This window comes from Bradyrhizobium sp. WSM2254, from assembly GCF_000472645.1.
GTDB lineage: Bacteria > Pseudomonadota > Alphaproteobacteria > Rhizobiales > Xanthobacteraceae > Bradyrhizobium > Bradyrhizobium niftali.
In genome coordinates, this window is the sequence record NZ_AXAB01000048.1 from 1 (window position 1) to 56,675 (window position 56,675).

Annotated in this window: 51 protein-coding genes and 1 pseudogene (1 of these 52 running past the window's edge); 17 read left to right on the plus strand and 35 right to left on the minus strand. The window is 63.1% G+C overall.

The window, feature by feature from the left end:
• Positions 1-827: 827 nt before the first annotated feature.
• Positions 828-1,028 (plus strand): hypothetical protein, encoded by a 201-nt coding sequence (locus A3M7_RS50730; RefSeq protein WP_027547287.1) that lies wholly within the window; start codon positions 828-830, stop codon positions 1,026-1,028.
• Positions 1,029-1,489: 461 nt separating this feature from the next.
• On the opposite strand, the gene A3M7_RS0130255 is transcribed toward A3M7_RS50730, so the two are convergent.
• Positions 1,490-4,705, minus strand: a complete 3,216-nt coding sequence (locus tag A3M7_RS0130255; protein ID WP_027547288.1) for an adenylate/guanylate cyclase domain-containing protein — start codon at positions 4,703-4,705, stop codon at positions 1,490-1,492.
• 846 nt (positions 4,706-5,551) lie between these two features.
• On the opposite strand from A3M7_RS0130255, the gene A3M7_RS45105 reads away from it, so the two are divergent.
• Positions 5,552-6,091 (plus strand): amidohydrolase family protein, encoded by a 540-nt coding sequence (locus tag A3M7_RS45105; protein WP_256374898.1) that lies wholly within the window; start codon positions 5,552-5,554, stop codon positions 6,089-6,091.
• Positions 6,092-6,383: 292 nt separating this feature from the next.
• Here the strand turns inward: A3M7_RS45105 and A3M7_RS0130265 are convergent, their stop codons facing one another.
• Positions 6,384-6,980: a hypothetical protein gene (locus A3M7_RS0130265; protein ID WP_027547289.1), complete on the minus strand. Its 597-nt coding sequence runs from the start codon at positions 6,978-6,980 to the stop codon at positions 6,384-6,386.
• Positions 6,981-7,566: 586 nt separating this feature from the next.
• Here A3M7_RS0130265 and A3M7_RS45110 point away from each other — a divergent pair.
• Positions 7,567-8,280, plus strand: a complete 714-nt coding sequence (locus A3M7_RS45110; protein ID WP_084302653.1) for a recombinase family protein — start codon at positions 7,567-7,569, stop codon at positions 8,278-8,280.
• Positions 8,281-8,427: 147 nt separating this feature from the next.
• Here the strand turns inward: A3M7_RS45110 and A3M7_RS0130280 are convergent, their stop codons facing one another.
• From A3M7_RS0130280 to A3M7_RS0130300, 5 genes are all read right to left on the minus strand, one after another.
• Entirely contained in the window at positions 8,428-8,769 is a 342-nt protein-coding gene (locus tag A3M7_RS0130280) for a hypothetical protein (RefSeq protein WP_156937011.1), read from the minus strand.
• A 274-nt stretch (positions 8,770-9,043) separates the two neighbouring features.
• The gene (locus A3M7_RS0130285; RefSeq protein WP_027547291.1) at positions 9,044-11,098 is read right to left on the minus strand and encodes an AAA family ATPase; all 2,055 of its coding nucleotides are present in this window, start codon (positions 11,096-11,098) and stop codon (positions 9,044-9,046) included.
• A gap of 65 nt (positions 11,099-11,163) precedes the next feature.
• Positions 11,164-11,835 carry a hypothetical protein gene (locus A3M7_RS0130290; protein ID WP_027547292.1) on the minus strand — a complete coding sequence of 224 codons (672 nt, stop codon included), beginning with the start codon at positions 11,833-11,835 and terminating at the stop codon, positions 11,164-11,166.
• Positions 11,836-11,900: 65 nt separating this feature from the next.
• Positions 11,901-12,494: a hypothetical protein gene (locus tag A3M7_RS48970; protein ID WP_156937012.1), complete on the minus strand. Its 594-nt coding sequence runs from the start codon at positions 12,492-12,494 to the stop codon at positions 11,901-11,903.
• 56 nt (positions 12,495-12,550) lie between these two features.
• Positions 12,551-13,264, minus strand: a complete 714-nt coding sequence (locus A3M7_RS0130300) for a hypothetical protein (protein ID WP_156937013.1) — start codon at positions 13,262-13,264, stop codon at positions 12,551-12,553.
• 202 nt (positions 13,265-13,466) lie between these two features.
• On the opposite strand from A3M7_RS0130300, the gene A3M7_RS45115 reads away from it, so the two are divergent.
• Entirely contained in the window at positions 13,467-13,685 is a 219-nt protein-coding gene (locus A3M7_RS45115; RefSeq protein WP_049823762.1) for an AlpA family transcriptional regulator, read from the plus strand.
• Between the two features lie 308 nt (positions 13,686-13,993).
• Here the strand turns inward: A3M7_RS45115 and A3M7_RS48975 are convergent, their stop codons facing one another.
• The 5 genes and pseudogenes from A3M7_RS48975 to A3M7_RS50740 form a co-directional block, all read right to left on the minus strand.
• Entirely contained in the window at positions 13,994-14,344 is a 351-nt protein-coding gene (locus A3M7_RS48975) for a hypothetical protein (protein WP_156937014.1), read from the minus strand.
• A 56-nt stretch (positions 14,345-14,400) separates the two neighbouring features.
• A pseudogene (locus A3M7_RS50735) lies at positions 14,401-14,706 on the minus strand (hypothetical protein); the annotation flags it as partial.
• Positions 14,707-14,972: 266 nt separating this feature from the next.
• The gene (locus tag A3M7_RS0130315; protein WP_084302654.1) at positions 14,973-15,161 is read right to left on the minus strand and encodes a hypothetical protein; all 189 of its coding nucleotides are present in this window, start codon (positions 15,159-15,161) and stop codon (positions 14,973-14,975) included.
• Between the two features lie 207 nt (positions 15,162-15,368).
• Positions 15,369-15,605 carry a hypothetical protein gene (locus A3M7_RS0130320; protein ID WP_027547296.1) on the minus strand — a complete coding sequence of 79 codons (237 nt, stop codon included), beginning with the start codon at positions 15,603-15,605 and terminating at the stop codon, positions 15,369-15,371.
• A gap of 162 nt (positions 15,606-15,767) precedes the next feature.
• On the minus strand, positions 15,768-16,010 hold the full coding sequence (locus tag A3M7_RS50740) for a PRC-barrel domain-containing protein (RefSeq protein WP_027547297.1): 243 nt from the start codon (positions 16,008-16,010) through the stop codon (positions 15,768-15,770).
• Between the two features lie 412 nt (positions 16,011-16,422).
• Here A3M7_RS50740 and A3M7_RS0130330 point away from each other — a divergent pair, with 412 nt between their 5' ends.
• Entirely contained in the window at positions 16,423-16,677 is a 255-nt protein-coding gene (locus tag A3M7_RS0130330) for a hypothetical protein (protein ID WP_027547298.1), read from the plus strand.
• 706 nt (positions 16,678-17,383) lie between these two features.
• On the opposite strand, the gene A3M7_RS0130345 is transcribed toward A3M7_RS0130330, so the two are convergent.
• A complete protein-coding gene (locus A3M7_RS0130345) occupies positions 17,384-17,551 on the minus strand; it encodes a DUF1269 domain-containing protein (RefSeq protein ID WP_371090221.1) in 168 nt (55 codons plus the stop codon).
• Between the two features lie 213 nt (positions 17,552-17,764).
• Here A3M7_RS0130345 and A3M7_RS48980 point away from each other — a divergent pair, with 213 nt between their 5' ends.
• The 3 genes from A3M7_RS48980 to A3M7_RS0130355 all read left to right on the plus strand — a co-directional run bounded on the left by A3M7_RS48980 (position 17,765) and on the right by A3M7_RS0130355 (position 18,589).
• On the plus strand, positions 17,765-18,052 hold the full coding sequence (locus A3M7_RS48980) for a hypothetical protein (protein ID WP_156937015.1): 288 nt from the start codon (positions 17,765-17,767) through the stop codon (positions 18,050-18,052).
• 28 nt (positions 18,053-18,080) lie between these two features.
• The gene (locus A3M7_RS48985; protein ID WP_156937016.1) at positions 18,081-18,236 is read left to right on the plus strand and encodes a hypothetical protein; all 156 of its coding nucleotides are present in this window, start codon (positions 18,081-18,083) and stop codon (positions 18,234-18,236) included.
• A gap of 74 nt (positions 18,237-18,310) precedes the next feature.
• Positions 18,311-18,589 carry a hypothetical protein gene (locus tag A3M7_RS0130355; protein WP_027547300.1) on the plus strand — a complete coding sequence of 93 codons (279 nt, stop codon included), beginning with the start codon at positions 18,311-18,313 and terminating at the stop codon, positions 18,587-18,589.
• Between the two features lie 133 nt (positions 18,590-18,722).
• On the opposite strand, the gene A3M7_RS48990 is transcribed toward A3M7_RS0130355, so the two are convergent.
• The 3 genes from A3M7_RS48990 to A3M7_RS0130370 form a co-directional block, all read right to left on the minus strand.
• Entirely contained in the window at positions 18,723-18,926 is a 204-nt protein-coding gene (locus tag A3M7_RS48990; protein WP_156937017.1) for a hypothetical protein, read from the minus strand.
• Between the two features lie 1,134 nt (positions 18,927-20,060).
• Positions 20,061-20,270 carry a hypothetical protein gene (locus tag A3M7_RS0130365; protein WP_027547301.1) on the minus strand — a complete coding sequence of 70 codons (210 nt, stop codon included), beginning with the start codon at positions 20,268-20,270 and terminating at the stop codon, positions 20,061-20,063.
• 777 nt (positions 20,271-21,047) lie between these two features.
• Complete coding sequence (locus tag A3M7_RS0130370; RefSeq protein WP_027547302.1) at positions 21,048-21,320, minus strand: hypothetical protein; 273 nt, start codon at positions 21,318-21,320, stop codon at positions 21,048-21,050.
• A 97-nt stretch (positions 21,321-21,417) separates the two neighbouring features.
• Between A3M7_RS0130370 and A3M7_RS45125 the strand changes: the two genes are divergently transcribed.
• The gene (locus tag A3M7_RS45125; RefSeq protein ID WP_049823764.1) at positions 21,418-21,738 is read left to right on the plus strand and encodes a hypothetical protein; all 321 of its coding nucleotides are present in this window, start codon (positions 21,418-21,420) and stop codon (positions 21,736-21,738) included.
• A gap of 139 nt (positions 21,739-21,877) precedes the next feature.
• Here the strand turns inward: A3M7_RS45125 and A3M7_RS0130380 are convergent, their stop codons facing one another.
• From A3M7_RS0130380 to A3M7_RS0130400, 5 genes are all read right to left on the minus strand, one after another.
• Positions 21,878-22,648 (minus strand): outer membrane protein, encoded by a 771-nt coding sequence (locus A3M7_RS0130380; RefSeq protein ID WP_027547303.1) that lies wholly within the window; start codon positions 22,646-22,648, stop codon positions 21,878-21,880.
• A 306-nt stretch (positions 22,649-22,954) separates the two neighbouring features.
• Complete coding sequence (locus A3M7_RS0130385; protein WP_027547304.1) at positions 22,955-24,601, minus strand: GMC family oxidoreductase; 1,647 nt, start codon at positions 24,599-24,601, stop codon at positions 22,955-22,957.
• A gap of 14 nt (positions 24,602-24,615) precedes the next feature.
• Positions 24,616-25,209 (minus strand): GNAT family N-acetyltransferase, encoded by a 594-nt coding sequence (locus A3M7_RS0130390; protein WP_027547305.1) that lies wholly within the window; start codon positions 25,207-25,209, stop codon positions 24,616-24,618.
• Between the two features lie 119 nt (positions 25,210-25,328).
• The gene (locus tag A3M7_RS0130395) at positions 25,329-26,255 is read right to left on the minus strand and encodes an SMP-30/gluconolactonase/LRE family protein (protein ID WP_027547306.1); all 927 of its coding nucleotides are present in this window, start codon (positions 26,253-26,255) and stop codon (positions 25,329-25,331) included.
• A 135-nt stretch (positions 26,256-26,390) separates the two neighbouring features.
• A complete protein-coding gene (locus A3M7_RS0130400; RefSeq protein ID WP_027547307.1) occupies positions 26,391-27,224 on the minus strand; it encodes an AraC family transcriptional regulator in 834 nt (277 codons plus the stop codon).
• A 183-nt stretch (positions 27,225-27,407) separates the two neighbouring features.
• Between A3M7_RS0130400 and A3M7_RS0130405 the strand changes: the two genes are divergently transcribed.
• Positions 27,408-28,511 carry a mandelate racemase/muconate lactonizing enzyme family protein gene (locus A3M7_RS0130405; RefSeq protein WP_027547308.1) on the plus strand — a complete coding sequence of 368 codons (1,104 nt, stop codon included), beginning with the start codon at positions 27,408-27,410 and terminating at the stop codon, positions 28,509-28,511.
• A gap of 9 nt (positions 28,512-28,520) precedes the next feature.
• On the opposite strand, the gene A3M7_RS0130410 is transcribed toward A3M7_RS0130405, so the two are convergent.
• Complete coding sequence (locus A3M7_RS0130410) at positions 28,521-28,877, minus strand: hypothetical protein (protein WP_027547309.1); 357 nt, start codon at positions 28,875-28,877, stop codon at positions 28,521-28,523.
• A 184-nt stretch (positions 28,878-29,061) separates the two neighbouring features.
• On the opposite strand from A3M7_RS0130410, the gene A3M7_RS0130415 reads away from it, so the two are divergent.
• Positions 29,062-29,286 (plus strand): hypothetical protein, encoded by a 225-nt coding sequence (locus A3M7_RS0130415; protein ID WP_027547310.1) that lies wholly within the window; start codon positions 29,062-29,064, stop codon positions 29,284-29,286.
• A gap of 280 nt (positions 29,287-29,566) precedes the next feature.
• On the opposite strand, the gene A3M7_RS0130420 is transcribed toward A3M7_RS0130415, so the two are convergent.
• A complete protein-coding gene (locus A3M7_RS0130420; protein ID WP_027547311.1) occupies positions 29,567-30,223 on the minus strand; it encodes a glutathione S-transferase family protein in 657 nt (218 codons plus the stop codon).
• Positions 30,224-30,404: 181 nt separating this feature from the next.
• On the opposite strand from A3M7_RS0130420, the gene A3M7_RS0130425 reads away from it, so the two are divergent.
• On the plus strand, positions 30,405-31,628 hold the full coding sequence (locus tag A3M7_RS0130425; RefSeq protein WP_027547312.1) for a polyhydroxyalkanoate depolymerase: 1,224 nt from the start codon (positions 30,405-30,407) through the stop codon (positions 31,626-31,628).
• Between the two features lie 31 nt (positions 31,629-31,659).
• On the opposite strand, the gene A3M7_RS0130430 is transcribed toward A3M7_RS0130425, so the two are convergent.
• The 11 genes from A3M7_RS0130430 to A3M7_RS0130480 all read right to left on the minus strand — a co-directional run bounded on the left by A3M7_RS0130430 (position 31,660) and on the right by A3M7_RS0130480 (position 49,924).
• Positions 31,660-33,564, minus strand: coding sequence for a diguanylate cyclase domain-containing protein (locus A3M7_RS0130430; protein WP_027547313.1), 1,905 nt, complete (start codon positions 33,562-33,564; stop codon positions 31,660-31,662).
• Positions 33,565-33,733: 169 nt separating this feature from the next.
• On the minus strand, positions 33,734-35,926 hold the full coding sequence (locus tag A3M7_RS0130435; RefSeq protein WP_027547314.1) for a glycosyltransferase: 2,193 nt from the start codon (positions 35,924-35,926) through the stop codon (positions 33,734-33,736).
• Between the two features lie 12 nt (positions 35,927-35,938).
• On the minus strand, positions 35,939-37,219 hold the full coding sequence (locus A3M7_RS0130440) for an HlyD family efflux transporter periplasmic adaptor subunit (protein ID WP_245284352.1): 1,281 nt from the start codon (positions 37,217-37,219) through the stop codon (positions 35,939-35,941).
• 306 nt (positions 37,220-37,525) lie between these two features.
• On the minus strand, positions 37,526-40,855 hold the full coding sequence (locus A3M7_RS0130445) for an adenylate/guanylate cyclase domain-containing protein (RefSeq protein WP_027547316.1): 3,330 nt from the start codon (positions 40,853-40,855) through the stop codon (positions 37,526-37,528).
• A gap of 313 nt (positions 40,856-41,168) precedes the next feature.
• Positions 41,169-41,684 (minus strand): hypothetical protein, encoded by a 516-nt coding sequence (locus A3M7_RS0130450; protein WP_027547317.1) that lies wholly within the window; start codon positions 41,682-41,684, stop codon positions 41,169-41,171.
• Positions 41,685-42,185: 501 nt separating this feature from the next.
• Positions 42,186-44,054 (minus strand): ABC transporter ATP-binding protein, encoded by a 1,869-nt coding sequence (locus A3M7_RS0130455; RefSeq protein ID WP_027547318.1) that lies wholly within the window; start codon positions 44,052-44,054, stop codon positions 42,186-42,188.
• A gap of 9 nt (positions 44,055-44,063) precedes the next feature.
• Complete coding sequence (locus A3M7_RS0130460; protein WP_027547319.1) at positions 44,064-44,990, minus strand: glyoxylate/hydroxypyruvate reductase A; 927 nt, start codon at positions 44,988-44,990, stop codon at positions 44,064-44,066.
• A 13-nt stretch (positions 44,991-45,003) separates the two neighbouring features.
• Positions 45,004-46,332: an FAD-binding oxidoreductase gene (locus A3M7_RS0130465; RefSeq protein ID WP_027547320.1), complete on the minus strand. Its 1,329-nt coding sequence runs from the start codon at positions 46,330-46,332 to the stop codon at positions 45,004-45,006.
• Positions 46,333-46,375: 43 nt separating this feature from the next.
• A complete protein-coding gene (locus tag A3M7_RS0130470; RefSeq protein WP_027547321.1) occupies positions 46,376-47,251 on the minus strand; it encodes an ABC transporter permease in 876 nt (291 codons plus the stop codon).
• A gap of 3 nt (positions 47,252-47,254) precedes the next feature.
• Entirely contained in the window at positions 47,255-48,205 is a 951-nt protein-coding gene (locus A3M7_RS0130475) for an ABC transporter permease (RefSeq protein ID WP_027547322.1), read from the minus strand.
• 27 nt (positions 48,206-48,232) lie between these two features.
• Positions 48,233-49,924: a peptide ABC transporter substrate-binding protein gene (locus tag A3M7_RS0130480; RefSeq protein WP_027547323.1), complete on the minus strand. Its 1,692-nt coding sequence runs from the start codon at positions 49,922-49,924 to the stop codon at positions 48,233-48,235.
• Positions 49,925-50,142: 218 nt separating this feature from the next.
• On the opposite strand from A3M7_RS0130480, the gene A3M7_RS0130485 reads away from it, so the two are divergent.
• Together A3M7_RS0130485 and A3M7_RS0130490 are read left to right on the plus strand one after the other, a co-directional pair.
• Positions 50,143-50,775: a cupin domain-containing protein gene (locus A3M7_RS0130485; protein ID WP_027547324.1), complete on the plus strand. Its 633-nt coding sequence runs from the start codon at positions 50,143-50,145 to the stop codon at positions 50,773-50,775.
• Between the two features lie 164 nt (positions 50,776-50,939).
• The gene (locus A3M7_RS0130490; RefSeq protein ID WP_027547325.1) at positions 50,940-52,817 is read left to right on the plus strand and encodes an ATP-binding protein; all 1,878 of its coding nucleotides are present in this window, start codon (positions 50,940-50,942) and stop codon (positions 52,815-52,817) included.
• 13 nt (positions 52,818-52,830) lie between these two features.
• On the opposite strand, the gene A3M7_RS0130495 is transcribed toward A3M7_RS0130490, so the two are convergent.
• A complete protein-coding gene (locus A3M7_RS0130495; protein WP_027547326.1) occupies positions 52,831-53,856 on the minus strand; it encodes an AraC family transcriptional regulator in 1,026 nt (341 codons plus the stop codon).
• Between the two features lie 187 nt (positions 53,857-54,043).
• Between A3M7_RS0130495 and A3M7_RS0130500 the strand changes: the two genes are divergently transcribed.
• The 3 genes from A3M7_RS0130500 to A3M7_RS0130510 all read left to right on the plus strand — a co-directional run.
• Positions 54,044-54,493: a cupin domain-containing protein gene (locus A3M7_RS0130500; protein ID WP_027547327.1), complete on the plus strand. Its 450-nt coding sequence runs from the start codon at positions 54,044-54,046 to the stop codon at positions 54,491-54,493.
• Positions 54,494-54,600: 107 nt separating this feature from the next.
• Entirely contained in the window at positions 54,601-56,094 is a 1,494-nt protein-coding gene (locus tag A3M7_RS0130505) for an NAD(P)/FAD-dependent oxidoreductase (RefSeq protein WP_027547328.1), read from the plus strand.
• A 103-nt stretch (positions 56,095-56,197) separates the two neighbouring features.
• A protein-coding gene (locus A3M7_RS0130510; protein ID WP_027547329.1) for a hypothetical protein crosses the window boundary here: on the plus strand, positions 56,198-56,675 show its start. Its footprint extends 596 nt past the window's final position; 478 of the gene's 1,074 nt are visible here — the first part of the coding sequence; the start codon lies at positions 56,198-56,200; its stop codon lies off the right edge, out of view.

Here is a 56,675-nt window from a genome sequence, read left to right on the forward strand (position 1 = left end):
CACGAGGCGCTCAGGACGAGTTCGTTCTGGCCGCCACCGCTCAGAACCTAAGGAGGCTCGCATCGCTGGTTGCGCGACCGCCACCCGCTCAGGCTCTGTGTATTGCGTAGCGTAAAAGTTGCGTAGAGAGCGCGGGGGCGCGGGACCAAACCCCGTCGCCCCAAGTGAAAATGCCGAACGATCCATCGCACACAGCCGACTTTTGCAACAAAATCGGCCCTTCTCAGACCTCCCGGCATGTCTGCTTTCACGCCGCTGCTGGGAGACAAGCGGACATCAAGCGCGCCATCCGCCGCCTCCGTTGTGTCCGCCAGGTTGTCCACCGCAAGCTGTAGCGGCTTGCCTGTCCCGCACGGCCCGGCGATCCTCCCACCATGGGCAGCAAGTCACGCGAGAGCATCTACGGCGCGTCGATCCGGGCGGCGGCGGAAACGGCTGCGGAAGCGCGCAAGAAGGCCGACCGGCTGGCGTGCGAGGCGTGGAACCAGCGCAGCCACACCACCGCCGCGCGCTGGCGGCCCGCCGGTCACCAATGTTCGCAACATCGCCGCACTGGCGCAGCTGGCTCAAGTGAGAGAGCCGATGCCTCGCGCCGTTCACGGCATCGCTGAAGATAACTGCACCAGGCTCGCCCCAGTTTGGCGAAAGGTCCGGGCTTGCATCAGGCGTTCCAAATCCGGAACGCGGTGAAGCAAAAGTCGCGGGCGTTGCAGATTTACAACCCGCATAGCCATTAGAGATACTAAGCTCGAGAGATACTAAGCTCGTCTCGTCCATTGAGACGGCCAAAGCATATTTCATGTTTACTTCATACGAACAGCGGGAACATGTTTGATGTCTATCGCAATGGGAAGCGCGAGTTGCTTGTTCTAAGCAATGGCTCTGCAATACCCGTCATTTGCTCTCAGAATAAGTGGCGCAAGAGCAGAAAAAGGGTTCTCAAAGTCAGCGAGGAGATCAAGTCAGCCGTTCAGAGACAGGGCTATTACGTTCGCAGCTTGCGGGCTAGCAAGGAGCGGATGATCTAGGTCGAGCAGGTCGGCGGCTTCTCCATGCGCCATCTCTACAGCATCACGACAAATCAAGTTTCCATCCTCGCGCTATCAGGCCAAAGCGTTACAGCGGCCGTTGCAGGATGATGTGCTTAAAATCGTGATGCGCGAGGCTGAGAAGGAAAACCGGGCGGCGGCGTGATTGTCGGCTCGACCCCAAGAAGCAGACCAAAAAACAAACGGCCGGTATGGACGCGATGGGCCACATCCGGACTCATGCAGCGCAACAAGATACGCACTCGGCCGATCACTTTATCAGTGCGCGCGAGTACCATCGGGAGACGAACCTTGCAATTCGATTCGAATTGCGCGGCGCTTCATTCGGCTAACTTTGTGCGTCGGCGCCAAGTTCGAGGCTATGTCCTGCGATTGGTTGAATCTTGGCCTCCAGGCTCCGCGCATCACCGGCTCCAACGATCCGATCTCAGGCGCCAACACTAGTTCAACACTCTCACCAGATCATCAGCCTCGCGCAGATCGCGGGAAGTTTCCGCGGATGCGAATTTCGCCCGAGTCGATATTAGCAGGTCTCGTGCCTCAGCGCGTCCGGATGCGCTCTCGCCTGCGCTGACCAGGCGCGCGATGCTGATCGCCGTGCGCAATTCCCAACCGACCGCCCCGAGCTTCCTGGCAGAGGCAAGCGAGCGCTTGAACAAGCGCATGGCGGCCCGGTCGTCCCGCGATGGATCGCAACACAGCAGCGAGCCGTGGATCCGGTAAATCTCGGGAGCAGCCCAGCGCTCTCCGGTTTGCTTCACCAAGGCCTCAGCCGAGGCAGCGAAGTTTCGAGCCCTATCCATCTGCCCGATCCGTCCGAATTCCGTGGCAAGCAGAATTCGATAGAGCGGCATCTGGATGCACCGGTTCTCGGCGGGCAGCTTATCGAGCAGGCCGCATAGCTGCTCGAGCACGTCCGGCGCGGGGCCTCGTGCCGCCAACGCTGCGGTTGCCCACAATGGACCGATGACCCGGTACATCGGATAGCCATACTCGTCAGCGACCTTCAGACCGCGCTTCACGCTGGCAAGGTTCTCCAGAAGGTCACCTTCATACCAGTGATCGGCGACGCCGAGAATGGAGGCAAAAGCCACCATGAACGGATGTCCGATCTCGTTCGCGAGCTGCCGCGCCGTCACGCAGCACTCTCTGGCCCGGCCGGGCCGGCCCAACAGCCATTCAATGTGTCCGGAATAGACGAGCGATACAATCAATGGATCATGCTGATAGATCTGGACCAGCTTGCCGTGCTCGCGCGGATTGTAGCGAGCGCTGACCAGAGCCGCGAGCTCACTCGCCTGCTGCAAACGACCGAGGAAGAAATTGGCGATCACGGCGGCGGTGTAGGCCATGAGGGCGGCCTCGTCGTTGCGCCACTCTTCTGCCCGCCGGACGAAATCCTCCGCGTGTTCGAGGCCCTTGGTGAGCTCGCAGTTGACCAGCTTGGCTATGGTACTTCCCCACAGCACCGTCGCCTTCTCGCGAATGGTGCCATGGCTCGCGCAAAGCTCGAGTGCACGACTGTAGGGGCCATAGACGTTCGGGTCGGACCATCCGGCGTTGGCCGTGTACGCCATCGCCAGATTGGATTGCAGTCCGATTTCAGCCTCGAAGCGCCGTGGCGACGCCGGCATCTTGGATGTCAGGGAGAGGCCTTCGCGAAGGTGAGCCACGGCTTCCTTGGTGGCAGATCTGCGCAGCGCGGATTTGCCAGCCTGGAGCCAGGCCTCGATCGCCTCCGGAATGTTGCCTGCGCGCGCATAATGATAGCCTAATACCGCCGGCTGGCCGCTTTCTTCAATGGAGGCTTCCTGGAGCAGCCACGATGCCACGCGCGCATGGAGTTCACGCCTTTCCTCCATGAGCAACGAGGAGTAGGCGACTTCCTGTATCATCGCATGTTTGAACGTGAAGACCTGGCCTTGAGGTTCCTTGCTGCGATACACGATCCCCGCTCTCTCGAGAGCTCGCAACGCTTGTGGCAGCGTTTGGCTCTTATCCGGAAACACGTTGAAAATGCCTTCATAGTCGAAACGCCTTCCGAAAACGGAGGCGATCTGGGCGACGCGCTTGGCAGGTCCGAGACGATCAAGGCGCTCCATCAGGGAATCGTGAATACTTGACGGCACCAGGGGTTCTGGCAACTTCGGCACAGGGCTTTCGGCGGCCAGCGGGACCGCACCGGCATCGACGACGGCCCGCGTGAACTCCTCGACAAAGAGTGGCACGCCGTCGGTCCTTTCCACGATCTGGCTGGTAATCTGGCGCGGCACGAAATCGCTGCCCGCGACGGCTGCGACCATCTGCTCGCATTCATGCGCTGCCAGCTTCTGGAGGGGGACCCGTCTAATTGCCGTGCCTGACAACCAGTCGGCCTTGTAATCATCGCGATGCGTGATCAGGACCATGATCCGCTCGCCAGGACAGCGAGCCATCACGCGTACCAGCAGTTCGATGGTGGTCGGGTCCATCCACTGGACGTCCTCGACGATCCCGAGGATCGGCTGCTTGCGCGAGGCGGCGACAAGAGCGTCGACGAACACCTGAAACGCACGCTCGCGCTCCAGGGGAGATCCGAAATCCGCGGGCTCGTATCCCGCGCATGCGGGGATCGACAGCACCGCCCCGTAGTAACGAAGCGCCTGCTTGAGATCGGTGACGGCGCTCGCCAACAGCGATTGCAGTTTTGCCAGCGCGAGTTCCGCGTTGTCGGTCTCGTGGATGCCGGTCGCACGTATGAGGCGCTCGATTTCCGGGGCAAGCGGCGTGTTGATGTGGAACGGCGAACATTGCAGCGACAGAACATCACGCGGAGACGCACCGAGCGAACTGCGGAACTGGCGGATCAAACGTGACTTGCCGATGCCGGGCTCGCCGGAAATGACGCCAACTTGCCCCGAGCCGGCGAGAGTCTGCTGCCACATCTCGGCAAGTAACGCACTTTCGCTGGTTCGGTTTATCATCGGGGCAAGAGGCGACCTCCGCGCGCGGTCGAACCTGCTTTCGTTTGACCCAAGCGCCTCTGCACGCCAAGCCTCGACCGGCTCCTCCACGCCCTTGAGAGCTTGTCGGCCAAGCGGCGCATAGCTGAAGGTTCTGCGGGTCAGATCGTAAGTGCTCGAGCCGACTACGATACCGTTCTCACTCGCGAGTCCTTGCAGGCGGGCAGCGACATGCGCCGTACTGCCGAACACTTCCCGTCGATCGGGGGGCTCGCCGGGCACGCTGCCGACGACGACGACCCCTGTGTTGACCCCGATGCGCACGCCCAGGCGAACGAAGCTGCCGTCCGACAGCAGAAACTTGTGTTCCTTGATCGCCGCGGCAATCGCCAGAGAGGCGCGGACCGCGCGCTCAGGATCATTTTCATGGGCTTGCGGGACGCCAAAAAATGCGAGCAACCCGTCACCAATCATCCTAGCGATATGACCGCCGTAGCGGCGAATCTGCTCATCGCAGATATCGCGGTAAGTTCTGATAATCGCGAAGAACTCCTCGGGATCGATCCGCTCGCTCAGGGGTGTCGAACCGACGATGTCGATAAATGTCACGGTGAGCTGGCGGCGTTCGGCATGCGGAGCCTCATTCTCGACATTCGGCGGCCCCTGTGTCCGCTGAAGTCCGCCCAAACGATCGGGCTTCGGCTCGCTGCTCATGACCCACCAAGTTCACTTTCCGCCGTACCTGCCGTGAGGCAAGATAGACGGCGAGCCGCATCCAGTTGACGCTGCCGAGCGGCCAGTGCCCAGGCAGACAGTTCCAGGGATTGAATACCATGTGCTCGCAGTCGTACAGCGCATTCTGCGTCAAACTCTTGAAATGGCAGGCCATCCAGCCGCACTTTAGGACGGGTCCATGGCCGCAAGCGTCCCCAACGTCATCCGACGTGACGGCGTGCCGTACCCGTTTGGAGAAATCGAACACGACGTCATCGCCGCCTTGTTGCGTGCGCGGGTGCGGATCCCTCACAAGCGATTCCTGAAGAAAGCTTTTCGATGGGCCCAAAACGCAAACGTCCACCATCTAATGTCCTCATTTGACCACCGGGAGGACCGACCAAATAGCGCACGACCTTGTGCTCGCCGATCTCGGCTCGGGTCATTCGCGACCGGGTCGAGCCAGTAGCACGTCCGGCCAAGTCCGATATGCCGCCGAAAGCGGAAGCAATCTGGCTTCGCGCTAACGAGTCCAGGCCCTATCTCGCCAGCTCCGTCTTCGCGAGGGAGCTTTCATTGCTCACCGCCGCTCTCGAAGATTTGCCTGTGTAACCGGTTCCGGTACCTCGTCGCTTTCGATCCCGGCTAGCGCCCCCGGGGTCACCCACCCCCCCCTTCAGCGACAGCTGTCCACCGCGACGACCGCCAGAGCCATTGAGCGCATGCGTACGTCGGTCTGACCATCCATCGATGGGCCTGCGGCTGTATCGCCCACACGTACTCCAGCGCTTCTAGGCGGTGTTCGTGTAGATCGCAGGCGACAAGGCAACGCTTGGTAACCCCGCCCTGGGCCGCATCCTGGATCTCGCTGGCGAGGTCGGCATGGTCGCTATGATTCATACCGACATCGACAAACCATTCCCCAAGGCCGGCCAGCCGGCTTTTCTCGCCCGGCAGACAAGGGAATTATTCGAGCGTCATCCAAAGACAAAAATCATCTGGGCCCATATCGGCCTGGGGCGCGTCGTCAAGCCTATTGAGGGCCAAGCGGAACTGATCGTGCGTGCCCTCAAGGAGCCCAAGCTCGATCACGTCTACTTCGACATCTCCTGGGACGAAACGGCTAAATACGCGGTTGAATCTCCGGAGAGCATGAAGCGCGTCGCAACGGCGATCAACGATCATCCGCATCGTTTCCTGTTCGGCACGGACTGCGTCGCGCCGGCAAAGTCCGAGCAGATGACCGACGTATTCCACAAATACGATCCGATCTGGAAGCTTCTGACCCCGGAGGCCAGCCGGATGGTCCGCCTTGAGAACCACGATCGGCTGTTCGATCAGGCTAAGAAGGATACGCGTGCCTGGGAGAAGGCGAACCTCACATGAGCGTTGTGGCGGCCGGTTTTCCTGAAGCTCGGTTCGAAACTGGGATAAGCAGGTCGCTCCAGCACAGTAAGTCTGCTTCTGGTCGGCACTTACCACCCAAACTATAGCACGTAGGGAGGGGCCGGGCGTGAGGTCGATGTCCGAGATGGGTCACAAGCTGTCGCTCATCACCCTCGGCTGCGATTTCCGCTTCACTCTCAAAGGCGGACCTGACAGGGCCCTATCTACCAGCCCGGCCGAAGCGCTCCCAATTGTCGCAAAGCGGGGCGGTCTCGCGCTACGAGCCAATAGCTCATCCGAATTTCGCTTTGTAGCCCGGCTTGAACCACTTCAATTCGGTTTGGCTCGGCGCCTCTTTGTCCCACACAAACCAAGCATAAGCTGTCGTCCCGCTGCCCCTTGGCTCGATGCCGCTCGGATAGAAGGTGATCCGCTCGCTGAACACCCACACGCGGGCGGGCGGCGTCTTGGTGAAGATCGTATTTGCTCGGTTCGCTCCCTCCAAGAAAGCCAGACGCAAAAGCAACGCGAACTTGCGCCTTGAATGTTTGATGCCGCTCGCAACAAATCCTTCTGCGCAATTGTACGGCGGGTTGGTGACGATGTTGTTGGCCGACCATTGTGGCGCCAGGAAATCGTAGCCAACCTCGCCGTAGCCGCGATCGTACAAGTCAGAGCTGCGAACGGGCTGGCCGGTTTGCTCAAGGACACGGGACATAGTCCCGTCGCCGCATGCGCTCTCCCAGATTTCACCGCTGAACTTTTCGTTGTCGATCAGAGCGAACGTTGCCCATGGCGGGGTCGGGAAAAAGTCCGGCCCGCTCCGGTCAGCGAACCTCTTCGTTGTGGGCTTGAAACCGCCGTTCAGATTGTATGAGGCATCGGTCATGCACACCTCCGCGCGGGTCAAAGAATATTAGCGTCGCCGGGCAGGTTTCACTAGCGAGTCAAATTGACTCACCTCCGATCCGGCTTGACCACGCGTTTGGCTTTCGAACGTCGAGAATGTTATCGAAGACTTGCTCGAGTCACTGGTACCGGTACCTGGTCGGTACCGAACCCCGGAAGACCACCCCCGGTAACCCCACCCCCCTCGTTGACGGATGTCCGCTGCAAAGGCTGACGGAGCCGCTGTGTGCTGGCGTATGTCGTTCGGGCGTCATGATGCACCTCGAGGCCCGGAGCCTCTAGGCGGCCCTCGTACGCCTGCGGCACGCCTGCACAGTGAAGCGCGGGCGAGAGGTACCCAATCAGGATCGGACGCCGCAGCAACATCCAGCGGCAACGAACCACCAAACGACTTGCCACTTGTGACCAAGCATAGCTCTGCCCACCGACGCGGCCCGACACAGCAAAAATGAATCGCTGCGATTCCGAAAACGCTGATCGTACACAATCTAAACGGTGGTATAGCCAAATATATCGGCTTTTTATAGAGGTATCCCGTGACTCCCGAGCGTACCCTTGTGACCTACATGCGTGTCTCGACCTCGAAACAAGGTCGTTCGGGCCTCGGTCTTGAAGCGCAACGCGCGGCGTTGGTCCACTTTGCCCAGACCGAGCACTTCCACATCGTTCATGAGTTTGTCGAGATTGACTCTGGTAAAGGCCACGACGCCATTGAGCGTCGGCCGCAGCTCAGAGCCGCACTGGCGCACGCGAAGAAGCACAAATGTCACCTCGGCGTGGCCAAGCTCGATCGCCTCAGCCGGGATGTGCACTTCATCAGCGGGCTGATGGTGCATCGAGTGCCGTTCCTGGTCGCCGAGCTCGGGGCTGATGTCGATCCGTTTGTGCTGCACCTCTTTGCCGCACTCGCGGAAAAGGAGCGCACGCTGATTGGAGCTCGTACACGCGCTGCGCTCGCTGCGGCGAAGGTACGCGGCGTCAAGCTGGGTAACCCCGGCCTTCGGGACGCCCGAGAGCAAGCCATCCGGCAGATCCGGGAAGCCGCCAATGCTCGCGCCGTCGAGGTAAGGCCGCTGATTGAGCAGATCAAGCGCACCGGAGCGACGTCGTTACGCGACATTGCTGATCGCTTGAACGCTCAAGGGGTAGCAGGCCCCCGTGGCGGCGCCTGGTACGCGACCAGTGTCAGAAACGTCTTGGCTCGTGGGCTTCAGGATGTCCCGCACGTCGGCCCGCTCGGCGGCCCGCAATCATCGTCGGCCGCTCCCACATCATCGTAAAACCTGAAGATCACGACATCCGCGCCTCGATCCTCAGGATGAGCGGCGTAATGGCAATCCAACGCCGCATCCGGATCCTGATGATAGCCACGACTGACCTGCACGACCTTGAACGGACGGCCCTGCTGGTTCTGGTTCTCGATCACGTCAACTGCGTGTGAAAGTCGGTGGATGGATGATACGGTGACCATTGACGTTCTCCATAGCGCGCGACAGTACGTCCAGCCTCTGCTGCACGTCGGTCAGCATTTCGGCCTCAAGGCACGCGCGGACCTCTTTCAGAACATAAACGAACCGCGTCATTTCGTCGGACCGGATTTTTCCGTTTAATCCCAACCGATAGAGCCTTGCCATCTCTCCCCGCACCCCCGCGAGCGTGTCCAATGCCATCGCATTGCGGGGGATAGGACCTCGGTTTTTGGTTTCTGGGTCAACGCCATCCGACCAGTTCATTGGGGGAAGGAAAGTGCACGATTGGCTCGCTTCCATGGGCGTTCGCAGCGCTCAATTCTAGCGCCGTTCGTGTCATGTTTGAATGTGGAATTGTGCGTGTGACTGCGCATCGCCACTGACTATCGATGACGAGAGAAGCAAACCCACTTCCTTTATTCGAGCCATGAAAACCGGCGCGGGACAGGCCGGACACGGACATTTCCTATAGAAATGTCCTGTCCGTCCGGTGTCCCTACTTCGTGCTTTGCCACGGTCCGGCACTGGTCCTTGTCCGGTTTTTGTCCGGTTTTTGTCCGGCATGTCCAGCTGCTCACAGGATCGCCTTGCCGGCGTCGGTCAGCCACCATTGCTCACCCCATTTCGCAACAAGTTTCATTTCGAACAAGCGCTTAACGCCGCGTCCAAACTGCTTTCGCTTTGTGTCGGCGGTGCCTTCGGCCGGCGTCAATTTGTCGAAGTACAGTCGCCACAGATTGTCCGGTAAAAGGTCGGCCGATGGCGGTATGTGTTCGTTGTCCGGAACCTTGCTACACGCACCCTCGGCGAGCGCATATTTGAAGGCATGCAGGGCGTCTTTAGCGGCGCCAGTCAGCTTCACGCCCTTGGCACCGACGGCAGCATCCATGGTCGCCACAAGCGACGTTTCGCCCGCAAGTTCATCGATGTTGGCGATTTCCATCTTGAAGCCCCATCGCAGGCCGTTGCTATCGTGATCCTTGTGCCGCTCGACGGAGAGGATGGTGGTGCGTTTGCCGCGGTCGCCTTCGGCCTTTAGCCTTGTCGCGAATGAGCCCCATAAATGGGTCCCACCTCGTATTCGGCCGGGTTCGCTGTAGGGGCTATGCGTCACAAATAATTGGGTGCATTTCAGCCTCGCACTGATGTCGTTCACGACCCTCACCCAGGCGGCGAGGACGTCGGTGTCCTTCTCCGAGCCCTTCATGGTGCCGGCGAGAACGTCGTAGATGATCAAAGCGACCGGCTGCACCGAGGCGATGTCATTCTCGAATGTAGCGAGGCTCGGCTGATCGTCCAGCAGCGGCGGCGACACCCGCAAGAAAATGTCGCGACGCTGTTCTGGCGGAATTTCGCGGTGTGCCATCCACGCCGGGATGCGTTTCGAGCCAATGCCGTAGGCGCTCTCGCTCGCAACATAGATCACCCGGCCTGGCATGACGCGATGACCGTGCCATTCGATGCCGCACGCCACCGAGCAAGCCAGGTCGACCGCGAGAAAGGACTTGAAGCTGTTGCTCTCCCCGAATAGCACGGCGGTGTCGCCGTCGGGTAGGACATTCTCCACGCGCCAGACCGGCTTAGGTAACTGCACCATTTCAGGATAAGACAGCAGGTTTTTAGAATGCCGGTTGGCCTCTGCGACGCCATCGTCGGCAGTGTCCCCGACCGTTTCCCCGGCCGAACCTGGTGCCCACGGCGGAAATTGCAGACAAAGCTCGATTAGCAAATCTCGATCATGCCGCGGTACGGCGCTGGTATCCTCCAGCCAGTCAGTCAAATCGCCGCCATCGGCCGGCAATCCGGGCAGTAAGACAATCCGGATAGTTTTGGCGTAGCCGTGCAGCGCCTGCGCCGCGGCGAGCGCCTTCCTGGCGCCGGGCGCGTCGTTGTCTTGCAGGATGACGATGTCGCGTGCGCCAAAACGGTCGTCCCCGTTGGCAAACGGCCTTTCGCGGCCTGTGAGCGCGCGGACGCAGCTGTCTGTCCATTTGCTGCCGGCCGCCGTCGTCGCGCACAGGCCGAGGGCAGCGCAGTTGTCGGCGTCCTTTTCGCCCTCGGTGACAAAAAGCGTGGCGTTGGGAAACTGCAGCACGTCGGGCAGCCGGTACGGCACCCGCTCGATGCCATCCAATTTATAAATCCAATCGCCGGGGCGATCAGGATCCGGCCGCCGCTGCGTAAAAGACTTTGACTCGTGGCGCAGCACCTGGAATACCAATGTGCCGTCACGATCGGTATAGTCGTAAACATGCGTAACCCGGCCGCGAGAAGTCTGTTCGCCCTGACGTTGCGCGATCGCGGCGGCGTTAGCCGCGAGCAATGCTTCCATTTCCGGACTGCGCTTGTAGTCCTTCGCGGCGTGGGTCGCCTTGCCGCCAGCCCCGCGATTGTCTTTGCGGACGGGATTGAACGCCGGCATGCCGGTCCTGACGCGGACATGGTCGCGGCATTCGATCTCATCGTCGCCGGCAAAGCTGTGCGTGACGAAACCGTCAGGGGCGGTGCTGGAAAGCCGCACTGACAAGCTGCGATCCTTCGAGTTGTGCCGCGGTCCCGGCGCCAGCACCTGTCCGTTGACAATTTCCCCGCCGAGGGCCTGCGCCAGTTGCTGCAAGCTGATGTTCATCGACGTTCGCTTCTCGTGAAAGAAAAAAGCGCGGCGGCCTTGGCAGGGGCCGTCGCGCTGCCGCTTTAGAACGGGATGTCGTCGCCCATCTCGTTTTTGGGGTCGTCCGCGTCGGTTGCCGGCTTGTCAGAGATCGACTTCACGGCGCTCGCGTTGACATCGGTAGCAGGAGCCGTCGGCGGCAATTCCGATGTCGGCGTCGTCCATCTGACAATGTGAAACACGGGCACATGCTGAACGCCCCACTCGTTGCTATAACTCCGGCTCTTCAATGCGATGATCGGTAGCGAGCCAGTATTCCGCCGCCGGTGATATTCCTTGATCAGCGCTTTCACCGCCTGCGAACCTCCGACCGTATCGGTTGTAAAGATCGCTGCATCTCCCGTTTTGACATTCTGCATTGGCAGCTTCCACTGAAGTGACCAAGGGTCCTTCGGCCGTCCGTTGTCAAAAGGCCAAGTTTCTTGCGGATCGCCGAGCTCCTCGCGCTTGTGCGGTTCGAAACCATCGGCCAGCCTGTACAAAAGCTCGTTGGTAGCCTTGCCGCCCTCGAAGCGCGTCCAGGCCTGGGCGATGTCCGCCATCAGCACGATAAATTCAGTGTCGGAAGCGACCGGCTCGTCCCCGATCTTGAATTTGCCCTTGACGAATTTCATGCGCGGCCCGCCGCTGGCGACGGCCTCGCTGGCGTATTTTTCGTAGAGGTCAGTGGCTTGCCTGGTTACTTCCTTTGTCATGTCCTTTCCTTTCGTCTGTTTCCAGTGTGCACGGTGCCGCCAAGGAAAAACGACCGCGGACGGCGTCACGGTTGAGGTGAAGCCGCACCGGCGCGCGGATGGCACGGCAGCAGGCGCACGTTTGTCATTTCGCGCTGGTGGCGATCTCCGGCACTGCGATGCCGAGCGGCTTCCGGAATGGCGCGTAGACGATCTTCACTCGCCAGCGGCTGTGGATCACTTCGATCTCGCCGGGCTCGGGTTCGAGGAGATGCCCGCCATAAGAAGACTGGCAGTTGAGAAACCAACTGAGCCTTTCGGGAGCGCTCGGTGTTCAGACCTCCTGGATAACCCGACGCCCACGTCGATCCCTCCAGAGAATCGCGTGGCCGGCTTTTCGTCTCCGTGGTCAGGCAACTCGACGGGTTCGAGGGGCGCTCGGCCTTCCGCGTACGCCGCCATTCCGTCGCAGATTCAAGTGTGATCAGCGTGGGCGCGTCGATTTTGAGATTGGTCGCAATGATGGTGCCGGCCTCCGCCGAACGCCGCTCTTGCGGATAAGGTCGGTCAGGCATAAAATAAGCCCTGTTCGTGCTGGTGGTGCGGCGCGGAGAGACTGCAACAAAACTGATGAGCGAAATGCCTGGCTCGCCGCCGGGCATTTTGCGTTCGATCATCATGAACCTTCTTGTGATTTCTGAAAGCTAAAGCGGTCAGCCGGCTTCGAGCCGCCGCTTTAGCTAAAGCGGGATCGTTGTTTCGGATGCCGCTTTAGGACCGCACCACGATTGCTTGCGATCACTTCGATGCTTTGGTGAGTGGGCCGCTGCTTCTGATCAATTCCGACGAGGTCGAACAGCGCGTCAAAAAATGCCCTGCGCGTCCGCTTGCGCGATGGAGTGAAGCCAATTTTATCCAGCAAATCGAGAGCCGGTTCAACGACCAGCGCAGTTTCTGGGTCTTTCCTGTAATCGCCGGGTTGCCGTCTAAGCAGACGCGCGAGAATAGCGGGATTTTTCCTTAAAAAATGAATTCCGCGATCCCGCCGGGCCAACATGGAGTCGAGATCGCGGATCGATGCCCCTCCGTCCGACCTGCGACGATCAACCAGCCCGCGTATAGAGAGATACCTCGCGATTTCGTCTTCGCGCTGCGTTGCAGGTACATCCGGGAGTCGCGCCGCAAACTCTATCTCGCTGTAAATGGGGTCGAGCGACCGTAGCGCCTCGAGCACCATCGCCTGGCCTTTCGCATACTGGTCTATGACCTTCTGGAGGCCGGCGATGGTGGCCTGATTGTTGCGCGCGTCCCAGTAAGAATTGAAGATCGTGAAGAGAGCAGCACCAAACTCTCTCGCACGATCATCACTCTTGGTCAGTCCAGCCCGTTGCATCACCAGGGGGCAATGCTCGGCGAAGTGCTTCCGAGGTGGTTGTTTGGCTTCGGCCATTTTGGTGCGGCGCGGTCCTAAAGCGGCGCATCAAAAACGACTCGCCGCTTTACCTGTACTCCACCCCGACATTACGGCAAAAACTAGCTGAAACACCAAGGCGTCTACACGGCGGTCCAATCGGTAGGACTTTGTAATGCCCACAGCGAATCGGGAGGAGGCTGAGGCGGAGAACGGTGCACGAGAGTCACGACCTCGACGCATGCTCAACGAGCAGCAGGTGCTGGGGATCATCCCCGTCAGCCGCACCACCTTGTACCGCATGGAGAAATCCGGCCGCTTCCCCAAATCGACCTACATCAGCCCGAACCGGCGCGTCTGGTTCGAGGACGAGATCATTGCTTGGCAGAACGCGGTTGATGAATTTGATCCGCATCGGGCACGCGGCAAAGGACGGCGTCGGCAGGAGCGACTAGACTAGCAGGATCCGCCGGTTCTCCGGCTTGAGCCAGCCGCGCACTGCCGCGACGATGTGCGGATGTTCGTGATCGGCGGCCTGTGCTCGGTGGCGGCGGCATGCCCGTCGCCACTATCACGGTGCTGGTCTCGGTATTCTGAATCACCGGGGGCCGGATAGTCGAGAAAGACGCCCGGCATCGGCGCCAGATTGCCGACATACCGATTGGCTACGCGGAAGGGCGAGCTGATCGCGGCTTGGTTCGCGGTAGCAGCGGAGAAGCTACGGAGAATAGCCGCAAACGCCGGGACCGGGCCCGCCTATGGCATGGTCTACTTCTTGAGAATGCCAATATCAGTATTGCCCAAGTTCTTTATGGCGCGTTCGGCGGCGGGCGTATCCACTGCGTTGTCGTGGGAGGTCGGCGCCGGACTAATGGAGGAAGCATCCACGTCACCGGTCGCTGCGTGGCTGAGCGCGTTGCCCAAGTTGGGTCCGGAGGAGCCAGCAGTGCCGCTTATGGTATGCCCGGTTGATAAGGTGCTGCCCGCATAACCCTTAGAGCCGGTGGCCGCAGTACCACTCGCCGCCGAGCCGCCGCTACTGGCTCCACCCGCACTCTGAGCCGAGGCGAGCGAAGAGCCGCCAACGAGCAAGATCAAGATAACGGCGATGTGGTTCATAGAGCGGTCCTCTACACGGATAAGCGAGTTGCGCGCCCGATAGTTCCGAAGGGGCTTTACCGCTCTCCGGGCCGCCACGTTGACGGCAGATGGCTCGTCGAAATCTTCGTCCTCCGCAGCGCGACCAGATGGCTGTGCTTGTACGGATAGCCGCGCACCTGCGAGCAGTCCTTACAGCGCATGTGGCGCTCCAGCTCGTGGCTCGGCGTCGACCTTCATGTCGAGAGCGACAGTCTAGTTGGGGGGCGCTTCGAGGCAGCCGTAACGGCATTGAGCGCGCCGCCCATTATCGGCGATGGCTGCGCCGGCCCTTTGTAGCCGAGCGGGCGCGTGTGCTACGCCTCACAGGCGAGCCGGTCGGCTTACTTCGCGCGTCCGCTAGCCTGCTCTGCTGCGCGCCAACCACCGGACTGGGCCAACGATCAGCACACAATCGCCGGTCGCAAGCAGCGGAGCAAGTAACGGACCTAAAGGCAGCAAATCCCGATACTTGCGGGATTTTAAGTTTAAGGCGAGTTGGTAGGTCCAGCACGCCCGAGTGCTGTCGCTTGAGGTCGCGCGCTGTAAACGCAACCGCGACGGCGGGCACAGCGATGTGCATGACACCTGGGGGCAAACGGCTCAGGCTTTATGTCGAGTGGAAACTTTCATGATGCTTGAAGAAGAGATCAAGCTTCACAGGCTTGCCGGTATCTCGCCAGAACAAGTTTTTACCCATACTGCCCGCCACCGCGAGGCGATGGTGGCCGCCGATTAGGGTATGGTCATCCGTTGCTATGGCGATGATCTCGCCGTCTTCGTCGACGATGACTTTCATGCGCTGCCTCCGATGCAGCGCCCCCCTCGCAGCCGCTACGCTGCGCAATTTATCTAATCTCCTGCCCTGGCCCAGCGTTCCAATGCACGAAGTTCACGGATTTCGAATTGAGGTTCCGCGCGGCCCGTTGTGCACCATCTGCACACAAGTGAGCGCCCAAGCAGCGGAGCAAGTGAGCCCCGTAGGTGGTCAGCCGAAGGGACAGCTCTACTTGCGTTTGCGCCGTTTGGCGTTTGCCGCGACCTTCCTTCGGTATTGCTCAGCAATCTTGTCTCCGGATGCGCCAGCCATCAGGCTTGTACCGGCCTTCGCCGCCGCCAGCACTTTTCCACTCACCATGCGCTGGGATTCACGTTGGGCCGCTTTGCCGCCGCGCATCAACTTCGCGATCCGCAGCCCGATCACGCGATTGCTTTCTAGCCCTAGCATCATCCAGTTCCGCATGGTGCGATATTCCCAGTCATGCGAACGGCGTACCATCAAGGATCACATCAACGGCCACGGAGTGCGCGATGTCCAATCAAACCCGCGTGGCTGGTCACGACGGGCACAATCTCAAGCCGGCACGAATGACCCATTAGCTGTCTCGCCTGCGCCGCATTACGACTATTGCGCGTCCCGCCCAGGGCCACCCTCCATCTCCATCTCCGCAAATTTTATTGTGGCGACCGGCCACTTGCCATCATGGCTTCCGATAGAAATTCGGAGACCGTGGAGTTCATCGAGCCAAAGCCTGTCCACCGTCCCAGCCCTTCCATTAGTCAGAACCACGGCTTTGCCAACAAGCTCGGTTTGAGCCTTTTCGAATTCGACAAGGATCGCACAGGCTCTCGCTTTAGCGGTTGGCATGGTGGACGGCTGGTTGGCTGACCGAGGTTTGGCTAAAGGCGAGCGCTGGTGACGGACGCGCACCAGCTCACGCCCCTGCGCCCGCGTTCGAGCAGGAACCAAACCGCGTCTTTCGGTTCGCGATCCAGTTCGATCATATTCATGCTTGCCACATCATAGACTTCGCCCGGAGTTGATTAGCGTCGGCACGCGCCACGCCGCTTGTACCAACGTGCTGCCCTTGGGACGAAGCGAACGCAACCGCACTAAGGGCGAGCCATAAATCTTCGTATCGGGTCCGTGATCCCTTACGTACGATTGAGCCGCTGATCTAGGATAAAGTGCATTAGAACCGCTGTCGCGGCCGATCCAGACAGCCTTTCATTGCGCAGCTGACACCAGCGGGGTTTGGCAGCAAGAGAAGCGACTGGCAATGTCCCTGCAATTCCATCCGGCCGTCGAGAACATGAAAATATGGAGCGCAAGCGGCGACGGCTATTCGTTCGTGATCAGCTTCGAAAGTCCCACCGGACCCGGCTTTCACGGAAGTGTCGGCTTCGTGGCGTCATGGCGTCCGCTTTATCAGAGCATGGGCGCTATCAGGATCGGCGGCTCGCCGTTCAAAACCTTCGCCGAGGCCGAGGACGCCTGCGATACCATGTTGAAATACCTGACGAGCCAGGACTAATGCGCGGCCCCTACGGCCGGCGTCAATCCCTCCATTCCGCCGAGACACAGGCGCGCGCGTCGTGACGGTGCGCCGTGGCTTGCTGCCCTGATGTCCTCGCTCAACTTCTGCGCCGTTCTTGTCGCGTGCCTCAAACGTGTCGGGGTTGATGTTGCGCCAACGCTGGCTGCGGTCCCACTGCCACTCGAAGCTGTCGGTGTCGGTCTTAGCCCGTCGCGCTCTCGACGCGCCGGATGGCACCGTTGTCGGGAAGTGTCGGGTCGATCATGGTTCCTTTGGCTTGTTCATCTCGTGACAGGCCGCCGCGCCGCTCATGCTGCCGCCGCGCGATCCTCTTTGTCAGCCCCGCGTATGACGATCCTTTGTGCATCGTCCGGCAGCGGTCGCTGCAGTGCCTTCGCTTCATCCCACGGCGCGCGCATCCACAGGTTCCCGCTCCAGCACCCTAAGGCGGCTTGATCAAGATCAACGCCGCCGCTCGACTGCCGCCAACGATGGCACATGACACTTGACCCGAGACAGGCGTCCATCATCGAGGCAATCGCGACTGGCTTTTGTGTCGGTCTGATCGCCTACCTCGCCTATCTTCTGTTTTCCTTTTTGACGACAGCGTGAGGGCCGCGATCGCCACTGCTCCTCGCGTTCGCGGCGCACCGCTGGCTGCGGTAATGCCCAGAGCGGTCGTCGGCAGGCGGTCGCCATCGTTTCAAGCGCCCGGCAAATCAGGAGGCGAAGCCGCCGGTACCGCCGCCTTGACCTCCGCCAGCGCCGCTTGCAAGGCGGCTTCCTTAGTGTGGTCGAGAGAAGTCTTTAGCACCGTGCCGCCTTCGCCTTTGAGCCTCTCAAGAACCTTGTCTGCCGTGACTTTGCGCACCTGGGAATGCAATTACGACAAGGTCACTCATCTGTTCTGCTCCTCTACCCGAACGATTGCTGCCATGCGAGAGAGAATGCGCCCGGTCGCGCGGGACAGGCAAGCCGCTACGGATAGCGGATGACGGCGCGCCGGGCACAATGGGAGGCGGCGGGCACTCCCGGCACAGGCCGCAACCCGCGCTGCCGGCGGAGGCGATCAGGCCGCAAAACGATGTTCGACAATGATTTCCGGCTGAAAACTATTGTTTTACTGCGGGCGGCTTTTTTGGCTGAACGTGGAGGCTCGGGGTTCGCTCGAGCTTCAGGAGCAAGCCACGCGAAACCCGCAACCCTTCGTCGTGATCCAGAAGGCAAGCCGCTTTTCACGATCTACGCCTATTCGATCGAACAGGCCCGCGCGCTCGTCACGGCCAAAATCGCGGGCGAGACCATCGTCGTCGCCGTCGCGATGCGACTGACATCGCCATTGTCAGTCGCATCAGACGGAGCAAGCCGATGATCCCGATACCAGGGGCGGCCTTCCTGCAATGGCCTACGTCTCAGCGATGCAGAAGGCGATCAGGCGCGGCCTTGAGCGCGAAGCCATGGAATTCGCCTGCGAACTGATCCACACCAGCAAGGCATTCCACAGCATGGTCTGCAATCGGCTAGAGGTCATCTGCCACACGCTGGCCGCGCCGTAGGTCGTGCCGTTCGTCTCGACGGCAGTCGCGCAATCGCGGGAGCGCTACAGCAATCCATCGGTGAAGCCCGGTTGATGGTGGGCAACGTCATCCGCATGATGTGCCGATCGCCGAAATCCCGTGCAGGCTGTCATTTCGGTGCAGCCATCGGGCTGCGTTCTATGCTTGAGGACTACGCGCCGACGATCCCCGACTGGGCCAACGATCAGCACACGCTGGCAGGCCGCAAGCTTGGGCGCGGTCTCGACCATTTCCGCAGCGAGGGCGCGAAGCTGATCCCGCCACCGACAGAGCTGGACGCATACGAGGCCGAGGCTTATCGATTGTGGCGCGTCAAGCAGCGGGGCAAGTAGACCACTGGTGAAATCACCAGTGGTGACCGGGGTGTACTCCTGACTGGTGATTTCACCAGTCACGCGCTATCGGCTGTGGGCGATCAAGCAGCGGGGCAAGCCAGCAAATGGCAGCACTGATTGGGCGACTTAATCAATGGCTATAAAGATGCCGATAATAATCGCTAGCGATACGACGATCACCAGCAGGTTGGTCGTGAGCCACTGGGGTATGCGCTTCGCGGGTTGTTGGGTCATGTATGGCCATAAAGAGGCCGATAATCGCCAGCGATACGACGATCACCAGCAGGTCGATCATGAGCCACTCGGGTATGCGCTTCGCGGGTTGCTGGGTCATGGCTTGTTCCCTCCGCGAGCCGTATTCTGCCGGAAGAGCGCAAGTGGTTATGAACCAGTTCACACTTGGGATTGATTTGGGATCGGCGGCGAGTTGGTTGAGGGTTACCCCAGCGCCCTCCAGCAGTGCCGCTGTGGGTCAACGCGCCAGCAGCAGCGCCACCGCGACCATGACGACGACCAGCGCGATGAAGAACAGGGCTTAGTGCGGAAGTGGTCGGCTTCAAGGGCAACCTTCGTATGGTTCCGTGGCCCCTTTAGATGCCCGACGTTTACATTTGTTCAATTGAACCGCTGATCGCGATCATCTTAGCTAAGGGTATGCGGTAGCGCTTCGCTATCGCTGCCCTCCTTGGGCGTTTCCTCCCTAGACTTGGGCCGCTTGTGGCGACGCAGGCGGCCTTTCTTTTGTGTATGCCGTCACGTCCGCAGAGCAGTATGAGGGGCCAAGCACGGCTCTGCTCGTTCTCGTCCCGGCGCGCTGCTATCATCGAGCACGCGGCCTTTGTGTACGAATGGTACATAATTTACATCGGAATGCGCAATTGCAAATATCCTCAAAGGTCGCGGTCGCGCGGTCCCCGCGCTTTGGGGCGCTCTCCAAAGGACCCTGCCGACCGATTGCGGAGGGACCGCTCACAACTTCACGCGCCCGGACAGCGTCACGCGCCGCACGTCATCACGATCACGACAACTGCCAAGTTTACCTGTTCTGTTAACTTTTCATTAACCGGGTCCGCGCACCATCGATCCCGTTCTGAGGGGACACTGCGTCGCTTCTTGTCTTTGTCGCCACGCATCGTCACCACGACGCGACCGTGCGCCAGCATCAAGCGCACGACCCTCACCAATCCCTCCCGCTGGTTTCCGGCGGCACCGCATCACGCCACCGCGTCGCCAGCGCTCGCGCGGCATCACGTCATCTACGGTCGCAGGCTGCTACCGTAAAGCGCGCCAGCATCACGGCGCGGACAGGCGCGGCATCACCACGCGACGGCGGCAGGCAGCGCGCAAACGACGGGCCACCCCAGCGTCGAGCCGTCGTATCACGTCCACCACGTCATCGAGCGCGTCCCATCGCACCGGGCGATCAGACTGCGGTGCAGGAGACGGTATGTGCAGAGGGCTCAGTCGTTCAGAGATGAGCACGCGGCAATAGCCATCCCATGATCTTCTCATGCGGATCGCGACGACTGCGGACGAATGCTTTCTCGTTCTGCTGAGCGGCGGTCCTGGCGAAATCAGAAATCCCCTCCATAGACTGCCGTTTATCCTTCGGAAGCTTCGCCCATTGGCGAATGATCTTCCGGCGGGCTTCGCGTTGCTTTTCCCTTACGTCATGCATCGGTACGCTCCTTGAAGTGGATTGTTCCGGCCCGGCCTAGTATTAACGCCATCGACTATAGGGCCTCCAAGATGGTTCGCTCAGGCTGCGGATTGCGACTATAGCACCTCGCTGGCGTCAAGCACCTCACCGTCACCACGACGGGCAACGGACACGCGGACAAGCCGCGCGCATATCGACTGGGATCGACAGCGCGCCCATCATCGAGCAGCGACATCGAGAGCAGCGCGCCCATCACCGCGACCGCGCCATCACGACGGGGACAGGCGGCAGGCGTCAGCGTCGAGGCCATTAGAAGGCCGCACAGCGCGCCGCCAGCGCCGGGCTATCGGACACCGGGCAAGCCGCGCCGGCGCACAGGCGACCAAAAGCAGCCGGGACCGCGCAACTAGGGCCTAATAGGGCCCGGCGCGGTTTCGCCGGCCATCCGGCGCGCCGGCAAATTCATATAACCCCTTAATTAGACGAGGCTTTTTGAGTTTTCCCCAAGCGCAGGAAATCGCTAGACGACAGGACCACACGGTTTTGCCGTACGCGCTCAGCGCCGTCCGTCTACACGTGGCCGCGGACTCACAGGGACTACCCGCCCTGCCCGCTACCGGTCGTGCCGACGCTGCCGCGTCCACCGCAACCCGGCCCGCGTTTCGAACGACTCGCGAACCGCCCCTCTTCGTCGGGCCGGGCTGTTGCGACTTATGCCGCAATTCCGAATTTCGGCAAAGTGGAATATTTTTGCGGGAAGGGGTTGACGGGCGGCGGGATGTTTTGCCCGACGGGCTACGGGCCGTTAAGCGTCGACGCCCACTCCAGCGCTGGAAGCACCGTGCCGACGAGCAGGCCATATGAAAAGGCCTTTTGAACCGGCGTGCCTCGAGGAAACCATCCTATTCCGCCCATGAAATACATGACCGCCCAGAGGCCGGCAAAGAGCGTCCAATCCCGCCAGCCCACGCGCAACAGCAGACCGACCGGAATAGCGGTGCAGAGAAAGACGAGGCCGCAGAAGGCAATCTGGCCAGCGGATTGTCGCTCACGGCCCGAGATCATCATCTGACTATGCTTCCGTTGGTCGCGAGGAAGTCAATTCGCGTCCTTTGACAACTTAGAATAGCACCTTGTAGCGTAACGACGGACGATCTCATAGTCCGTGCAAACGATCCAGGAGGGAGGCGAAGTGCGAAGCTGGTATCTAGAATTGCCCGCGGACTTTGACGACTACTGCTGGGAAGTGGAAGCAAAGGGTTGGTTTTCAGGCGCTCGGATCATTGCGTCAGACATACGCTACTCGATCAACTTCTATGACCAAGCGCGCCTGAGCCAACAAATCCAGGATGAGGTCCCCGCCGGCCAAATCTTCTTTGAACCGAATCTGGTCGTCATACGCGCGGTAACGCGGACCAACATGGAAAATGCCGCCGAAGAATTGGTCCTGTCGGGCCGGGTCTCTTCGTTGCTTGCCGAAACGTAAGGTGGGTTTGCGTCAGCCATGTAGCCCGGATGGAGCGCGGCGCAATCCGGGGAAGTCGTGCAAACCGAGCATAACGAAACCCACCTCGCCCGCGCGACGTTGGACCAGTTCAGTTCGACGCTTCCCGTTCGCGCGACGATCAGTACTTCGCGACGAGCGGGCCGCCCCAGCGGTAGTTCACGCGAACCAGGCCGATGTCGACGTCCTGGCCAATACGGGCGGTTCCCGCAAAAGCGCCCGCCGCAAGACCAAAGGTCCCGGTGAAGCGGAAGTCCACGTCGCGATGATCCATGAACAGGTGATCGTATTCAACACCGACCGACCAGTTCGGAGCGAAGCCAAATTCGAGACCGGCCCCGACCGCGCCACCCCAGCGGGTTTCACTCGCAGTGTTGATCGTCAGCCCGGTCGGAATATCGAAAGCACGGTATTTGTCGCTGACGACTGCGGCGCCACCCTTCACATAGAGCAGCAGGTTATTCCAGGCATAGCCGACCTGGCCCGTGAACAGGCCGAACGCATCGATCTTTGATTCATCCTGGATGCCCGCGAAGACGGAGTTGGCATTGGCCCCCTTGAAATCGGCCCAGTTGCCCTGTGCCTCCACGCCGAACACCCAGCCCGCCGTCTGCCAGCGGTAGCCGATCTGACCGCCGGCCGTGCCCCCTGTCGCATCGTGGCACCCCATGGAAACGGCCGGAGCGACGACCGCGCCACCGAGATTGATCAGATCCCAGCACTTGCGGGCGGAGCCGCCGCCACCATTGATGCCGATGTAGAAGCCGCTCCAGTCGTAGAACGGAACCGTTGGAGGGGGCGCTTTGGTGTACGGCCGCGCCGCCAGATCAGCGGCCGAGGAAGGAGCGACGAGCGCGAGGAGGGCAACCGTGCCCAGCAAGATCTGCTTCATTGTGTCGACCCCGAATCGAAATCTACTACGGAGCCCCCACATGCAACCTATCATTGCTTTCTGAAACTTATGTCACCTTAGCGCAACACTGGAGACCAAAGAGTACATCAACCTTAAATTGAATACCGGGAACGGCGTGCGGGCGGATGCGATCATCCCGGTTTGGATGAGAGGATAAGCAGAGCGTAGGGCGGATTAGCCGAAGGCGTAATCCGCCACTGTGTGCCGGCACCGACAGAAGCGGTGGGTTACGCCAGCGGCTGCGCTTTGCGCAGCCGCTGGCTAACCCACCCTACGAAGTCTACCTCACGCCACCGCCGCATCCGGAATGCGCGCGGACTCCATCGGCACCTTGCCGCGGATGAGGTCGGAGGCGCGATCGGCGATCATCATGGTGGAGGCGTTGAGGTTCGCCGAGATCATGCGCGGCATCACGGAAGCATCGATGACGCGGAGGCCCTGGAGGCCATGGACGCGGAGCTGGTCGTCCACCACGGCCCATGTCGAGTCCGCCGGGCCCATGCGGCAGGTGCAGCCGGGGTGGAAGGTGGTGGTGCCGCGTTCGGTGGCGGCGGCGAGGAATTCGTCGTCGGTGTTGATGTTCGGACCGGGGAAATCCTCGTAGGCGTAATAGGGCGACAGCGGCGCGGACTTCAAGAGGCGCCGCGCGAGCTTCATGCCGCCGACGATGACGCGGCGGTCGAGCTCGGCGTCGAGATAGTTGGTCTGGATGATCGGCGGCGCAAAGGGATCGCTTGAGCGGATGCGGACATAGCCGCGGCTCTCGGGGCGCTGCTGCCAGGAGGCCACGGTCATGCCGGGCTCGTCCTCGAGCTGGCCCTGCACGCCTTCCTTGTAGCTTGCCGGCGTGAAGGTGAGTTGCAGATCGGAGCTCTCGGCGCTCTCGCCGGAGTGCCAGAAGCAATAGACCATGGTCGGCGACAGCGAGAGCAGGCCGCGGCGCGCGGTCGCCCATTTCAGCGCCTCGATCCACAGCGAGAGGCCGCGGCGGAGCTCGTTGATGGTCTTGATGTCTTTTACGCGCGCGACCGTGCGTGGGGCATAATGGTCTTGCAGGCCCTCGCCAACCGGCAACGCGTGGCGAACCGCGATGCCGTGAGCACCGAGCAAATCGGGCGAGCCGATTCCGGAGAGCTGGAGCAGCTGCGGCGAATTATAGGTGCCGCCGGAGAGGATCACTTCCTTGTTGGCGCGCACTTCCACCGGCGTGCCGCCGCGGCCGCCCTTGGTGTAGCGCACGCCGACGGCGCGCTTGCCCTCGAAGATGATCTCGGTCGCGTGCGCGTGGGTGTGCACATGCACGTTCGGCCGCTTCATCGCGGGCTTCAGGAACGCAGTCGAGCCGGAGACGCGCAGGCCGTTGTTGATGGTGCGCTGGCAGTAGGAGACGCCTTCCTGCTTCGCGCCGTTGTAGTCGGGGTTGCGCGGGATGCCGAGCGAGACCGCGCCCTCCATGAAGGCTTCGCAGAGCGGATCGCGCCAGTCCATGGTGGTGACGATGAGGTTGCCGTCGCGTCCGCGATAGGTGTCCTCGCCCTCGCCGACCCGCTTCTCCAGCCGCTTGAAGTAGGGCAGCACGTCGGCATAGCCCCAGCCGCGATTGCCCATCTGCGCCCAGGTGTCGAAATCCATGCGCTGGCCGCGATTGTAGATGTGGCCGTTGATCGAGGACGAGCCGCCGAGCGTCTTGCCGCGCGGCGCGTAGATGCTGCGCCCGCCGGTCCAGGGCCCCGGCTCCTGCTGGTAGGCCCAGTTGATGCTCTTCATGTGGAAGGTCTTGATGAAGCCCGCCGGCAGATGGATGTACGGATGCCAGTCGCTCGGGCCAGCCTCGAGCACGCAGACGCTAACGTTCGGATCTTCGCTCAGCCGGCTGGTCAGCACGCAGCCGGCCGAGCCCGCGCCGACGATCACATAATCAAATCTGTCCATGGTGCCTCGGCCGCTCAGCGCGGCTTGTCGTTGAGTTGATAATTCAAATGCGTCTGCACCGTCGGCCATTCGGCGGCGGTGATGCTGTAGACCACGGTGTCGCGCAGCGTGCCGTTCGGCGCGACCTGGTGGCTGCGCAGAATGCCGTCCTGCTTGGCGCCGAGGCGCTCGATGGCGCGGCGGCTCTGGTGGTTGAAGAAGTGCGTGCGGAATTCGACCGCGATGCAGTTCAGCGTCTCGAAGGCGTGCCGGAGCAGCAGCAGCTTGCACTGCGTGTTGAGCGGCCCGCGCTGCGCGCTCTTGCCATACCAGGTCGAGCCGATCTCGACGCGGCGGTTGGCGGCATCGATGTTCATGTAGGTCGTCATGCCGACGATGTTGCCGCCGGCATCGAACACGGTGAACGGCAGCATCGAGCCCGCGGCCTGGAGCCCGAGGCGGCGGTCGATCTCCTTGCCCATGTTCTCGGGCAGGGGAATCGCGGTGTACCAGAGTTTTGAGAGCTCGCCGTCCTTCACAGCCTCTGTCAGCCCCTCGATATGCTGATGCGACAGCGGCTCGAGACGGGCGTGCTGTCCACGCAGGGTGATGGGATCAGGCCAGGGCATTGTATCGTTCCTCATGATTGTCATTCCGGGGCGGTCCGCTGGACCGAACCCGGAATCTCGAGATCCCGGGTTCTATGCTCCGCATAGCCCCGGGATGACAATCGCGTTTTACGCGATTGTCACTTGTTCAGAAAATTCAACGGCAAACCGCCGCGCGGCCAGTCCATGGCGATCAGCTCGCCCTTGCCTGACAGCGTGATGTAGGCGGTCTTCAGCCCGGGGCCGCCGAAGGCGATGTTGGTGGTGACGCGGTCGCCGGTCGGGACCTGCTCGACCAGGGTGCCGTCCGGCGCGATCACCGAGATGCAGCCGGAGACGAGGGTGGCGACGCAGACATTGCCGTTCGCCTCCACCGCGAGCGAGTCGAACATCTGGTAGCCGCCGAGGCCGCAGATCGGCGTGCCCCGCTCGCCGCGGTAGATCGGCTCGCGCGGCTTGAGCGTGCCGGGGGCGGAGAGCTCATAGGCCCAGAGCCGCCCCGTCGGCGTTTCCGCGATGTAGACCGTGTTTTCGTCCGGCGACAGCCCGATGCCGTTGGCCGGCAGCACGCCGTGCACGACCTCCACGATCTCGGTCATGCCGGGCTTGAGGTAGTACATGCCGCCGACGTCCATCTCGCGCGCGCGGCGCTTGCCGAGATCGGAGAACCAGAGGCCGCCGTGCCTGTCGAACACCAGATCGTTCGGTCCGCGCAGATCGTGCTCGCCGCATCTGGTCACGACGGTCTCGACCTTGCCCGATTGCAGATCGACGCGCTGGATCGAGCCGCCGAGATAGCCGTCCGGCTGCGGGCCCGGCATGATCATCTTGCCGGTCGGGATCCAGGAGAAGCCGCCATTGTTGCAGATGTAGATCTTGCCGTCGGGGCCGAGGGCCGCGCCATTCGGTCCGCCCGGCACCTTGGCGACGATCTCCTTGCGGCCGTCGGGATGGATTCGGGTCAGGCGCTGGCCGCGGATCTCCACCAGCACCACCGAGCCGTCCGGCATCACGACCGGCCCTTCGGGAAATTCGAGGTCGGTGGCGAGAACGCGGACGTCAGACATTTGAGACTCCCCGGCTGCTTGTTATGGCTTGCACGGGATGTCCGGCACGGGCCTCCACACGCAAGATTTGCCCGTGGTTATGACAAAGTCACCGGGGCTTGCCAAGCAAGCGGGACGGTATGCCAGCGTTGCGTGTTACTCCCGCACTGGTATCCATATCTCGAAACCGCCATTGCCGGTCGCGGGATCGAATTTTTCGTCGTAGCGCTCGAAGTTCGGCGCGTCTGCGGCCTTCAGGCCGGAAGCCGGCAGCCACTGATTCCAGATCGTGTTGATGGTGCGCCGGATCGAGGCGACGTGGTCGGTGTGGGTGAACACCGCATAGCGCTGCTCGGGGATGCGGATGCGGCCGAAGCGGCGCGGCAGGTCGGAATAATCGCCGACCTCGACACCGGCGATGTAGTCGAAATTGCCGGCATCGTCGCCGTTGCAGCAGACGCCATAGGCGACGTTGCCGACACGCGCCGGAATGTCGGCGACCTCCTGGTTGAAGCGGTGCCACATTCCCGGGATGATGGCGCCGTTGTCGCAGGAGATGCGTTCACTGATGCCGGCGACGAGGAAGGCCTTTGCGGTCTCGAAACGCGGCGGGGCGAGCGTGTCTGACAGGGTGGAGTCCATGGGGATCGGCTCCTGAAGCTTGAGATGGCCGGTGCACGTCGCGGCCCGCACCGCTTCGGGCGTGGTGCCAAACTGGTCGCGGAACGCGCGGGTGAATGCTTCGTGCGAGCCGTAATCCGCCTCCAGCGCCAGCGACAGAATGTCCGGCGCGCCGTTCGCAAGGCTGCGCGCCGCCTCGGTCAGCCGCCGCGCGCGCACGTAGCGCATCACCGGCAGGCCGGTGGCTGCGGCAAACGCACGCACGATGTGGAACCGCGACACGCCTGATACCGCAGCGATCTCGTCGAGCGTCATCGGCTCGGCCAGATGGCTCTCGATATACCAGAGCGCGCGCTGGGCTGGATTCATGGTGGTTCGGCCCTCGTTCGAAGCGCGGCCATGATGTACGGAACGCCGCGGGCTTCGCTTGATCGGCGTTGCGGTCCCCGCAAGAGGATAACGCCGGAACAGCCACTGGCAACGCCCGGGCGTTCATGGCTACACTCGGGACGTCCTTGAAACCGCTCGCAAGAAAGCAGGAGGAACCGCGCCATGAAGGTCACCGATGTGCGGGCGCACCATATCCGCATCCCCTATGATGCCGGTGTCGCGAGCTTCCGCCAGGGCGCCTCCGCCATCACCGCGCTGGACATGGTGATCGTCGAGGTCACGACCGATTCCGGGCTGACCGGCTGGGGCGATGCCTTCGCCTATGTCTGCCCCCGCACCACGCGCAGCGCCGTCGAGGAGATGATCGCACCGCAGGCCCGCGGGCTGGAGGTTCCCGATGCCGCCGGCATTCCCGCGGTGATGGAGCAGATCCAGCGCAATCTGCATCTGTTCGGCCGCTACGGCATCACCATGTTCGCGATATCAGGGCTCGACATCGCGCTGTGGGACCTCGCCGCGAAGATCGAGGGCGTGCCGCTGCATCGCCTGCTCGGCGAGACCAGGCGCCCGGCCATTCCGGCCTATGCGAGCCTGTTGCGGATCGGCTCGCCCGACAACATCGCCAGCGAATGCAGGAAGGCGCTCGCGCTCGGCTATGGCGCCATCAAGCTGCACGAGACCACGGCGCCGGCGGTCTTTGCCGCGCGCGAGGCGATCGGCCCGGGCATTCCGCTGATGGTGGACATGAACTGCCCGCTGTCATGTGAGCAGGCGATCGCGTTCGCCGGGACATGCGCTGATGCGCAGCCGATGTTCCTGGAGGAGCCGGTCTGGCCACCGGAGGATTTTGCAGCGCTCGCCGAGGTCCGCCGCAAGGGCGGGCTCGGCGTCGCCGCCGGCGAGAACGCCTGCACGGAATATCAATTCCGCCAGATGATGGATGCGGGCGCGGTGAGCCATGCCCAGCCGTCGGTGACCAAGGTCGGCGGCATCACGGAATTTCTGAAGGTCGCGGCGCTCGCAGATGGGCTCGGCGTCAAGATCGTCCCGCATTCCCCGTATTTCGGTCCTGGCCTGCTGGCGACCCTGCATCTGTTGGCCGTGCGCGACGACGGGTTCGTCGAGATGTTTTACCTGAAGCGCGAGGCCTGCCTCTGGGGTGGCCGCGCCGATGTCGATGCCACCGGCCATGTCGCGGTGCCGACTGGAGCTGGGCTCGGCTACGAGCCCGACCGCGGCGTGATGGAGCGATATCGCGTCGCGTGAGCGCGGCGCCTATTTCGACGCGTCCTTGGCCGGCGGCGCGTCCTGCTTCTTCTTCGCGTCCTCCGCGATCTTCGTCTGCGCGGCCTGGAGATCGCCGAGTGTCTTCTGCAAGCCGGCGAGGCTCGTCTTCAACGCGTCGATCTGGCGATTGGCGGCATCCAGCTTCTGCTGGTGATCGAGGTTGAGCTTGGTGATCGTCTTCTGGAGGAAATCGACGTTGCTCTGGAGACAGCTCGTGCGCCGCTCCATGGTCTTCTCGACGGTGCAGATCTCGATGCCGGGCACGTCCTGCGCGCGGAGCGGCGCGGTCGCCAGCGTGGCGAGCAGCAACATCACGACACAAACGCCGGCGCTTCGAAACGGCATGCAGGTTCCTCGTCAAATCGATCACGGCAATGTGCGCTTTTTGCGCACAGCCGCCGGACGCTACCACACTCGTACCGCATTCTCGCGTTGAGCTTGGCCCGTTCCCTCGGGACAGGGAGCATTGAACCGCACGCGGAAGAATTGGGCGCTCTTTCCGCGGCTTTGATTAGGGGAGATTTTTGGAATGGCAACGCGCGATAGACGTCTGGCGGAGTTCGACGGCGCTGGAGAACCGCCACCTGGCTTGCCGGTCGAAGTGCTGTGCGAGGATCACAGCGGAACGTATCAACTGCCGTTCGCCTGCCGCTATGTCGAGGGACGCTGGCAGAACCACGAGGCCGGCATCGCGGTCGAAGCGACCGTGATCGGCTGGCGCCTGCCACGCCTGAAGCACTCCGGCGTCGCCTGACGGCGGCTTTTGTTCCAAAATGCAACGGGGCCGCGCTCCGTCTTAACCTTCGGAACGCGGTTCGAACGAATCGCGTCCGAATCAGCCGAATGGCCTTGTCCACGCCTGTTCACGGCTAGATGTCGATGCGGGTCTGTTCTCGCGCACAATATCTGCGAGACCTGCGGGCGGGCTCGGGCGTCGAGCCGGCGCCAAAGGTTAACGGTGGACGAGGCGTGGCTCGCACCACGGCCCCAGACGGTCCCCGCCCCCGAAACAGGCAGGGCCGAGCCGGCCCTGCCTAATATTCGACCTCGAGCTCCTCGATCTCGGCCGGCTCTTCCTTCGCCGCCGCGATCCATTCCTTCATCTCGGGCATCGCCATGATGGTATCGGCGTAGGCCTTCAGAAGCGGCTCGAGCTTGACGTCATAGGTCACGAAGCGCGTCACCACGGGCGCGTACATCGCATCCGCCATGGTGCGCCTCTCGCCGAACAGGAACGGGCCGCCGGATTTCTCCAGGCAGTCGCGCCAGATGAACCAGACGCGGTCGATGTCGGCCTGCGCACGCGACCAGATCTTGAAGCCGGGGAAGTGCCCCTTCAGATTGACCGGCAGCGAGGCGCGCAGCGTGGTGAAGCCGGAATGGATTTCGCCGCAGATCGAGCGGCAATGGGCGCGCTGGACGCGGTCATCCGGCAGCAGGCCGGCATCGGGCATCACCTCGTTGAGATATTCGGCGATCGCCAGCGTGTCCCAGACGGTGGCGCCCTCGTGCCGCAGGCACGGCACCAGGATCGACGACGACAGCAAGAGAATTTCGGCGCGCGCGGAGGCGTCGTCGGGCGCGGTCACGATCTCCTCGAAATCGAGCCCGGAAAATTTCGTCAGCAGCCAGCCACGCAGCGACCAGGACGAGTAGTTCTTGCTGCTGATGGTCAGTGTCGCCTTCGCCATATGGCCCCTTCCCTCACGCCTGAGACGGGCACCCCGCCCGGCCCGCTGGCGTGCCCACTACCTGTGCTTCCGATGTGTACACCCCGCTTGAAGAGCAAGCGATGTGCCAGTTTTCCGGGCGATTCGACGCAGGTTTGGCTTCGATATTGCATGGCACCATGGAACAGGTGGGCGCTTCAGTATGATGTCGATGTATTATCAAGCCTTTCAGAACCAGATGGACCTGACGGCGCCGTGGCGGGCGGGCGCCTCGTCTGCGCTCAGATTCCTCAACCTGGTGCCGCAGGGCGTGTCGGACCAGGTCGTCGGCCGGCTTTCGGCGGCGCTGGAGCTGATCTCGCGCTCCACCCTCACCTACCATCGCCCGGCCTACGGCATCGACAGCATCATGGTGGGCAATCGCGAGGTCGCCGTCACCGAGGAGATCGCCTACGCGACCCCGTTCGGCTCGCTGCTGCACTTCAAGAAGCAGGACGTTCCCGAGCAGCCGCGCATGCTGCTGGTGGCGCCGATGTCCGGCCATTTCGCGACGCTGCTGCGCGGCACCGTGAAGACGCTGCTCCAGGACCACGACGTCTACATCACCGACTGGCACAATCCGCGCGACATTCCGCGCAGCGAGGGCCGCTTCGGGCTCGACGACTACACCGATCACCTCATCGACTTCCTCGGCCAGCTCGGCCCGCGCCCGCATATGGTGGCGATCTGCCAGCCGTCGGTCTCGGCGCTCGCGGCCGCCGCCGTCATGTGCGAGGGCAACCACCCTTCCCGGCCGGCGACGCTGACGCTGATGGCAGGCCCGATCGACACGCGGATCCAGCCGACCAGGGTGAACGAGTTCGCCAAGAGCAGACCGATCGACTGGTTCGAGCAGAACCTGATCAACTACGTGCCGGTGCAGTGCCGTGGCGCGCTGCGCAAAGTGTATCCCGGCTTCGTCCAGCTCACCGCCTTCGTCTCGATGAACCTCGAGCGGCACATCAAGCAGCACATGGACCTCGCCAACCACATCGCCAAGGGCGAGAAGGAGAAGGCGGCGACCATCAAGACCTTCTACGACGAATATTTCGCGGTGATGGATCTGCCCGCGGAATTCTACATCGAGACGGTGCGCGACGTATTCCAGGAGCATCTGCTGCCGCAGGGCAAGCTGATGCATCGGGGACGGCCGGTGAACACCAAGGCCGTCAGCCGCATGGGGCTGATGACAGTCGAGGGCGAGAAGGACGACATCTGCTCGATCGGCCAGACGCTCGCCGCGCAAGACCTCTGCACCGGCGTGCGCGCCTATCGCCGCGTGCACCACATGCAGGCCGGTGTCGGCCATTACGGCGTGTTCTCCGGCAAGCGCTGGAACAACGAGATCTATCCGCTGCTGCGCGATTTCGTCCACGTGAATTCGTGAGGCGCACGCCGCGGCGCGCCAGGGCTGCTCTTCAAGCCCGTATCGAGCCGGGCCACGCGACGACTTGCCCTGACATCACAAGGCGGTTGCGTCCGCTCTCCTTGGCGGCGTAGAGCGCCTTATCCGCAGCCGCAATCAACGACGTGCAATCCGCCTTGTCGCCGAACGACACATGTGTGGCGCCGCCAATACTGAGGGTGACCTGCCTGGATGGCGGGTTGAGAGCGTGCAAGATGCCGAGGTCCTGAATCGCTTGCCGGATTCGCTCGCCGACCTGCTCGCACCCCCCCATGTCGGTATTTGGTAGCAGCAAGGTGAATTCCTCGCCACCATACCTAGCGGCTACGTCTGCCGGCCGTCTGGCCTGCTCCGCCAGGACCCCGGCGACCGAGCGGAGACATGCATCGCCCGCCTGATGCCCGTACTGATCATTGAAACTCTTGAAATGATCAACGTCCATCAGCAACAGTGACAGAGGCGTTCCTTCGCGCCTGGCCCGGTCCCATTCCGCCTCTAGCCGCTCGTCGAAGTGTCTGCGGTTTGCCAAGGCCGTCAGGCCATCCGAACTGGCGAGAGCCGCCAGCTTATCCTCCAGATCCTTACGTTCGGTCATGTCGCGCGAGATCGCCACCACGCCGTTGATGTCTCCGCTCTGCGCACTCCTGGCGACGCGCAGCGCGGTTTCGATCCAGACCTCGCCTTTCTCGCGATGCCGAGCGCGATAAGTGATTCTAGCCTCTTCGGCTTCGCCGTTCCCCAACGCGGAGATCGTTTGCTCGACCCGGGCCAGGTCCGCGGGATTGATGCCGGCGAAGGCCGACGTATCCACCAACTGGTTCGGAGCCCAGCCGAGAACTCGCGCGCTGGACGGCGACGCATAGAGGATCCGTCCATCGACCGCTATGCGCATGACCATGTCTCCCGACTGCTCCGCGAGGAGGCGAAAATCCGCCTCCTTGGCGACCAGGGCGGCTGCCATCTTTTGCCGCAGGTGCAACTGGCGCACCAGGAAGAGCCCCGCAACAGCGAGCCCTCCTATCAGTCCCAGCACCGCAGCCATGCGCGTCAGCGCCGCTCTGCGCCAGGGGGCCAAGACGTCGCCTTCCGATTCCGTCGCAACCACGAGAACAGGGTACCGACTGCTCAGTTGATAAAAGCTCAGACGCCGAACGCCGTCGAGAGGCGACGTGAAGTAGTAGACGTCCGCAGCCGGCCGCTCGCGGATTATTTTGAAAAGCGGAGCACTCGACAGGTCGCGGCCCGTATAGCCGTTGTCCGGGCTACGCGCGAGGATAACGCCTTTCACGGTCGCCAGTGCAATCGAACCGTTCTGGCCAACGTCGAACCCGCGATAGAACTGTAGAAAATAGTCGACATCGATCGTCGTAAGAGCCACTCCGGCAAAACTGCCGTCAGGATGATTGAAGCGCCTTGAGGCGGTGATGATCCATTGCCCGCCCGACGTGCTCCTCACCGGAGACCCAATGAAGGTTCCCCGGTCAGCCACGGCGCGATGATGCTGGAAATATTCTCGGTCACTGTTGTTGAGACCGGCGAAATTCACAGGCTCGCTGGTTGCGAGCCAGCGGCCTGTCTCGTCATAGACGAACACGGCGCGGATCCGATTCGCGGCTTTGCGCCGGGAAAGAAAGGTCTGAATCTTGGCGATTGCCGCCGGGCTGGTTCCCTCAAGCTCGAGTTGGCCAACCAACACATTTAAAACGGTGTCCGCGAGCTCGAACGTGTCGTCCGCGTGTTGCGTCACCGACCGGGCCAGATTGGCCATGTCCGTTTCGGAGCCCTGCAGGACCGTCACTCGGGAGGACCACTCCCGCCAACCGCTGAGCACGACGATCGCCAAGCAGGCGACCGCCACGAATGCCGAGACCCAGAATGTGAGACGCCCTTGGCGAAGATGGCTGCGGTGATCGATCAACAGATGCTCCCTCCACCCTCAACCCGTAACGCCTTGGGCCAAGGGATGGTTGCTCGCTCCGGTTGAGGTTTTTGGCAGGGCTCCGGAAGGAGACCGACGGCATCGATGAGCGGCCTGACCGTCGATCGATAGCCCGTGGACTGGTCGGACGTGAAGGACAACAAAGCAATCAGCTCAGCTTGACGGCCTTGAGCACTGTGCCGGCCACTCGGCCAAAGCCAGGTTCACTAAAACTCGTCGGATGCAGGCTTCGAACTCCGGCAAGATGTGCCAAGTCGTCGATCCGCGGTTGAGGCCGAATGACCAGGCTCTCTGCCGGCAGACGCTCGGTCGGCGAAAACGACGCGGGCTTCGCGACGCGCGTAACAATGTGGGGCAACGGCGCGGCCATTGACCAGATGTTCTTAAGCATCGCCCTGTTCACCGAGCGCGCGATGACACCGTTCCCCCTCAGACGGGCGACGGTAAAGAGCTTGCGGATCAACAGGTCTCGTTCAAGCGACTGCGGCAAATGGAACTGCAACCCGATAAGCTGGCCTCTTTGTTGCACGACCGTCGCGTCGATCCAACCCACCTGCACGATGTGCACCCGTAGCGTTTCTCCAGCGCGAGGATAGTCAATGCCGGAGCCGAGCAGAACGCCGACGCCAGAGAGGGAGATGTTGCTCATACGCCCAGAAAGCCGCTCGCCGGACTCGGTTTGGATCAAGATTGATTCGTCGGCATCGAAACGCTCCTCGGTGCGTCCCATCCGCGCCTGCAGCGAGGTCATGCAGACGAAGAAAAGCACGACGATGTTCACGACCGACCAGAAGGCGACCATCGGTAGAGCCGCCGGATGATCGATGATCCGCCATTCCGGGATCGTGTTCAGGACCACACCGACGACCGTCAACGCCATCAGAACCGCCGACGGCCAGAATATCTCCGCGGCGTAGCTTGCGCGTCGCGCAGCAGCTCCCTTGGGCGTCACCTTGAACGCATGCCCCGTCGGCTTGACGAGAGTCTCGAGCACCGTCGGCAGGATCTTGAAGCTCTGGATAGTCGCCGACACCTGAGCGGCAAGCGGAAAGTGCTGGTGCGGCGCGAACCAGGAGATACCGCCGTTAAGCGCCAGGATCGCGGGGAACAAGTAATAGAAGACCGACTCAGGAGTGACGTCGACGACAGGCGCGAGGCCAGTCCACATGAACACGATCGGAACCACCACGACCGCGAGCGCCCGCAGGCCCATAGAGAGCCAATGCGCAGGAAAGAAGAGGAGCCGATGCATCAAGCCCAGTCCGGGTCCGAGCGGGCCGGCGGCGAGATACAGCGTCTGGATCGCGCCACGCGCCCAGCGTTGCCGCTGCACGAAAAAGGCGTCAAGGCTTTCCGGCGCCAGTCCAATCGCCAGCGGCTCGCGAAGATAGCGAGTGACGTATCCCTTGCGCAGCAGGACCAGCGTCAGCAGGATGTCTTCTGTGATGGACTGGGTCGGCAAGGCATCGCCCACCGCGCGGAGTGCTGCGCGACGCGTGACGGAGTTGGAACCACAACAAAAGGCACCATCCCAGCCGTCGCGCGCGGGCATGATGGAATCGAAGAAGAACCGTTGTTCGTCCGGCAGCCCCCTATGCAAGCCGAGATTCGCCTGCATCGGGTCCTCATTGTAGAAGGTGTGCGGGATCTGAACGATTCCGATCTTTGGATCAGCGAAGAAGCCCGTCGTGCGCATCAGGAAATTGCGCTGCGGCACGAAGTCCGCATCAAAGATCGCGAAGAACTCGCCGCTCGTCTTCGTCAGGGCATGATTGATATTTCCGGCCTTGGCATTCAAGTTGTCGGCGCGCGTGAGATAGCCGGCGCCCTTTTGCTTACAGAGTTCCCTGAGCCAAGGCCTGCGACCATCATCCAAGACCCATACCTGGAAGTTTGGATAGTCCAGACACAGCGCGCCCGTAATCGTCTTTTCCAGCACCTCGATTGGCTCGTCATAGGTCGGAATAAAGACGTCGACCGAGGGCAGCTCGTCATCCGGCAGGCTGCGCAGCCGACGCTCGTGCTGATCTGCTTCGCTGCGGCGATCGGTCCTGCGAAGGAAAGTCAGATAGAGGATGAACTGATCTGTGAAGGTCAGAAGCTCGACGAACAGACAGAACCAGATCCAGCCGACCTGATACCAGGTCCCGCTTGCCGGCAGCACGGTGGCGAAAATACGCCATTCGAGATAGCGGGCGACCACAAGCCAAACCACGACAAAGACCGCGACACGGGCCCAGAGGCGCGCGACTGGAAAGGTCGGCGCCAACAGGTACATCGCCGCAAAGATGCCCAGCATCGGCGCGAACAGCTGAGAGAGAGGCAGAGTCATGGCCTGCATGGAACATCTCGCTTACAGGGACGACTGGTCGAGCTCCAGGCGAGCGGTCAGCCATTTCAGCTTCGAGCTGACCAATCGTAGCAGGCCGTCGGCTCTGCGCTCGAAGCGCACCTCAGCCAACCGCCCGATATCGCAGGAGCCGTTGCGGTCGGCCAGCGTCTCATCGGACGGAAGCGATATCTCAACGGTAATGTTGCCCGGATCAGGCCGCGGCACCCGAGCCGCAAGCAGCCGATCATCGCCGTGCGCTGCCGATCCGCGGACCTGCCGGATCTGGCCGGTCTTCCATTCGCGGCTCCCAATCAGGCGGACGGTAGCCGCATCTCCGGCCTTGATCTTCTCGAAATCGCGCTCGGGGAGTTCAACAACGATAAACCGGCGTTCGCAATCTGCAAAATCGAAGACCGATTGCCCTTCCGTGACCATCGAGCCCGGGCTGGCCGCCACCGACCAGACTACATGAGCTGCCGGCAGGGACAGATTGTAGTGATCGAGACGATCAAGTCGAGTGCGTTCCTCCGCGATTTCCGCGGCCAGCTGCGCGGCACGTGAGCTGTTCTGCAACAGGTCTGTCTCGAGCTCCTGGCGGCGGAGGACAAGCCGCTCGCGCTGCTGCTGCGAATAGGGCACATCATTGGCATCGCCACGAAGATAGATGCCCTTCTCAGCCGCCCCCAACTCGGTCCTGAGGCGCTGCAGGCGTTCGTCGGCCATCTGGCACCGCGTTGCGGTTGCCTCTTGAGAAGCCTGGGCCTCACCGGAGCGGATCTGCGAACTGATGCCGAGCTTCACGAGCTTCTCCATCCGGCCCGCGACATCGTTCCGCTGCCGCGCCTCGGCGAGACAGCCGCCTTTTTCAACTTCCGTTTCGCCGATCTCGTGGCTCAGCCGCGCCACCATCCCCAAACGATAGTCTTCGCTGCGCTCGCGGAGCTTGCGATCGAGCTCGGCGATTTCCTCGAGTTGCCGACGTGCAAGCTCGGCGCGTTTGGTGGACATGGCAAGCTGCTGATCAAGGTCCATGAGGTGCCGGCGATCCGGCGAACGCGCCTCGACCAGCGGCACCACCCGGGTACGCTGGAAATATTCACCCTTGCGTGGAAGATCTGACGAGAGCTGACCCGCCATTGGTGCAGTCACCCGCATGAGCTCGGCATTGACATAGGCGGAGGGAGCGATCCGGTAGGTCACATACGGCAACAGAGCCCATCCGCTCAGAGCGATGATCCCGAGCGCCAGGGATCGGCGAACAATCCGGCTGCGAATGAAGCATTCGACGTGCAAGCGAACCACGACTGGATCTCCAATGTGCTTTGGTCGCTGCGCCTGCCCAGCGAAGGCAAGCCAATCGGCGCATGGCCCGGTGTTGGGATGACGTCTGCGCCTTGAGCAATCCGGCAACATTGCTGCTAGCCGAAATCAGGTTTCGTCACCGCAGCAGGGTCGCGTTCGCAACCAAGAGAAGCATATCTAGCTTTCACCACATTAGGTTAAGCTGTGTCAAAACCGGAAGACTACGGCTCCCGAATAGGACGAGGATGCCGACCTGTTCCCGCTTGAAGTCGGCGCGCCGTTGGCGCCGATCGAACGGCGGCGCGGCTAACGCCCATTCCGGAGCAGCTCTTTCGCGTCTTCGACTTCGGGAAGATTTCGCTCCGCATCGAATTCAGCGAGGACGGGCGCGAGCAGTTCGAAAGCCGCGCCCGCTCGGCCATTTGCCTTGTGCAGGCGCGCAAGTCCAAGGGCGCTGCGCAGCTCGAAAGTCTTCGCCTGCTGGTGTCGTGCGATTTCCAGCGCTCGGTTGAAGGCATTTTCGGCGCTGGAACCGTCCGGAGGGTCATGACGCGACAAAAGCTCGCCCTGGACGCGATGCAGCTCCGCATCAAGCCAATGCTGACCGGATTGTCCCGCCGATGCGATCAATTCGCTCAAGATGTCCAGCCCGGTTTCGAGCTGGCCCACCTCCGCATCCGCCATCGCGACCTGCATCCCCCAAAACGGTTCGCAGAGGTAGCAGTCATTCTCGCGCAGCATGGTCCATCCGCGACGCATTTCCGTCAGTCCGGCCATTCGGTCGCCGGCACGCCAGTTGGCCAGACCATTCAGGTAGGTGCCGGCGGCCACGTACAGCGGCATCGTATGGTCACGCGCGAGGCCGAGCGCCAGGATGGTGTCCGTTTGCTGCAACAGGCCCCCGCATAGTCCGTCGAACACAGCGCGATGAACAAGCGCATTGGCCCGGGAAAGCGCCCGTTTTTCTCCTGAAGCACTCACCGCTTCGGCGGCGAGCCGGCGCGCGCGAGCGATGCTGCCAAGCGGCCAGAGCACCAGAGCAAGAAACCTCATGATCACGAACGGTAGATCCAGCGCCGAGGGCCTGAACGTCGCGGGATCCGGCTCGGCACCATAGATCGCCAGTGCCTGCTCGAGATGCGTTCTCGCGTTCAAATAGTCGCCCCCGAACCAGCAGGTGACGCCACCCGTCCAATGCGCAACGACGGCGGCCACAGCCGCGTCCGGTCGTCGCTCCGCGGCGCTCAAAATAGAGTCCGCCAGCTCCCGCATCGGGGCAAGTTCGCCGTGGGTCAGGCAGGCATTGAAGAGGCCGGAATGGATCGGCGCAAGTTCAACCGGATCATTGATATCGGCCGCGAACTGCCGGGCGCGCGTCCATGCAGCGACCGTTTCAGGGGCGCTGTGCCCGAGGCCGCCCCTTAACGCGCGGCCATATGCGATTTGAAGATTCAACCTGCTCATCATCCGGCGAGGCTCATCAGGCAACTCATCGGCGATGGCAATCGCCTTGCCGAGATGCGCAATGGCCTCGGAATAGGCCGAGCGCTTCAGCGCCTGTTGGCCCGCCTTGCGCCACCACTCGAGGGCGACCTCGTTCAGCCCAGCCTCGGTGAAGTGGTGCGCCAGAACTTCCGGCTCGGTCTCGGCCACGACTGGAAACTTTTCGCGCAGGACCTCGCCAATGCGGGTGTGAAGCACCTGCCGTTTGCTCTTGAGCAGGCTCTCGTAGGCCGCTTCCTGAACGAGAGCGTGCTTGAAACTATAGTTTGCTTCGGGCGGAGTCCCGCGACACACCAGCAGTCCGGCCTCTTCGAGTTGCCCCAGCGCAGCGCACAGCGTCAGATCATCGCGTCCCGCCACATATCTCAGCAGTGCGTACGAGAAGTCGCGGCCGATGGCGGCGCCTATCTGCGCCACCTCCTTGACCGGAGCCAGCCGGTCGAGCCGCGCCATCAGCGAATCCTGCAGCGTCGCGGGAATGGCCAGCGGCGGGAGCGGACTCTCGAGGCGATAGCGCCCGGCGCCTTCGACCAGCCATCCGGACTCCAGCACCATCTTGGTCAATTCCTCGACGAATAGCGGGACGCCATCCGTCCTGTCGATGATCTGCTTCATCATCTCGCGTGGCAGCTGGCGACCGACGGTCACCTGCTCGACCAGCGCCCGCGTGTCCTGCCGATCGAGCCGGTCGAGCCGCAACAGACTGACGTTGGCAAGGCCCGACCAGGAGGGCTCGAATTCCGGCCGGGATGTCATGAGCACGAGTATCGGCAGTCTCCGGATCCGGTCGACCGTGAGATCGAACAGTTCAAGTGTCGTGGCATCGGCCCAATGCATATCCTCGCAGACAATCAGCAGGGGCTGCTCTCGCGCCAATCCCTCAAGCTGATCGAGAAGGGTGGCAAACGTCTGTCGCCGCTGCTGCGCCGGGCTCAGACCGAGCGGCGGGTAGCGGTCGTCGGTTGGGATCGAAAGCAGTGCCGCAATGAGCGCTGTCGCCCGGGCGACCTGCTGCGTTCCAAGCGCCAGCGTCGCCTCAAGCTTGTCGAGCTTTTGCCCGGGCGTGTCGTGCGAGCAAATGCCGGCCGCGCGCTCGAGCTGCGCGACAAAGGGATGAAGCGCACTGTTGGTGTGGTAGGGCGAACACTGATATCGCACCCGGCGGTGCACTCCCAACGCGGGGCTTTCGGACAGCGTTGCGACCATGCGCGACTTGCCGATGCCGGCTTCGCCGGAAATCAGCACCATCTGGCCCTGCCCCTGCCATGCCAGCCGCTGGCGCGAGAGCGCGAGTTCGATCTCCTCCTTGCGGCCGACAAAGCCGATCGAGCGCGCCGCATGGACCGCCTCGAAGCGACTCTCCGATGCGGCCGCTCCCTCGACCGCCCAGACTGCGATGGGTTCGGATATCCCCTTGACCTCGCGGCGGCCGAGGTTGCGAAAAGTGAAGAGATCACCGAGCAGCCGGCGCGTCGACGAGGCAACGACAACCGCTCCCGGCTCCGCCAGGCTCTGGAGCCGGGCAGCGAGGTTTGGTGTGTCGCCGACCGTTGCGTGCTCCTCTGACGCATCTCCGCTGATGAGGTCGCCGACCACCACGAGCCCGGTCGCGATTGCGATCCGCAGCTCAACCCGTTCGTCGCCGCTCGTCTTGAGCTGTCTCATCGCAGCGATGGCGTCGAGGCCCGCGCGCACTGCGCGCTCCGCGTCATCCTCGTGGGCGCGCGGATAGCCGAAATAGACGAGTATTCCGTCGCCGACGAACCTGGCTATGCTGCCGTCATAGGCGGAAATGACCCTCGCGCAGGCGGCGCGATAGGCCCGGATCACTTCCCACATATCCTCGGGATCAAGACGCGCCGAGAGTGCGGTCGAGCCGACCAGATCGCAAAACATGACGGTGAGGTGGCGCCGCTCGGCGTCGTGAGGAGGAGCCGGCGATGCGATCAACGCGGCGGGATCGAGGTCGGCAATAGCACGGAGCATTTTACGGCGATGGCCGAGCAGGACTCCGAGCTTGTCGAAGTCCTCGTCCATCAGCTCGGGAAGGACGCCCATGTCGACGCCATTCTGGGCGAAACGCTCTGCGTATTGCCCAAGCCCCAGCTTCTCGAGCCACTCCGCAATCTGCATTGGCTCCACCGATCGTGTGGTTGGCGGTTAGCAGAATTTTGGACCACGGCGCGGGGACGATATCCCAACAACGCCATGATGGCACGTCTTGTTTGTTGCGCGATAATCTAGGTTACTCAGTACCGATACCGCTTCCAGGCAGCGACATGCCCGATGCGAACGGCGACGCCACCAAAAATCGTCAGCACGCAGCGTTGGACGACAGAGGTTGCGATGAGCGTGGCTACTCATTCCATACCTGAAGCCCGCTCCAACACTGCGGCTCGCGCTCGCGTCACAACGCCAGGCAGACGTTTTCCGCGAGCGCAGTCCTTCATTTCTTGTCCATGTACGTTTCGTCGTTGCGAGCCATCGTGCCCGCCGCAACTTGAAGCGAGGAACCAACCACCCAACAGCCGGCAACAAATGCCACCAGGCCATTGGGAGGGTTTTGATCAAGGACAAGGATGCTGACGGACAGAGCTGCGGCAATTGCTGCGCCGAACGTGCCGGCCGCACTCATGATCTCAGCCGGCTCGGAACCATTCCATTCTTCCGAGATGCCCGAAATCGACTTCCGCGCGGCGCTGCCAGACAGATCAATTCCGACATAATAGCTGAGCGCTCCGTAGAGCATCGTTATCAGCACGATCCAGCCGCTTTCAAACAGTCCACCCTTCTCACGCAACAGGGTCGCACCGACGTAGAGGCCGCAAGAGGCCCCAACGGCTGCAAGCCCAATTCTTTCAAGAAGATGGGCAGACTTGATCAGACTGGAACGAGCGATCCGAAGATTGCTGGCGTGCCTTGCTAGAGAAAATGCGCTGAAAACTTCACTGCTGATCTTCATCGGAGGGTCCTTCTCGAGTAAGTAGCGGCCTACCGGCCGACCCCGAATAGAGGGCTGCCTCGTGGACGCGATTCGCGATTCCCTTGATTCCAATTTCTGAAAAATCTGTGCTGAGTGAAGGGCTGGCTTGCTCTTGAGCGAGACGAAAGCCAATCCAAAAAAGCTGCGAGCACGCGGCTTCGCAGGCACTGCATCTCACCCGTGTCTGTCAGGTCCGGGTGCGGCAATTTCTTGCGGGATTGGTAGCTCGAGAAGAGAGTGACGGAGTATGAGATCGTTCACATTCCGCAGCTCCCTGTCGCTCGCCCCGGTCACAATTTCCGGAGGACGAGTCTGCATCGTCGCATGACCTGGGAGCGCGCGAGCGGGCGCTGAAAGGCGCGGTCAGTTGGCAAGCTGTCCGGCGTTTCGCCGACATCTTCTATCTACACTTGCCTGCTTCGTGCACTTCAACTCATGGGTTCGGACACGTCATCGGAAACGCACCGCATCCTGCGCGTCTCAGGCCGACCACTCCTCGCCCCACACCTGGACGACGTGACCGGGCGAGACCTCGCGATATTGCCGCACTGGCGGCTGGTAGTCCGGCGCACGCACCGGGCTTCTGATCTCGTCGTTTGCGACCTCGCGCTTCGTGCCGCGGCGCGCGGGATCGGGCACCGGCACGGCCGCCATCAGCTTCCTGGTGTAGGGATGCTGCGGATTGCCGAACAATGCCGCGCGCGGGCCGATCTCGACGATCTCGCCGAGATACATCACCGCGACGCGATGGCTCATGCGCTCGACCACCGCGATGTCGTGGGAAATGAAGAGGTACGCAAGGCCCATGCTGGCCTGAAGGTCGAGCATCAGATTGACGACCTGCGCTTTCACCGAGACGTCGAGCGCGGACACGGCCTCGTCGGCGACGATCAGCTTCGGCCCGAGCGTGAGCGCGCGCGCAATGCAGATGCGCTGGCGCTGGCCGCCTGAGAACTCGTGCGGAAAGCGCGCGGCCATGTCGGCGGTCAGGCCGACGCGCACGAGCAGGTCGGCGACCTTGTCGCGCGCCTGCGACGCCGAGGCGAGGCCGTTGGCCAGCAGCGGTGCTGCGATCGACGTCCCCACCGACATGCGCGGATTGAGGCTCGCGAACGGATCCTGGAACACGATCTGCATCTGCTTGCGACAGTCGCGCAAGGTGCGGCCGTTCATGCCGAGCACGTCCCGGCCGTCGAGCAGAACCGTCCCGCCGTCCGGCTCGACCAGCTTGAGGATGGAGCGGCCGGTCGTCGACTTGCCGCAGCCGGATTCGCCGACCAGCGCCAGCGTCTCGCCCGCGTGCAAGGTGAAGGAGACGTTCTCGACCGCGTGGACGCGGCCGGAGACCTTGCCGAACAATCCCGAGCGGATCGGAAAGCGCGTGGTGAGATTGGCGACTTCGAGCAGCGGGCGCTCGGCGATCGAGACCGTATCAGGGGTCTCCGTCGGCTCGTCCGAGGTGCCGGTCACCTTGTCGACGATCGGAAAGCGCATCGGCCGCGGACGCCCGTCCATGGAGCCGAGGCGCGGCACGGCTGCGAGCAGCGCGCGGGTGTAGGGATGCGACGGCGCCGCGAAGATGCGCGAGGTCGCATCAAGCTCGACCGCCTGCCCGCCATACATCACCACGGTGCGGTCCGCGATCTCGGCGACCACGCCCATGTCGTGGGTGATGAAGAGGATCGACATATCCTCCTCCTGCTGGAGCTCTTTCAGCAGCTCCAGGATCTGGGCCTGGATGGTGACGTCGAGCGCAGTGGTCGGCTCGTCGGCGATCAGGAGTTTCGGCTTGCAGGCGAGCGCCATCGCGATCATCACGCGCTGGCGCATGCCGCCGGAGAAACGATGCGGATGCTCGTGGAAGCGCGATTTCGCGGCGGGGATGCGGACGCGGTCGAGCAGGCGCACGGTCTCGGCCTCGGCCGCCGCGCGCGACATGCCCCGATGCTGGATCAGCGCTTCGGCGATCTGGAAGCCGATGGTGAGCACCGGATTGAGGCTCGTCATCGGCTCCTGGAAGATCATGGCAACGTCGTTGCCGCGGATATCCTTCATGCTCGCTTCGGGCAGCGCCAGGAGATCGCGGCCGGTGAGCGTGACGCGCCCCTCGATGCGACCGCTCTCCTTGGGAATGAGCCGCATGATCGACAGCGCGGTGACGCTCTTGCCCGAACCGGATTCGCCGACGATCGCCACGGTTTCGCGCGGCGCGACGTCGAACGACACGCTGCGGACGACGGGGATCCATTGCCGCTCGCGCATGAAGGACGTGGTGAGGCCCGCGACCGACAGCACCGGCGCCTGTGCTTCGGCGATCACTTGGTCAGATCTGCTTGCGCCGATGCTCATGCGAGTGTCCTAGTAGCCGCGCGTACGGTCGACCAGCCCCGGCAGATCCTCGCCGCGGCGGTGACGTGCGATGACGTCGAGCACGTAGTCGACGGCCGTATCAGGCGTGGTCATGCTGGCATTGTGCGGCGTCAGCAGGATGCGCGGATGGCTCCAGAATGGATGGCCCGCCGGCAGCGGCTCGGGATCGGTGACGTCGAGGACGGCTCCCGAGAGCACGCCGCTGTCGAGAGCCGCGAGGACATCGGCCTCGACGAGATGCGGGCCACGCCCGACATTGACCAGGGAAGCGCCGCGCGGCAGGCGCGCGAACAGGTCCGCGTTCAGGATGCCGCGGGTCTCGTCGGTCAGAGGCAGCAGGCAGACGAGAATGTCGGTCTGCGCGAGGAAATCGGGCAAACTGTTGATGCCCGCGTAGCAGGTGACGCCCTCGATCTCGCGCGGCGAGCGGTTCCAGCCGAGACGCGGAAAGCCGAACGCCTCGAGGCGTTCGAGCACGGCCTGGCCGAGCTGGCCGAGCCCCATCACGCCGACACGCCGCCGCTTCGCCGGCGTGATCCGGATCTCGCGCCAGACCTGTTGCTTCTGCTGGCTGATGAAGTGCAGGAGATCGCGATGCAGGGCGAGCACGGCCATGGTGACGTATTCCACCATGGTCTCGGCAATACCGGGCTCCAGCATGCGCACCAGCGGGATGTGCGGTGGAAGTTTGGTGGCGTCGAACTGGTCGACGCCGGCGCCGACCGAGAAGACCAGCTCGAGGTTTGGAAAGGTCGCCGCGATGTCATCGGGCGGCACCCACGCCACGAGATAGCGCACCTCGGCGGGATCGCCGATGTCGGGCCAGAGCCGGAACGGCAGATGCGGCGCGCGCTCCGCGAAGAAGCGCGCCCATTCCGCACCGCGCACCATGTTGGCCTTGTAGAGAACCGTCATGCGGCCGAGGCCCTCAGAACGGGCTGACCGGCGCGAGCCGGCGGCCGTCGATCATGCGCTTGTGGCTGTAGGCCGCCGGATCGACCAGCGGCGTCGAGCCGGTCACGATGTCGGCGGCGAGCTTGCCGGCCGCGGGGCCGATGCCAAAACCGTGGCCGGAGAAGCCGGTGGCGAGGAAGAAGCCCGGCAGCGCATCGACCGGCGAGATCACCGGGATCGTATCGGGCGTGCAGTCGATGGTGCCGCCCCAGGCTTCCGCGATCTGGATGTCCTTCAATTCGGGGTTGGACTTGATCAGCGACGCCAGCGCCGCACTGACCAGCGACATGTCGGGCGCGGGATCGCGCACGCGCTCGGTCTCGAACGGCGACGGCTTGTCGAGGCTCCAGCTCGTGCCGCGCATGAGCTGGTCGAAGAACGACTTGCCGAACGACATCTTCAGTCCGTTGCGGCGATGCAGATAGGTCGGCCAGAAGGTGCGGGCATAGCGGAACAGGTCGGGCGACAGCTCGACCGTGCCGCGATTGCGCAGCGCCAGCGTGAAGCCGCCGTCGAGGCGGCGGCGGATGCAGAAGAAGTCGGTGCCGAGCGCACCCGACGTGATCTCCGGCGCCGGCGTGGTCCGGCACGCGGTGGCGTTGACGAGGCCGATCGGCAGCTCGATGCCGTGACGGCGGCAGAACAGCGAAGACCAGGCGCCGCCCGACAGCAGCACGGATTGCGTGCGGATGGTGCCCTTCTCGGTGACGACGGCGCTGACCCGCCCGCCTGAAGTCTCCAGCCCGCGCGCGGCGCAGCCCTGATGGATGGTGACGCCGTGCTTTCGCGCGGCGGTCGCGAGCGCAGGAACCGCCATCGACGGCTCGGCGCGCCCGTCGCTCGGCGTGTGCAGGCCGCCGACCCATTTGTCGGCATTGCCGGGCAGGCGCTCGGCGACCTCGGCCGGCGTCAGGACGGTGGAGTGAACCTGCTGCTCGCGCGCGATCGCGGCCCAGCGCTCCCAGCCGGCGAGCTCGTCCTTGCTCTTGGTCAGGAACAGCACGCCGGTGCGGCGGAAGCCGGCATCGACGCCGGCGTCGTTCTGCATGTCCTCCCACAGCCGCAGCGCCTCACGCGCCAGTGGAATCTCCTCACGCGCGCGGCCCTGCTGGCGGCACCAGCCCCAATTGCGGCTCGACTGCTCGCCGCCGACATGCCCCTTCTCGACGAGCGCGACGGAAAGCCCCTTCTTCGCCAGATGATAGGCCGCGGACACACCGATCACGCCGCCGCCGATGACGACGACATCCACCTGCGCCGGCAGGCGTTCGTCGCTATTTATACGGTTGAGCGGCGGGGACATGGGGCACTCCTGGTATTCAGTTCGATCGAAGCTCGTCGGCTCGTCATGGGATGTTCATCCTGGGATCGAGCGCATCGCGCAGGCCGTCGCCGAGGAAGTTGAAGCTCGTCACCGCGAGCGTGATGGCGAGGCCCGGTGCGATCGCGAGCCACGGCGCGCTGGTGAGATAGATCTGCGCATTGTTGAGCATGTTGCCCCAGCTCGCGGCCGGCGGCTGGATGCCGTAGCCGAGATAGCTGACATAGGATTCGAGCAGGATCGCCTTGGCAACGTTCAGCGTCGCCGCGACCACGATCGGCGCGATCGCGTTGGGCACGAGCTCGCGGAACATGATCCGCAGGTTCGACGAGCCGAAGGCCAGCGCCGCCACCGCGAATTCGCGCTCGCGCAGCGAACGCACCTGGGCCTCGACGACACGGGCGACGGCCATCCAGGCGGTTGCCGCAATCAGCACGGTGGTGGTGACTAGGCCGGGCTCGGTCAGGGCCGCGAGCGCGAGCAGCAGGAATATGGTCGGAAAGCACAGCACGGCGTCGACGAGCCGCATCAGGACCGCACCGACCACGCCGCCATAGAAGCCGGCGAAGGCGCCGACGGCGATGCCGACCGCCATCGCGATCACCATCGCGACGATGCCGATCGAGAGCGACACCCGTCCGCCCATCATCAGCCGCGCCAGCACGTCGCGGCCGAGCTCATCGGTGCCGAGGATGTGCGCACCCGACAAGGGCGGCGCGAACCGCTTCATGATGTCGATATAGGTGTCGTCGAACGGCAGCAGGTAAGGACCCAACGCCGAGCCGAGGACGAGGACGAGGATGATCACGGCGCCTGCGAGCGCGAGCCGATGCCGGCGAAAGCGCCGCCAGGCGGCCTGGCCGGGCGCGAGCTGGTCGGTGGAGAGAACCGCGCTCGTCATCGCCTAGCCCACCCGGATGCGCGGATCGACGACGGCATAGAAGATGTCGGCGAGCAGCGAGCCGATCAGCACCATGGTCGCCGAGAACATCAGGATGCCCATCACCACGGGATAGTCGCGGTAGCCGATGGAATCGAGGAACAGGCGCCCCATGCCGGGCCAGGTGAACACCGTCTCGGCGACCAGCGCGCCGCCGAGCAGCGTCGGAAACTGGAGGCCGGCCACCGTGATCATCGGCAGCAGCGCATTACGAAGCGCGTGCACGGTGAGGATCCGCCATTCCGGCATGCCCTTGGCGCGCGCGGTGCGGATGTAATCCTGGTGGATGACCTCGAGCATCGAAGAGCGCATGAAGCGGCCCCACATCGCGGTCTCGACCAGCGCCAGCACCAGGGCCGGCGCGATCAGGTGATGCAGCAGGTCGAGGAAGGAGCCGTCGCCGACGGTCTCGCGGTTGCCGGCCGGCAGCCAGCCGAGCTTCACCGAGAAGATGTAGATGGTGACGAGGCCGAACCAGAAGGTCGGGATCGACAGCGCGATCATTGCGCCGACGGTTGCCAGCGTATCGAACAGCGAATAGCGGCGCAGCGCGCCGAGCACGCCGATCCAGCAGCCGAGCAGCACCGCGATGATGGTCGCCGTCGCCATCAGCTCCAGGGTGGCGCCGAGATGCGACGAGATCACGGACAGCACCGCCTCGCCGTCGCGATAGGAGCGGCCCCAATCGCCCTTGAGCATGCGGCCGAACCAGTCGAGATACTGGATCGGCAACGGCCGATCGAGGCCTAGCTGTTTGGTGACGCGGTCGAGATCCTCCTGCGTCATCTGCGCGGAGGCGGCAAACTGCGAGAGCGGACCGCCCGGCGCCAGATGCAGGATGGCAAAGCCGATCGCCGAGACGATCACGAGCAGCATGATCGCCTGCGCCAGCCGATTGGCGACGTAGCGGGCCATCTCAGGCGATCCAGCGCGCCGGAGACATCAGGCCCAATACCATTCGCGCATGTTCCAGGTGTTGATCGACATGTTGATGTTGGGACGGAAGCCTTGCAGCCCCTCCTTCACGCCCTCGGCGATGAAGCTCTGAAACAACGGCAGCATCGCGAGGTCGTTGCGGATGAGCTTTTGCAGCTCGCCATAGGTCGCCTTGCGCTGCGCCAGGTCGAATTGCTTGGCGCCTTGAGAAAGCAGCCGGTCGGCCTCCGCGTTCTGGTATTGATAAGTGTTGTAGCCGCGGCCGCCCTTGGCGGGAATGGCACCGGAGCCGAAGCGCGGCGTCACGTCGGGGTCGCTGCCCAGCATGAAGTTCACGCCGACGATCACCGAATTGAACTTCGATTGCTGCCAGAAGTCGCCCCAGATCACGGCCGCCGGCATGTTGTTGACGCGCATCGCTGCACCGATGGCCCGCCAGTCCTGGATCAGGAGCTGCTGGCACTGCTCGCGCACGGCACTGCCCGCCGTCGTCGAGTTGGTGAATTCGAGCTTGACGCCGCCTTTCTCGCGGATGCCGCTGGAGCCGCGAACCCAGCCCGCAGCGTCGAGCAGCGCGTTGGCCTTGGCGGGATCGTATTTATGCTGCGGCAGCCCTTGCTGGAACGACCAGGCCTGCTGCGGCACGAAGCTCTCGGTCTGCGTCGGCAGGCCGTAATAGAGCGCGTCGATGATCGCCTGCTTGTTGATGCCGAGATAGAGCGCCTCGCGCACGGCACGGTCGGCAAAGGGACCGAATTCCAGGTTGGGCGCGATATGCTCCACCGAGGAGGTCGAGGAGACGAAGATCTTGCGGCCCTTCAGCGTCTTCGCTTCCTGCACGAAGTTCGGCAGGATGCCCGCGAGGCCCGTATAGTCGACCTGGCCGGTGCGGAACTGCGTGTAGAGCACGGTGAGGTCGGGAATGTATTTGAAGACCACGCGTTCGACGTACGGCCCCTTGCCGTGATAGCCGGTGTGGGCATTCAGCTGGATATGATCGCCGGGCACGCGCTCGCCCCAGCGGAACGGGCCGGTCCCGACCGGCGCATTGTGGAACGGCGAAGCGTTCGGATCGGACACCTTCTCCAGGATGTGCTTGGGCACGATGAAGGTGAACGACGCCAGGATCGACATATAGGGCGAATAGGGCGCTTCCATCCGCCAATGGATCTCGTCGGGCGCCACGACGGTGATGTCCTTGACGAGGCTATGGCCGACCCGGCTGCGCGCGCGGAAACCGGGATTGTTGATCAGCTCGATGGAGAATTTGACGTCCTCCGCCGTGAACGGCGTGCCGTCGTGCCACTTCACGTCGCTGCGCAGCTTGATCTTCCAGGTCAACCCGTCGGCCGACAAGCCGCCATTCTCGAGGGTCGGGACTTCGCGGGCGAGGTCGGGAACGAAATTCCCGTCGGGATCGATGTACCAGAGCGGCGAAAACACCTGCCAGCAGATGCCCTGATCGACCTCGATGTTTGGCATCAGCGGATGGAAGACGGTCGGCTCCTGCGACAGCGCCGCGATCACCTGCCCGCGCGGCTTGTCTGGCGGATTGGTCGGGCGCTCGGTCTGCGCGAAGGCGCTGCCTGCAAGGCTCCATCCTGCCGCGGCGCCGGCCCCGAGCTGAAAGAATTGACGGCGATTCGGAATGCCGAGATGCACTGCCCCAACGCCGAACTTGCCGGTGTCGCTTGCCATGACCACTCTCCGTTGTCGCACGCGGCACCGTCTCCCGCGCCCCCAGACCCCGGCAGAGGGACAGGAGTGGGCTTTAGTGCTTCTAAATTTTTCAATCAAAAGTTCATCATGACTAAATACAGCTGTCAATGACATTGCTAGGATGCGCGACCTTTTCACTCCGATTGAAGTCTCGGACCGATGCGGTCCAAGGCTGAGATGATGCATGGGAGAGCGACATGGATGGTCGCGGCGATACCAACGGCCCGAAGGACGCTCCAACGATCGAGGCCGACGATGCCGTCGACCAGCGCCTCGGCGAAACCGTCCGGCTGCTGCGTCAGCGCGCCGGCCTCTCGATCCAGGACGTCGCCAACAAGACCGGCCTGTCCAACGGCATGATCAGCCAGCTCGAACGCGCGCGCGCCATGCCGTCGATCCGTACGCTGCGCCTGCTCAGCATCGCGCTCGAGGTCCCGATCTCCTATTTCTTCGAGACCACCGATCCCGGCGACGTGCAGCGCTACATCGTGCGCAAGAACAGCCGCCGCCTGCTGCGCCTCACCGCCAGCGGCGTCGTCAAGGAAGCCCTCACCCCCGATGGCCAGGGCCAGCTCGAACTCTACGAGCTCACGCTCAATCCCGGCGCCTCGTCCGGCACCGACTTCCTCCAGCACACCGGCGAGAAGGCCGGTTACATCCTGTCCGGCAGCCTGCGGCTGTGGCTCGACAACCAGGCCCATGTGCTCGAGGCCGGCGACAGTTTTCGTTTCCCGAGCATCGTGCCGCACATGTTCGACAACCCGACCCAGCAGGTGGCGCGCGCGATCTGGGTGACGACACTGCGCCAGTCCGACTCGCCGGCTGGTTGAAGCCCGAGGCAGGGCGGGCCTCGTCTCCGGGACGGCCGGCCGCCCCGCGCCACCGGAAATTGCCTCTCGACGGAAACGCACGGAATCTGTAGCTCACATGAAGCCGGCCCCCTCGACAGGGCGGGGCCGCGACGGTCCGCGGCTGGCGTCTTGGGTGTGAGACCATGAAACTCAGGGAGGTTGTGACATTTGCGATGGCCGCTCAGGTCGTCGTGACCGCCGCACTCCTTCTCGCCTCCTATGCCGTGACCGGCACCGCCGGCCCGCGCGGGTTCGGCATGGCCCAGCTCATCGCCCTGATGGCGAGCGGTATCGTTGCGGTGCTGCTCGCGCGTCTCTGCACGCGCGCGATCGCGACGTCGCAGGCCGAGCGGGCTTCCGCGCAACTGGCCGATCGGGCGAAGGCCGTCGCCGAGAGCGCACAGATGACGCAAGCCATCATCAAGACCGCGCTCGACGCCTTCATTCAGACCGACGAACGCGGCATCGTCGTGGAATGGAGCTTTCAGGCCGAAGCCCTGACCGGATGGTCGCGGCAGGAGGCCATCGGCGCCGACGTCGTCGACCTCCTCGTCGCCGAGCCGCTCCGCGCCGGCTTCAGGCAGCGCATGATGCGGCTGTTGCCGGAACTGTCGGATACGCCGATCGGCATCCGCATCGAAGTGAGCCTGCTGCACCGGAACGGCGATGCGATCCTGGTCGAGGCGTCGAGCACGGCACTCCGGCTCGGCGGGCGCACCATCATCAACAGTTTCGTCAAGGACATCACCCAGAAACGCGCCGCCGAGGAGCAGCTGATCCAGGCCCAGAAGATGGAGGCGGTCGGGCAACTCACCGGCGGCATCGCGCACGAATTCAACAACATGCTCACCGTGATCACCGGCACGATCGAGATCCTTGCCGACGCCGTGAAGGACAATCCGCCGCTTGCAACCATCACCAAGCTGATCAGCGAGGCCGCCGATCGCGGCGCCGCGCTGACCTCGAGCCTGCTGTCCTTTGCAAGGAAGCAGGCGCTGCAGCCGACGGAGATCGACGTCAACGAGCTGCTCGAAGAGCTCGCAAAACTGCTGCTGGCGACCTTCGACAAGAAGATCGAGATCGTGACGAAGCTCGACAGCAAGGTCTGGCTCGCCCTCGTCGACCGCGGCCAGCTGAGCTCGGCGCTGCTCAACCTCGCGATCAACGCCCGCGACGCCATGCTGGACGGCGGCAGGCTGAGCCTGACGACGCGCAATGTCGTGTTCGGCGTCCGCGAGGCTGTGGCGGTCGGCGCCGGCTATGCCGGCGACTATGTCGAGATCGAGATCGCCGACACCGGCACGGGCATGCGGCAGGCTATCCTGGAGCGGATCTTCGATCCCTTCTTCTCCACCAAGGAGGTCGGCAAGGGCACGGGGCTCGGGCTCAGCATGGTGTTCGGCTTCGTCAAGCAATCCGGCGGCGGCATCAAGGTCGCGTCCGAGGAAGGCCGCGGCACGACATTCACGATCTACCTGCCGAAGGCCGAGACCAGCACGATGCGCCCGGCCGGCTATGACGATCGCAAGGTCGTGGGCGGGCGCGAAACCATCCTTTGCGTCGAGGACGATCGCGACGTCCGCCAATACGTCACGGTCCAGCTCGAGAGCCTCGGCTACAAGGTCATCCCCGCCGCCAACGCCACCGAAGCGCTCGCCATCGCCGCGGAGGGGAAGGCGTTCGACCTGCTGTTCACCGACATCGTGCTGGCTGGCGGCATCAACGGACGCGAGCTCGCCGAGCAGATGGTGGCCGCGCGGCCGTCCCTGCGGGTGCTGTTCACCTCCGGATACGCCTACGATTCGCTGAACGCGCAGGGCCGCGCCACGATGGGCGCACCGCTTCTGACAAAACCCTACCGCAAGGCCGAGCTCGCGCGCATGCTGCGCCGCTCGCTCGACACCGCCGTCGATTCCGTGGGCGACCCGATCCCGACGCCCTATTCGGTGCAGGCCGATGTCGAGGGTTTTCTGCGCAGGCAGGCGGCTGAAGACAACGGCACGACGCGGTCGCGAAAGTAGGTCTCCTCTCGCGCTAGCTCATCCTTCGCCGCAGCGTTGCCGACGGCGTCTCGCCAAATTTTTCACGGTAGGCGCCGGCCATGCGGCCGAGATGCGTGAAGCCGAGATCGAAGGCGATCTCGGTGATGGAGGCATCGGGCGGGGCCTGCGCGAGCCGGGCGTGCAGGCCGGCGAGGCGCATGTCGAGCAGCATCTCCGAGATCGACACGCCGAAATGACGGCGGAAGCCGAGCTGGAGCGCGCGGATGCCGATCCCGGCGGCGCAGGCGAGCTGCGCAAGGTCGAGCGGCTCGCCGGCATTGTCCGCAAGACGGTCCCGCGCCACGCGGAGCGCCCGCGGCAGACGTTCGGCTTGCCCTGAGAACGTCCTGATCGCATCCGACAGGCCATGACGCTGGCCGTTGAGGAGGTGATCGAGCAGCGCCTCCCGCCAGTCGGCCGTCGCGACCGGTGAAAGCCTGCCGGCGGGACCAAGACGTTCGGCGAGCGTCATCAGCCCGGCAAGGCTGCTCCGCAAGGCCTGCCCGGACGGCGCGTCCAGGTCGATCACAGGATCGAACTCGACCGGGCCCGCCACCCTCCCCGACAAGGCCGCGGCGCGCTGCTCGACCATGCGGCGGTCAAGCAACAGGATCACCTGGGCACAGTCGCTCCACATCATCCGGGTCGGGATCGTCGGCGACAGCAGCGACGCCGTCCGGTCCGGTACGGCATCGAATTCGCCGGCGCCGGCCCGAATGCGGGCGGCGCCCGTGAGCGGGACCTGCACCAGGAAGAAGCGTTCGAGGCAGCCTGGATCGATGCTGACGGATCCGCCATAGGCAACGTAGTTGATGGAAAAGCCGTCGAATGCCGCGCAATTGTGCCGGGCGGAGAAGCCGGCCGCCCGCGCCTGTGCCGGCTTGAGATCGTGCGGACAGAAGATGCGTCCGATCTGCTCGGCCGCCGCGTCGACATCATCAGTGGCGACGCGGGCGAAGCCCGCAAGCCGTTCAGCTGCGGACGCACTTGCGCTCATTTCCAGCACGGCTGCGGACATCGTCGACCACGCTTCGCGTCACGGAATTGCTTTAAGCCTATAATAGTTCCCCGGACGCGGAAAGGGCCGCTTCGCAAAATCGTCGTGCTGCATGGCAAAAGCTCCATCCGGATTCGTTTAGCGGATAGACAGGCAGCCGGTCGCTGGCCGAAGCTCCATCCTCGCCGGAATCCATGAGGAGCGAGCCATGACTGCACTCGAAAAGGGCATAACCGCTGTCGGCACTGGCTATGGCGGCAAGAGCTGGAACATCCTTGGTCAGGTCTATTTCCCCAAGGCCGTCACCGACTCCACCTTCGCGTTCGAGACCAACAGCGATCCCGGCCAGTTCGTGCCGGTGCACATCCATCCGACCCAGGACGAGTTCATCCTGGTGCAGGAGGGCACGCTCGATCTCAAGCTCGACGGCCAATGGGTCAAGGCCCATGCCGGCGACCTCGTGCGCATGCCGCGCGGCATTCCGCACGGCTATTTCAACAAATCCGACAAGCCGTGCCGCGCGCTGTTCTGGGTCTCGCCGATGCAGAAGCTGGAGGCGCTGTTCAACCAGCTCCACAATCTGACCGACCCTGCCGAAGTCGTACGCATCTCGGCGCTGCACGAGGTGGACTTCCTGCCGCCCGAGGCCAACGAGTAGGCGGCCGCCTCACCGTCCACTTTCATCTGCTTGCAGGTCCGCCGGCCGCGCATTGCGGCCGAGCGTGGCCGCATGCGCACGAAAACACCCTGATTGCGAGCAATCCCATGGTCAGTCCCAAGCATGTTTGCGTGATCGGCGCCGGAGTCTCCGGTCTTGCCACCGCAAAGGCATTCTCCACCCGCGGCCACCGCGTCACCGTTCTCGAGCGCAGCGGCGATCTCGGCGGCGTCTGGGAGCCTGCGCGCTCCTACCCTGACGTGCAGACCCAGAGCCCGAAGGATCTCTATCGCTACACCGATCGCGCCATGCCGGACGCCTATCCGGAATGGCCGACCGGGCCGCAGGTCCACGCCTATCTCGCCGATTACGCCAAGAGCTTCGGCCTCGACCGCATGCTGCGCCTCAACACCGAGGTCGCCGGCATGGCGCGGCGCGCCGACGGGAAGCCGGGCTGGACGCTCGCGCTGACGAACAGGGACGGCACGGCGACGAACGAGGATTTCGATTTCGTCGCGGTTTGCACCGGGCAGTTCAACGAGCCGCGAGAGCTGCATTGCCCGGGCGAGGACGGATTCCTGGCGCAGGGCGGCCAGATCCTGCATTCGTCGAAATACAGCGATTCCGGCCTGGCGAAAGGACGCCGCGTCGTCGTGCTCGGCGGCTCGAAATCGGCGACCGACATCGCGGTGAACGCGGTGAAATCGGGTGCACGCGAGGTCACCATCGTGATGCGCGAGCCGGTCTGGCGCATCCCCTATTTCATCGGCGGCCTCGTGAATTTCAAGCGCATCCTCTACATCCGCGCGCAGGAGGAGATGTTTCCGGGCTGGGGCGCAAGCCCCATGGCGCGGCTCGCGCTTCGTCTCGCCGCGCCGCTGATCTGGGCGAACTGGCGCGGGCTGGAGAGCCTGTTGAAGGCGCAGCTCAAGCTTGGCCGATGCAAGATGGTGCCGAAAGAGCGGATCGAGGACGGCGTCAACTGCTCGGTGCCGATCGCAACCCCGGGCTTCCATCCGATGGTCGCCGACGGCCGCATCAAGGCGGTGTTCGGCACGTTCGACCATTACGAGGGCGACAGCATCGTGATGAGCGGCGGCGAGCGCATCGGTGCCGACGTCGCGGTGCTCGCGATCGGCTACAAGCTCGGCGTGCCGTTCCTTCCCTCGGCCTATCAGCAGAAACTGGTCGATGCGGACGGTCAGTACCGGCTCTATCGCCTGATCGCCAACCCTGATCTGCCGGAGATGGGCTTCGTTGGCTTCAACTCGTCGTTCTGCACCGTGCTCTGTGCCGATCTCGCGGCGAACTGGCTGGTGCGCTATGCCGACGGCCGGCTCGCGAACCAGCCGACGGCGCGGCAGATGCACGACAACATCGAGATGATGCTGCACTTCAAGCGCGTCGAGCGGCCAGCCGCCGGCGTCTATGGCGGCTTGTGCGTCGCGCCCTATCACTACCGCCATTTCGACGAGCTCATGGCCGATATCGGCGCCAAGGACCAGAAGCGCGGCGGGCTCGCCGGACACTTCCAGCCGCCGGATGCGGATGCCTATGCGAAGTTCCTGGCGACGGCGCCGGATTACCGGGCCGCAGCGTGAGGTCGGAGAACCCGGGCTGAGCGGGATTTGCAACTCGCCAGTCCGCGCGTTTGATGTTTACGATCCCCATGACCGACGAATCTCCGGCACATGGGAACTCGCCATGGGACTACGATGTCAGGCCGCCGCAGCCATGGCGGTGCTTGGGCTGATCGTCACGATGTTCACGGTCAGCCAGGCACAAACGCTTAACGCAAAGCAATCGGAGGCACTTGCGGCCTACGATCGCGCGCTCGGCGATTTCAAATCCATCCTCGCCGAGCGGCGCCGACAGATCGAGGCGAAGGAGCCGCTGCCGAACCTGCCGGGACAGGCGCTCTATCTCGCACGCGTCGCTGTCATTAGTAGCTACAAGGATCTCACCGACGCCATGCCGTCGCGGATCGGCAAGCCCAACAAGTTCGAGATTCCGCCGGCCTATTTCGATGCCGCGATCGAGCCGCTGGTCGACGAATACGCTGGGCTCTTCGACATCATGGAGGCGCCGCCCGCCGGCGCGCAGAACTCGCCGACGCCGTTCAAGGACGTCGTCGATCTCGCCGTCGCGATTGCACGCGCGAAGGGACTTGCACCTGGACACG

Excerpts from the sequence above, each read along its gene's own strand:
- A3M7_RS0130420 (WP_027547311.1), bottom strand. The coding sequence starts at position 30,223 with ATGGCGAAGGCGACACTGACCATCAGCAGCAAGAACTACTCGTCCTGG.
- A3M7_RS0130460 (WP_027547319.1), bottom strand. The coding sequence starts at position 44,990 with ATGACGGTTCTCTACAAGGCCAACATGGTGCGCGGTGCGGAATGGGCG.
- A3M7_RS0130415 (WP_027547310.1), top strand. The coding sequence starts at position 29,062 with ATGGCAACGCGCGATAGACGTCTGGCGGAGTTCGACGGCGCTGGAGAA.
- A3M7_RS0130445 (WP_027547316.1), bottom strand. The coding sequence starts at position 40,855 with ATGCAGATTGCGGAGTGGCTCGAGAAGCTGGGGCTTGGGCAATACGCA.
- A3M7_RS0130500 (WP_027547327.1), top strand. The coding sequence starts at position 54,044 with ATGACTGCACTCGAAAAGGGCATAACCGCTGTCGGCACTGGCTATGGC.
- A3M7_RS0130495 (WP_027547326.1), bottom strand. The coding sequence starts at position 53,856 with ATGTCCGCAGCCGTGCTGGAAATGAGCGCAAGTGCGTCCGCAGCTGAA.
- A3M7_RS0130320 (WP_027547296.1), bottom strand. The coding sequence starts at position 15,605 with ATGCGGAACTGGATGATGCTAGGGCTAGAAAGCAATCGCGTGATCGGG.
- A3M7_RS0130400 (WP_027547307.1), bottom strand. The coding sequence starts at position 27,224 with ATGAATCCAGCCCAGCGCGCGCTCTGGTATATCGAGAGCCATCTGGCC.
- A3M7_RS0130380 (WP_027547303.1), bottom strand. The coding sequence starts at position 22,648 with ATGAAGCAGATCTTGCTGGGCACGGTTGCCCTCCTCGCGCTCGTCGCT.
- A3M7_RS0130425 (WP_027547312.1), top strand. The coding sequence starts at position 30,405 with ATGATGTCGATGTATTATCAAGCCTTTCAGAACCAGATGGACCTGACG.
- A3M7_RS0130300 (WP_156937013.1), bottom strand. The coding sequence starts at position 13,264 with ATGGCCGAAGCCAAACAACCACCTCGGAAGCACTTCGCCGAGCATTGC.
- A3M7_RS0130280 (WP_156937011.1), bottom strand. The coding sequence starts at position 8,769 with ATGGAAGCGAGCCAATCGTGCACTTTCCTTCCCCCAATGAACTGGTCG.
- A3M7_RS0130285 (WP_027547291.1), bottom strand. The coding sequence starts at position 11,098 with ATGAACATCAGCTTGCAGCAACTGGCGCAGGCCCTCGGCGGGGAAATT.
- A3M7_RS0130370 (WP_027547302.1), bottom strand. The coding sequence starts at position 21,320 with ATGATGATCTCGGGCCGTGAGCGACAATCCGCTGGCCAGATTGCCTTC.
- A3M7_RS0130410 (WP_027547309.1), bottom strand. The coding sequence starts at position 28,877 with ATGCCGTTTCGAAGCGCCGGCGTTTGTGTCGTGATGTTGCTGCTCGCC.
- A3M7_RS0130480 (WP_027547323.1), bottom strand. The coding sequence starts at position 49,924 with ATGGCAAGCGACACCGGCAAGTTCGGCGTTGGGGCAGTGCATCTCGGC.
- A3M7_RS0130405 (WP_027547308.1), top strand. The coding sequence starts at position 27,408 with ATGAAGGTCACCGATGTGCGGGCGCACCATATCCGCATCCCCTATGAT.
- A3M7_RS0130315 (WP_084302654.1), bottom strand. The coding sequence starts at position 15,161 with ATGAAAGTCATCGTCGACGAAGACGGCGAGATCATCGCCATAGCAACG.
- A3M7_RS45110 (WP_084302653.1), top strand. The coding sequence starts at position 7,567 with ATGCGTGTCTCGACCTCGAAACAAGGTCGTTCGGGCCTCGGTCTTGAA.
- A3M7_RS0130365 (WP_027547301.1), bottom strand. The coding sequence starts at position 20,270 with ATGCATGACGTAAGGGAAAAGCAACGCGAAGCCCGCCGGAAGATCATT.
- A3M7_RS45115 (WP_049823762.1), top strand. The coding sequence starts at position 13,467 with ATGCTCAACGAGCAGCAGGTGCTGGGGATCATCCCCGTCAGCCGCACC.
- A3M7_RS0130465 (WP_027547320.1), bottom strand. The coding sequence starts at position 46,332 with ATGTCCCCGCCGCTCAACCGTATAAATAGCGACGAACGCCTGCCGGCG.
- A3M7_RS48985 (WP_156937016.1), top strand. The coding sequence starts at position 18,081 with ATGGCCTACGTCTCAGCGATGCAGAAGGCGATCAGGCGCGGCCTTGAG.
- A3M7_RS0130485 (WP_027547324.1), top strand. The coding sequence starts at position 50,143 with ATGGATGGTCGCGGCGATACCAACGGCCCGAAGGACGCTCCAACGATC.
- A3M7_RS0130475 (WP_027547322.1), bottom strand. The coding sequence starts at position 48,205 with ATGGCCCGCTACGTCGCCAATCGGCTGGCGCAGGCGATCATGCTGCTC.
- A3M7_RS0130265 (WP_027547289.1), bottom strand. The coding sequence starts at position 6,980 with ATGACCGATGCCTCATACAATCTGAACGGCGGTTTCAAGCCCACAACG.
- A3M7_RS48975 (WP_156937014.1), bottom strand. The coding sequence starts at position 14,344 with ATGAACCACATCGCCGTTATCTTGATCTTGCTCGTTGGCGGCTCTTCG.
- A3M7_RS50730 (WP_027547287.1), top strand. The coding sequence starts at position 828 with ATGTTTGATGTCTATCGCAATGGGAAGCGCGAGTTGCTTGTTCTAAGC.
- A3M7_RS0130255 (WP_027547288.1), bottom strand. The coding sequence starts at position 4,705 with ATGAGCAGCGAGCCGAAGCCCGATCGTTTGGGCGGACTTCAGCGGACA.
- A3M7_RS0130290 (WP_027547292.1), bottom strand. The coding sequence starts at position 11,835 with ATGACAAAGGAAGTAACCAGGCAAGCCACTGACCTCTACGAAAAATAC.
- A3M7_RS48970 (WP_156937012.1), bottom strand. The coding sequence starts at position 12,494 with ATGATGATCGAACGCAAAATGCCCGGCGGCGAGCCAGGCATTTCGCTC.
- A3M7_RS0130505 (WP_027547328.1), top strand. The coding sequence starts at position 54,601 with ATGGTCAGTCCCAAGCATGTTTGCGTGATCGGCGCCGGAGTCTCCGGT.
- A3M7_RS48980 (WP_156937015.1), top strand. The coding sequence starts at position 17,765 with ATGTTCGACAATGATTTCCGGCTGAAAACTATTGTTTTACTGCGGGCG.
- A3M7_RS0130435 (WP_027547314.1), bottom strand. The coding sequence starts at position 35,926 with ATGCAGGCCATGACTCTGCCTCTCTCTCAGCTGTTCGCGCCGATGCTG.
- A3M7_RS0130490 (WP_027547325.1), top strand. The coding sequence starts at position 50,940 with ATGAAACTCAGGGAGGTTGTGACATTTGCGATGGCCGCTCAGGTCGTC.
- A3M7_RS0130390 (WP_027547305.1), bottom strand. The coding sequence starts at position 25,209 with ATGCCCTGGCCTGATCCCATCACCCTGCGTGGACAGCACGCCCGTCTC.
- A3M7_RS0130330 (WP_027547298.1), top strand. The coding sequence starts at position 16,423 with ATGTCCCTGCAATTCCATCCGGCCGTCGAGAACATGAAAATATGGAGC.
- A3M7_RS48990 (WP_156937017.1), bottom strand. The coding sequence starts at position 18,926 with ATGACCCAGCAACCCGCGAAGCGCATACCCGAGTGGCTCATGATCGAC.
- A3M7_RS0130470 (WP_027547321.1), bottom strand. The coding sequence starts at position 47,251 with ATGACGAGCGCGGTTCTCTCCACCGACCAGCTCGCGCCCGGCCAGGCC.
- A3M7_RS0130395 (WP_027547306.1), bottom strand. The coding sequence starts at position 26,255 with ATGTCTGACGTCCGCGTTCTCGCCACCGACCTCGAATTTCCCGAAGGG.
- A3M7_RS0130455 (WP_027547318.1), bottom strand. The coding sequence starts at position 44,054 with ATGAGCATCGGCGCAAGCAGATCTGACCAAGTGATCGCCGAAGCACAG.
- A3M7_RS0130355 (WP_027547300.1), top strand. The coding sequence starts at position 18,311 with ATGGTGGGCAACGTCATCCGCATGATGTGCCGATCGCCGAAATCCCGT.
- A3M7_RS0130385 (WP_027547304.1), bottom strand. The coding sequence starts at position 24,601 with ATGGACAGATTTGATTATGTGATCGTCGGCGCGGGCTCGGCCGGCTGC.
- A3M7_RS50740 (WP_027547297.1), bottom strand. The coding sequence starts at position 16,010 with ATGCCAACCGCTAAAGCGAGAGCCTGTGCGATCCTTGTCGAATTCGAA.
- A3M7_RS0130450 (WP_027547317.1), bottom strand. The coding sequence starts at position 41,684 with ATGAAGATCAGCAGTGAAGTTTTCAGCGCATTTTCTCTAGCAAGGCAC.